This window comes from Pseudomonas sp. IT-P253, assembly GCF_949768125.1.
Taxonomy (GTDB): domain Bacteria; phylum Pseudomonadota; class Gammaproteobacteria; order Pseudomonadales; family Pseudomonadaceae; genus Aquipseudomonas.
This window is the reverse complement of sequence record NZ_CATKPT010000033.1, coordinates 286,678-341,622: the sequence shown is the minus strand read 5'-3', so window position 1 is coordinate 341,622 and position 54,945 is coordinate 286,678. Positions and strand designations below refer to the sequence as shown.

Below are 54,945 nucleotides of genomic sequence, written 5' to 3'. Positions count from 1 at the left end.
GTAGATACGCAGGGTCTCCGGGTTCTCCGCTTCGGCGCGGTACAGCTCGGCGCCTTTGCGCAACACGGTGGACAAGCCCTTGATGACCGGGCTGTGCGGGTCATCGACGGTTTCGCACTTGGCGTGATGCTTGCGATGGATAGCGGTCCACTCGCGGGTGTTCTGCGCCGTGGTCAGCCACAGCCAGAATCTGAAGAAATGTTTCAGGCCGGCATTCAGCTCCAGAGAGCGATGGGCTGAATAACGATGCAGATAGACCGTGACGCCGACAATCGTCACGTGGGTCATCAGCAGGGTGACTGCCACCAGTGACCAGGGCGACAAGCCAAGAAAACCTTCGTACCACATAGGCTATAGGGCCCTCGATAAAGAAAAAACAGCCGTTGCATTATCACTAAGCGCACAGATAAAACCAGTCGCCCTTTCAGATAAGAGTGGCTGGATGTTTCTTTAAACTATAATCCCGTCTTTTTTGCAGGGACATGGACGACCGAATGTCTGCTACCTATCGCGATGCCATGCGTGCAGCGCTGCTTTACCTGCTTCTTTCCGTCGCCTGGCTGGCGTTCAGTGGCTATTTATTGAACAGTTTCTTCGATGGCTTCGATGGCTTCGATGAACGACTGCGATGGCAACTGATCAACGGTTACGTCTGGGTGATGCTGAGCGCCGGGTTGATCTTCCTCGCCCGGGCGCGATTGTTCCGTTGCCTGGGGGGCTGTGCCCGATTGCATGAGCGCCATGAAGACCGGGAGCGCTTGCGACAGGCGGCCGCGGTGTTCGATTGCACCCGTGAAGGGGTGCTGGTGACCGGCAGCAATGGCCTGATCGTTCATGTGAATCGCGCCTTCATGGAGATCACCGGTTATCAAAGTGAGGAAGTACTGGGTCAGCGGCCCAGCCTGTTTAAGTCCGGTCGTCACCCGGTGAGTTTCTACCAGACGATGTTCGCGACACTCGACAGCACCGGCGAGTGGAGCGGGGAAATCTGGAACCGTCGCAAAAGCGGCGAAATCTACCCGCAATGGCAAACCATCCGCATCATTCTTGATGACGATGGGCGACGTAGTCATTACGTGGCCGTGTTTTCCGACATCAGCGCGATCAAGAACTCCGAACACAAACTGACGCACCTGGCTCACCACGATCCGCTGACGGATCTGCCCAACCGCTTGTTGTTCACCGATCGCGCCGAGCAAGCCCTGGCGTCCGCTCAGGTCCACAAGCGCGGCTGCGCGCTGCTGATGATCGATCTGGATCACTTCAAGATGATCAACGACAGCCTTGGGCACACCATTGGCGATCAACTGCTGAAAGCCGTCTCGGAGCGCTTGAAAGCGTTGTTCGGGCCGGGCATCACCCTGGCGCGGCTGGGCGGTGATGAGTTCGCCGTGCTGGCTGAAAGCTGTCCGCAACTGGTGCATGCCGCAGCGCTGGCGCAGCGGATCATCGATGGCCTCAAAGAGGCGTTCTCTATCGACGGGCATCAGCTGTTCATCAATACCAGCATCGGTATCAGCCTGTTCCCTGGCGATGCCTTGAGCGCTGAACAACTCTTGCGTAACGCCGATGCTGCGCTGTTCAAGGCCAAGAGCGCGGGCCGCAATGGATACGCCCTGTACACCGAAGAACTGACGGCCCATGCCCAACAACGGGTTGAGACGGCATTCGAGTTGCGCCGCGCGCTGGACCAGCAAGAGTTGCGGGTTTATTACCAACCGGTCCACGACCTCAAGACAAGTCGCCTGATTGGCGTCGAGGCGCTGGTGCGCTGGGAGCATCCACAGCGTGGCCTGGTGTCGCCGGCAGAGTTTATCCCCATCGCCGAGCGTACCGGGCTGATTGCCGAAATCGATGCCTGGGTCATGCAGCAGGCGTGTCAGCAGATGTGCCAGTGGCAGCAGGCCGGGGTGGTGTTGTCGTTTGTCGCGGTCAATGTGTCGTCGCGTTTGTTCGCCCGCCGTGAGCTGTATCAGCGAGTGGCGCAGGTGCTGCGTGAAACCGGGCTGGATCCGGCGTATCTGGAACTGGAAGTCACCGAAAGTGCGGTGATGGACGACCCGGAAGTGGCGCTGGAACAGATGCATCGACTGCGTGAATTGGGCGTGCGGCTGGCCATCGATGACTTCGGCACGGGTTATTCCTCATTGCTGCGGCTCAAGCGTTTGCCTGTGCAGAAGCTCAAGATCGATCAGGGCTTTGTGGCCGGGTTGCCGGGGGATGACGATGACGCGGCGATCGCGCGGGTGATTATTGCGTTGGCCCAGAGCATGGGCATGCAGGTGCACGCCGAGGGGATCGAGCAGGTTGAACAGGCGGGTTTCCTGCTCGAACAGGGTTGCGATTTGGGGCAGGGGTATTGGTTCGGCCGGCCGGTACCGGCTGAGCGGCTGGATTGGATGCATGCGCCAGTAATCGGATAAGCACCGGTTGATTATTTGAACACAAACCCTGTGGGAGCGAGATTGCTCGCGATGAGCCTGAGAACATCGCAATGTGCCAGGCTTCTGGCGTTATCGTTGAAGACCATCGCGAGCGAGCTCGCTCCCACAGGGCTTTGTGTGTTTCTGAAAGCAGCAAAGTCCTCGCAAACTCTTGACTCATCAATTAATGCATTATGGTTATATAAAAATTCTTAAATAGTCTTTTTAAGAATAACTGCGCTTATCTACTATTGGTCTTACGCCGTAAGCAGTGCCGCCACTGCCAGGCAACCTCTCAGTTGAAGGAGCAGCACCATGAGCGCATCCCTACGTAGCGTTGACGGCCAGGACGAAGCAGCCATCTTGCGTGAAATCCAGAGCGCATTGCGCGACCTGCGGTTTGGCGCAGTGGAAATCACCGTGCACAACGCCCAGGTGGTCCAGATCGAACGTAAAGAAAAATTCCGCTTGCAGAACCCGGCCAGCAAATCGAGCTGAAGCGAACAGTCGTGCCAGGCAACCGATTCCAACGCATCCATAAGAAAATCAAGAATTCCAGGAGCTTTCACCATGTCGTCGATTCGTCATTTCGCTTTGGCCGCCCTGGCCAGCGCTCTTTTTGCGGGTGCCGCAGTTGCCAAGGATTACGAACTGCTCAACGTGTCGTACGATCCAACGCGTGAGCTGTACCAGGATTACAACGCCGAGTTCGTCAATTTCTGGAAGAAAGACCACGCGGGCGACAACGTGAAAATCCAGCAATCCCATGGTGGTTCGGGCAAGCAAGGCCGGGCAGTGATCGATGGTCTGCGCGCTGACGTGGTGACCCTGGCACTGGCCGGTGACATCGACGAAATCGCCAGGCTCGGCAAAACCCTGCCGGCCGACTGGCAGGCGCGTTTGCCGGATGCGAGCACGCCTTACACCTCGACCATCGTGTTCCTGGTGCGCAAGGGCAACCCTAAAGGCATCAAGGACTGGGGCGATCTGGTCAAGAATGACGTGTCGGTCATCACTCCAAATCCGAAAACTTCCGGCGGCGCCCGCTGGAACTTTCTCGCGGCCTGGGCTTATGGCCTGAAAGCCAGCGGCGGCAATGAAGCCAAAGCCAAAGAGTACGTGCAAACCCTGTTCAAACACGTGCCAGTGCTGGACACCGGTGCTCGCGGTTCGACCATTACCTTCGTCAACAATGGTCAGGGCGACGTATTGCTGGCCTGGGAAAACGAAGCCTTCCTGGCGCTGAAAGAAGAGGGCGGTGCTGACAAGTTCGAAATCGTCGTGCCTTCGCTGTCGATCCTTGCTGAACCGCCAGTGGCTTTGGTCGACAAGAACGCCGAGAAAAAGGGCAATGAACAGATCGCCCAAGCATACCTCAAGCATCTGTACAGCCCGGCCGGTCAGGAAATCGCAGCGAAAAACTTCTATCGTCCACGTGACAAGGAAGTGGCGGCCAAGTACGCCAAGCAGTTCCCGACACTGGACCTGGTGACCATCGACAAGGACTTCGGCGGCTGGAAAACCGCGCAACCGAAATTCTTCAATGACGGTGGTGTGTTCGACCAGATTTACTCGGCGCAGTAATCCGCGCCACACGTCGAGCCTGATGCTTGGGCACATAACAGGTGGGAGCGAGCCTGCTCGCGAAGGCGGTATCTCAGGCGACAGGGATGTTGACTGATACTCCCTCTTCGCGAGCAGGCTCGCTCCCACATTGATGCGTTTAGCGGAATGCTTTTTTAACCAAGGACTTTTATGTCGCGTCGTATCTCCCCCGTCATACCCGGCTTCGGGCTGACGCTGGGCTACACCTTGGTGTACCTCAGCCTGATTGTGCTCATTCCACTGGCGGCGATGTTCGTGCATGCCGCCCAACTCACCTGGGATCAGTTCTGGGCAATCGTCACGGCGCCACGGGTGCTGGCGGCGTTGAAGCTGAGCTTCGGCACCGCGCTGTACGCGGCGGTCATCAACGGCATCATCGGCACGCTGCTGGCCTGGGTGCTGGTGCGCTATACCTTCCCGGGTCGCAAGATCATCGATGCGATGATCGACCTGCCGTTCGCATTGCCCACGGCCGTGGCCGGTATCGCGCTGACCGCGTTGTACGCCTCCACCGGCCTGGTGGGTCAGTTCGCGGCGGACCTGGGTTTCAAGATTGCCTACACCCCCCTCGGCATCACGCTGGCGCTGACGTTTGTAACGCTTCCATTCGTGGTACGTACAGTACAGCCAGTATTGGCCGATATCCCGCGTGAAGTCGAAGAAGCGGCGGCTTGCCTCGGTGCCAAACCATTGCAGGTTTTCCGCTACATTCTGGTGCCTGCATTGCTTCCCGCCTGGTTGACCGGTTTCGCGTTGGCCTTTGCCCGCGGGGTCGGCGAGTATGGTTCGGTGATTTTCATCGCCGGTAACATGCCGATGAAAACCGAGATTTTGCCGCTGCTGATCATGGTCAAACTCGATCAATACGATTACACCGGCGCTACCTCCATTGGTGTACTGATGCTGGTGGTTTCCTTCGTCCTGTTGCTGCTGATCAACTTGCTGCAGCGGCGCATCGAAACCCCATAAGGAGGCGCAAAACATGTCCCAATCGTCTATTGCAGCAGCCTCCTCGGCCAACGCTGCCCGCCGTGGCAGCGCCACTTCCCGGCGAGTCCTCATCGGCCTCGGCTGGCTGATCTTTGCGCTGTTTTTGTTGCTGCCACTGTTCATCGTGGTGTCCCAAGGCCTGAAGCTGGGCCTCGGTGCGTTCTTCACCGCGATCTTCGAACCGGACGCGCTGTCCGCGCTGAAACTCACGCTGATCGCCGTGCTGATTTCGGTGCCGCTGAACGTGGTGTTCGGTGTCAGTGCCGCGTGGTGCGTGAGCAAGTACTCGTTCCGTGGCAAAAGCATGTTGGTGACACTAATCGACTTGCCGTTTTCGGTCTCGCCGGTCATCGCCGGTCTGGTCTACGTGTTGATGTTCGGTGCCCAGGGCCTGTTCGGGCCGTGGTTGCAGGCTCACGACATCCAGATTGTCTTCGCCTTGCCAGGCATTGTGCTGGCAACGATTTTTGTCACCGTACCGTTCGTGGCGCGCGAGTTGATCCCGCTGATGCAAGAGCAGGGCACTCAGGAAGAAGAAGCCGCGCGGTTGCTGGGCGCCAATGGCTGGCAGATGTTCTGGCACGTCACCGTTCCCAATATCAAATGGGGCCTGATCTACGGCGTGGTGCTGTGTACGGCGCGGGCCATGGGTGAGTTCGGTGCGGTGTCGGTGGTTTCCGGGCACATTCGCGGGGTGACCAACACCCTGCCGCTGCACGTCGAGATCCTCTACAACGAATACAACCACGTGGCCGCGTTCGCGGTAGCGAGCCTGTTGCTGATCATGGCGCTCTTCATCCTGCTGCTTAAGCAGTGGAGCGAAAATCGTATTAACCGCCTGCGCGCCAGCGCCGCGGAGGAATAATTCATGTCGATCGAAGTGCGTAACGTCAGCAAGAATTTCAACGCGTTCAAGGCGCTGAACAACATCAGCCTGGACATTCAAAGCGGCGAGCTGGTGGCGTTGCTCGGCCCGTCGGGTTGCGGCAAAACCACGCTGTTGCGGATCATCGCCGGCCTCGAAACCCCGGATCAGGGCAACATCGTGTTCCACGGTGAAGACGTTTCCGGCCATGACGTGCGCGATCGCAACGTTGGCTTTGTGTTCCAGCATTACGCCCTGTTCCGCCACATGACGGTATTCGATAACGTCGCGTTCGGCCTGCGCATGAAGCCGAAAAACCAGCGCCCATCCGAAAGCCAGATCGCGGTCAAAGTCCACGAACTGCTGAACATGGTGCAACTGGATTGGCTGTCGGATCGCTACCCGGAGCAGCTTTCGGGTGGTCAGCGTCAGCGTATTGCGCTGGCCCGCGCCCTGGCGGTGGAACCGAAGGTGCTGCTGCTCGACGAACCCTTTGGCGCCCTCGACGCCAAGGTGCGCAAAGAGCTGCGTCGCTGGCTGGCGCGGCTGCACGAAGACATCAACCTGACCTCGGTATTCGTCACCCACGACCAGGAAGAGGCGATGGAAGTGGCCGACCGGATTGTGGTGATGAACAAAGGCGTGATCGAGCAGATCGGCTCACCGGGTGACGTCTACGAATACCCGGCCAGCGATTTCGTCTATCACTTCCTGGGTGACTCCAATCGGCTGCATCTGGGTGAGGACAATCATGTGCTGTTCCGCCCGCACGAAGTGTCGTTGTCGCGGCATGAACTGGAAGATCACCACGCGGCCGAAGTGCGGGATATCCGTCCATTGGGCGCGACGACGCGGGTGACATTGAAGGTCGAAGGCCAGAGCGAGCTGATCGAAGCTGAAGTGGTGAAGGACCACGACAGCCTGATCGGGTTGGCGAAAGGCGAGACGCTGTTCTTCAAACCGAAGGTCTGGCAGAAACTCGCCAACCTCTAAGATCAAAAGCTTCGCGGGCAAGCCTCGCTCCTACACGGGTTCTATGGCGTACACATAACCCTGTAGGAGCGAGGCTTGCCCGCGAAGGCGTCTTACGCCGCCGCGTTTTTCTGACGCAGACGCACCCCGCCCGCCCGCGCCTCGATCTGCTCTTTGAGGTCACGCCGCAACCCCAGCAAAAACGCCAACTCGGCCACCACAAACAAGGGCCCGACAATCAACCCCGTCACATCATCGACAAACGCCGGTTTGCGCCCTTCATAGTGATGCCCGACAAACTGGATCGCCCAGCCCACCACAAACAGTGCGATACCGCTCGCCAGCCACACCAGCGTGTCTTGCACCGCCAACACATGACCGAGCCACACAGATAGCCCCAGCAACGCGGTCATCAGTACACCCAGCCGCCACTCCAGGCGCAAGTAAAACCACGCCGACGCCAGTGCGGCCAGCATCGACGGTGAAAGCCAGCCTCCGGCCCATCCCGGGCGTGACAGCAAGACCGCGACGGCGACCACAATCAGCGGAATCCCAATGAAGTGGCTGGCGATGTTGCGCGGGTCACGGTGATACGCGGCGTATTGACTGAGATGGTCAACGAGGCTTTTCATTGTTGTTCCTCCTGTAGGGTGAGTGATCATGCCCCGGGTTCACGGCTCGCTCTGTCAGCCAGGCGACAATCTCCAGGAGTTTTCATGGACATGCAGGTTTGGCGTTCGCGTCTGATGTGGGGACAATGGTTCAGCCATTTACCGGTTTCCTTTCAGGATAGTCTGCTGGCTGTCGCCAAGGTGAGGCGCTTGGCGCCGGGTCAGCGGCTGTTCAAGCGCGGCGATCCACCCTGCGGTTTGTATGCGGTACTCGAAGGCGCCGTGCGGATCGGCGCGGTCAGTGAACAAGGCAAAGAGGCGCTGCTGAGTCTGGTGGAACCACCGCACTGGTTTGGTGAAATCTGTCTGTTCGACGGTCAGATGCGCACCCACGATGCGTTCGGCGTGGGCCCGTGCACCCTGCTGCACATCCCGCAAAACGCACTGTTGGCGCTGCTCGACGAACAACCGGTGCACTGGCGGCAGTTGGCATTGTTGATGAGCCAAAAACTGCGCATGACCTTCATCAACCTCGAGCAGCTGGGCCTGATGCCGGCCCCGGCCAGATTGGCGCATCGCTTGCTGATGATCGCCGAGGGTTACGGCGAAATCGCCCCGCCGCGACGTGTGCTGCAACTGCCGCAGGAGCAGCTCGCTTCAATGCTGTCGCTGTCGCGCCAGACCACCAACCAGATTCTCAGGGATTTGCAGGGGCAGGGGATCCTCGACCTCAGCTATGGCGAGATCGAGATTCTGAATGCCGAACGGCTGCGGGCGTTGACAATGGTTTAAACATTTCAGCCTCAACGCAACCGTGTAGCAGCTGGCGAAGCCTGCGTCCGGCTGTAGGAGCGAGGCTTGCCCGCGAAGGCGTCAGTTCTGACACACCGCGTTATCGTTCTTCGCGAGCAAGCTTCGCTCCTACAGTAGCCGAACGCAGGCTTCGCCAGCTGCTACGGATCTCGGTATGGCTTAACTGACCGGCATTAGCCGGTATTGGTAGGCTTTCTTTGCGAAGGCGCCTAGCCTGTGACGACGACAATCGAGGTGTGCCATGCGTGTGCTGTTAGTGGAAGACGAGCCGGAGACCGCCAAACTCCTGGCCAACGGCCTGAACGAGGCGAGTTACTCGGTGGATGTGGCGCTCAATGGAATGGACGGCCGCCGCTTTATCGAAACGGGCGATTACGAGCTGATCATCCTCGACGTCATGTTGCCGGGGCTAAACGGCTGGCAGTTGCTGCAACAGATCCGCAAGCTCGGCGAAACGCCGGTACTGCTCCTCACCACCAGGGACGGCATCGAAGATCGTCTGCGCGGGCTGGAGTTGCATGAAGACGATTACCTGCTCAAGCCGTTTGCCGTGAGCGATCTGGTGGCGCGGGCGCGCAAGTTGTTGCGGCGTGATCGGGGGCGCTGAGGTTTTGCGGTGCCCGGGCAATCGCCTTCGCGAGCAAGCTTCGCTCCTACGGATTAATCGACAATCGTGATCACGGCGTTGACCCGTAGGAGCGAGGCTTGCCCGCGAAGAGGCCGGAAGAGGCAACCCACCGTCCGGGTCGGTCACCGCAACCCATCCCGAAACTGACCCGGTGTTATCCCGGTCCAGCGCTTGAACGCGCGGCTGAAGCTGCTCGTATCGGCAAACCCCAGCAGGTAACTGATCTCGCTCAACGAGCATTGCGGATCGCGCAGGTGCAGCAGCGCCAGGTTTTCACGACTTTCATTGAGCAGCGTGTCGAACCGACAACCTTCGTCCGCCAAATGCCGCTGCAGACTGCGCAAGCTCAGGTGCAGGGTCTGGGCGATGTGTTCGGCGCTGGGCTCGCCTTCCGGTAATTGCTCTTCAATGGCGTCACGGACTTTGCGTTCCCAGGTCAGGGGCTTGAGTTGCGCGAGGGTGCGGTTGAGCACGGTTTCGTTGTGCTCGGCCAGTTCCGGGTTGGCGTCATCCAGGTGACTGTCGAAATCCTCCAGAGAAAATTCCAGTCGGTCTTCGTCGGCGCAAAAGTACACCGGCGAGCGGAAGACTTTGTGCCATTGATGCGGGTCTGCCGGTTCCGGACGGCGCAGGTACACCGCCAGCGGCGCGTACTCGCGGCCCAGCCGATTGCGGCAGGTGCGCACGTAAATCGCCGTAAAGGCATCGATGGCTTCGAAGGCCGGCGCCGGATTGCCGGGCGGAATTTTCAGGCGAAAGCGATAGCGGTCCTCGGTGCGGCTTAGTTCAAGCTCCAGGGCATCACTGACCACCTGGTGATAGCGCACGATGCGTTCGAACACTTCCCGCAGACTACCGCTGGCCACCAGTGCATAACCGAGCGCATGAAAAGTAGTGGGGCTGACGAAACGCGAAACGCGCAAGCCAATCGCCGGGTCGCCGCTGACCTGTACGGCGATTTCCCACAAGCGCGTGGTGGCGGACAACGGGTAACGGGCGTTCGGGTCGTCCATCAATTTCGGATCAAGCCCCGCCTGGTGACACAGGGCGGTGCTGTCGAGGCCCAACGCATCAAGTTGCTTGCGCAGGGCGCGGGTCCAGCTGGCGAGGGAGGTCGGTTCAGTCATGCTGATTGGCGCTTCCGGTCAACAGGTTGGCGTTCACGGCTACCGTCCCGGGAAGGTTCTCAGGGCAGGATGCGAACATCAATAACCAGAGGATGGAAGCATGCACGGTACTTCTGCAAGTCCCCAGCGACTGAATGCCGCTCAGCGATCAGCGCATATTCGCGAAGTGGTATTGGCCAAGGGTGTCGAACTGCGTCAGCGCTACCCGATTCTCAATCATCAGGACGCCCTGGGTGTGGGCATCCTGGCCTTCGCGTTGGCCGCAATGGTCGGTTCGGCAGCGCTGTACATGACGGGACACATGGCCTGGTGGGTGTGCCTGTTGCTGAACGCATTTTTCGCGTCGTTGACTCACGAACTGGAGCACGACCTGATCCACAGCATGTACTTTCGTAAACAACGTGTGCCGCATAACCTGATGATGGGGCTGGTCTGGCTGGCGCGTCCGAGCACGATCAATCCGTGGATCCGTCGCCATCTGCACCTCAATCATCACAAGGTGTCCGGCACCGAAGCCGACATGGAAGAACGCGCCATCACCAACGGCGAACCCTGGGGTTTCGCACGGCTGCTGATGGTCGGCGACAACGTGATGTCAGCGTTCATCCGCCTGCTGCGGGCCAAAACCTGGACGCAAAAAATCAACATCCTCAAGCGCGCCCTGAAGGTCTACGCACCACTGGCGCTGCTGCATTGGGGCGCCTGGTATGTGTTTCTCGGTTTTCACGCGGCCAATGGCATCGCCCATCTGCTGGGTGCACCGATCGAATGGTCGGCGACCACCTTGTCGGTGATGCAGGTGATCGATATCGCCGCGGTAGTGATCATCGGACCGAACGTGTTGCGTACTTTCTGCCTGCACTTCGTCAGCTCCAACATGCACTACTACGGTGACGTGGAACCGGGCAATGTGATCCAGCAAACCCAAGTGTTGAACCCTTGGTGGATGTGGCCGTTGCAGGCGTTCTGCTTCAACTTCGGCAGCAGCCACGGGATTCATCACTTTGTGGTGAAGGAACCGTTTTATATCCGCCAGATGACCGTGCCCGTGGCGCATAAGGTGATGCGCGAAATGGGTGTGCGATTCAACGACTTCGGCACGTTTGGCCGGGCGAACCGGTTTGTGCGCAAGGAAGCAACGGAGGTCTTGGAGGCTCAAGCTACTCAGGCGTGACAAGTGCACCGCAAACTCATCCGTCATCAATCTGACCCAAAGGGCCGATAAGGTATGACCAAGGCATTCATCGTGCAGCTGATGGGTATATGCGTTTATCGTCTATTAATGTTATTAAATATTCCTTTAAAGGATAAGCGTTTCAGCCAATCATTGCCTCCAGCGATGTTGATCAGCGCTCACAGATTTTGAGTTTCCGGGGCCGTCTCCTTGGCAGGGTGCGGTCCCTTTTTTTGTCTGGAGAAACACCAAACCCCTCCCTGTAGGAGCGAGCAAGCTCGCTCCTACATATTCTATATTGATCTTAACAAATAGCTTCTTATTCCTTAACGAATATAACTCTCCTCCCTATACTTGCTCGGGAACAGACACGCAGCAGGAGAGTTCCCCCATGCGCAACGAATCAATTCGCTACCTGATTGTGCCGGGCTGGCAAGGATCGCCAGACGATCATTGGCAAAGCCACTGGCAGAACAGCCTGCCGAACAGCGCACGGGTGGAGCAGGCCGATTGGCTGACCCCTCGCCGGGAAGACTGGGTCGCGGCGCTGGCCGAGGCGATTGCCACCGACAGCACGCCGGTGATCCTGATTGCCCACAGCCTGGGTTGCATCACTGTCGCCCATTGGGCGGCCACCGCGCCTGTGCCGTTTTTGCGTCAGGTTCGCGGTGCATTGCTGGTCGCACCGGCGGACGTCGAGCGTGCGGCCTGCGCGCCAGCCCTGCGTAACTTTGCCCCGATTCCAACCAATCTTTTGCCGTTCCCGAGTCAGGTGGTCAGCTCTGATAACGACAGCGCCGTAAGTGCACCGCGGGCAATGGAATTGGCACGCAACTGGGGCGCCGAAGCGGGGATTTTGTCGGGAGCCGGACACATCAACGTGAAGTCCGGTCACCAGCGTTGGGAGCAGGGTTTTGCCTACCTCTATCGCCTGCAAAACCGCATGGAACATCACGCCTTGCGCCGCGCTTGAACCTTATCTTTTTTTAAACGCCTACCCGTCTCCCGGCGGTTTTGGGCGGGAGTCTGCCATGAGTCTTGAAGCCTTCGGTCAGCCATTGCTGACCTTTCCCGACGCAGAAAAAAGTCCCCTGAGCATCCGCGCCAAGGCGCTGGTGTTCGTCGATCCGCGCTCTCGGCAATTGCGCCAGGAGCTGGAGCAATTGGCCCCGCGCGCGATCTCGGTATTGATTCGCGGTGAAACCGGCACCGGCAAGGAGTTGCTGGCGCGCCACATCCACCGCGCCAGTGATCGCAGCGGGTTGTTCGTCTCGGTCAATTGCGGGGCCATCAGTCCGACTTACGCCGATGCCGAATTGTTCGGTTATGCCGCCGGCAGTTACAGCGGTTCGGCCAGCAGTCGTGCGGGCTGGTTCGGTTCGGCCAACGGCGGCACGCTTTATCTGGATGAGATCGGCGACTTGCCTTTGCCCATCCAGAACAAATTGCTCGCCGCCCTGGAAAACCATGAAGTCACTCGCGTCGGCGCGCACCAACCGAGCCCGGTAGACGTGCGCCTGGTGGCCGCCACCAGCATTGATCTGGCCCAAGCGGTGGCCGCCGGCAAATTCCACGAGCGGCTCTACCACTACCTCAGCGAAGGCCAGCTCGAATTGCCGGCCTTGCGTGAACGGGTGGGCGATATTTTGCCGCTGGCTGAATATTTCCTCGGCATCTATAGCCAGCGCCTGGACCTGCCGGTACCGCTGATCAGCGAGGCGGCGCAGCTTGTGCTGGAGCGACACAGTTGGCCGGGCAACACCCGAGAGTTGGAAAACGTCATTCACTTTGCCTTATTGGTAAGCACCGGCGACGAGATTCTGCCGGAGCATTTGAATCTGCCTGAGACGCCTGTATCGCTGGGGCAGATCGAGCAGCAACTCAAGCACATCCTCAGCAAAGGCACCGCCACCGAGCAAGCAGCCCTGAAAAAGCTACTGGTAGGAGCGAGCTTGCTCGCAATGGACGTCAACGATAACGCGGCAAGCAAGCTGTCTGAACAAAATGGAATATGAAAGTGAATAAAAGATATTATTCGGGAATATAAAATCCCGGTATTGTCCGCGTCACGCCAGCGATAGCACTTCACTGGCACACGTACTTGAAGCCGTCGTCGATGACGACCGTGATTTTCGATAAGGACACTGCATGAAAAAGGTTCTGTTGTTCACCGCATTGGCGGCTGCCCTAACCGCGGGCCTGGCCCAGGCCGGTGAGAAACTGGTGGTCGCGGCGACCCCGATTCCACACGCCGAGATTCTGGAACTGATCAAACCCACCCTTGCCAAAGAAGGCGTGGACCTGGAAATCAAAGTCTTCACCGACTACGTTCAGCCGAACGTGCAGGTCGACCAGAAGCGTCTGGACGCCAACTACTTCCAGACCCTGCCCTACCTGAAAAGCTTCAACGAAGGCAAAGGCACTAACCTGGTCACCGTGATCGGTGTGCACGTTGAACCCTTCGGTGGCTATTCGAAGAAAGTCAAAACCCTGGCTGAGCTCAAAGACGGCGCGACCATCGCGATCCCGAACGAAGGCAGCAACAGCGGTCGTGCCCTGATCCTGCTGCAGAAGGCCGGCCTGATTGAGTTGAAAGACCCGAAAAACGCCCTGGCTACCCCGAAAGACATCGCCAAGAACCCGCACAACTTCAAGTTCAAGGAACTGGAATCGGCCATGCTGCCGCGTGTTCTGGACCAGGTCGACCTGGACATGATCAACACCAACTACGCGTTGGAAGCAGGCCTGAACCCGGCTAAAGATGCTCTGGTGATTGAAGGTGCCGATTCGCCTTACGTGAACTTCCTGGTGGCTCGTCCGGACAACAAGGACAGCGTAGCAATCCAGAAACTGGCCAAAGCATTGACCAGTCCTGAAGTGAAAGCCTTCATCGAGAAGAAGTACAACGGCGCGGTACTGCCAGCGTTCTGATTCGCGAGGTAAACCCGTTCAAGGTTTCAAACGCCGACGGCTTTCGATAGCGTCGGCGTTTTTTTGCGCCCGGAAAATTTTACTTTTTCCGGTTCAGGTCACCCTGGTCTTCAACGCCCTGTGCAACGCTATCAGCCACTTCACGATGTCCTGTGGATTCATCCGTTCTGGCATTTTTCCGTCAGCCATTTTCTCTTCCTTGTGAGGTTCGGCCGGGGGAGTCTGGCCAAAAGCTGTACGTCCTTGGAGGGGCGTTCTGAAATAAATATCCCTCCTGCAGCACAAAGGAAAATAGTCGTCTTGCGCCGCCTCGGCAAATCCGCAGGATGGTTTTTTTGCGTGATATCAATAGTCTTTAACGATATTGGGCTGCTGCTCTTAATCCGGCCAATACCACGCCGGCTCATCCAGCATCCGCTGCCCGACGACCCCGGTCTGGCCGAAGTTTTTCTCCAGCACAATGCAGTTGCATTCCGGATCCTCCTGCAACGCTGAAATCAATCGCCGTGCATGAGAAACCACCCCCACCTGACACTGCTCCGACGCCCGGATAATCAACCGCGCCAACGCCGGTAACAGATCCGTTGCAACACCGGTGTGCGGGTGCCCAGTTGCGGTTGGCGGACCGGGGCATCCGTGTCGCTGCGAAAGTGATCGTAGAAGCGCCAGCGACGGATGAACTCACGCATCTGCAGGACTTCCGGCGAAGTGCGAAAACTGCCGACCTGATCGAACAGGCTGTCGAAGTTTGGTGTGTGCTGGGCCAGTACGTCCCAGCCGCGATCCGCACGCGCGCGGATCATCGGGCCATCGCGGTCCACCAGCAAGCTGGCCGGGCGGTATTTGCCCTGATGAAAAATCAGAGCAAATACCTATCAGCCTGAAAGTTCAGTGTTGCGGGGCAACATAGAATCTCCCACAGTTGACCGAGGCGTTCAGGCAAATCCGGTTCCCTGTGGGAGCGAGCCTGCTCGCGAAGGGGCCCCCGCCTGACTAAACAGCCTTACGCCAAACACTCGCCAACCAAGGCTGTTGCTCCCGCGGCAGTCCCGCTGGCCGGTAGTAATGCTCCAGCTCCACAAACCCCGCTTCGGTCAGCAGTGCCTGCCACGCCTGCAAATCGTGATACGCGCCATAACGCGGTCCATTCCACCCCTCCTGATTCTCACCCCGGGGATTGGAGCTGAACAACACACCACCCGGTTTCAACGCCCCGCGCAATTGCTTCAACACCCGAGGCAACTCCTGGCGCGGAATATGAAACAGCACCGCATTGGCAAAAATCCCGTCGAAACGCTCATCCGGCAGATCAAGCTTCAGGAAGTCCTGTTGCCACACCTCACAACCACTGTCCTCGCGAGCCATCTGCGCGAACTTCTCCGAGCCATCCAGCCCGACAGCCGTGTGCCCCATGCGCGTGAACGTTTGCAAATCGCGCCCGGGACCGCAGCCGAAGTCGAGAATGCTGAACGGCGCCTCGCCCTGAATGTGCCGCAACAACGCATCGATGTTCTGGCTGACATCGTGATCGCGAGTCCCTTCACGAAAATCTTCGGCCACCGAGTTGTAATGGCCCAGGGTGGTGGAAGTGATCTGCTCGAGGTCGTCGGGGGTCTGTTTCATGGTTGGCTGCGCAGGCAATGGGGATTCGCCGAATATACGCCAAGAGGCCGGTGGCTGCTTCGCAGCCATTCGCGAGCAAGCCCGCTCCCAAACTGAATCGCGCCGCACACAAATTGTGTGTTCGCTGACAATCAACTGTAGGAGCGAAGCTTGCTCGCGAAGAACGATAACGCGGGGTGTCAGAACTGACGCCTTCGCGGGCAAGCCTCGCTCCTACAGTAGCCGAACGCAGGCTGCTACAAGGTGTGCGTTGCGGCTGCCATTTCCATCAGCGTTTGTTCAGGCCCCGGGCCAATCTGTCCCCGCCCAGTTGAATCATCGCCACCAACACCACCAGCAATACAATCACCGTCAACATGATCTGGCTATCAAACCGCTGATACCCATACCGATAAGCAATGTCACCCAGCCCACCCGCACCAATCGCCCCGGCCATGGCCGACGAGTTGATCATGGTCACCAGCGTGATGGTGAACCCGCCGACAATCCCCGGCAGCGCTTCCGGCAACAGCACATGCCAGACGATGTGCCCGCGACGACAGCCCATGGCTTGTGCCGCTTCGATCAAGCCGTGATCAACCTCGCGCAAACTGACTTCGGCGATGCGCGCAAAGAACGGTGTGGCGGCAATGGTCAGCGGCACCACGGCCGCCCAGACGCCATACGTGGTCCCGACAATCAACCGGGTAAACGGAATCAGCGCCACCATCAAAATCAAAAACGGAATGGAGCGGAACAGGTTCACGAACGCGCCCAATGCGCGGTTCAGCGCCGGCGCTTCGTAGATGCCGCCCTTGGCGCTGGTGACCAGAATCACCGCCAACGGAATGCCCGCCAGCAGCGCGATCAGCGACGACACGCCGACCATCAAAAACGTGTCGATGAAGCCTTGCAGCAAGCGATCAAACCACATAGCCCAGCACCTCCACCTGTTGCGCCCAGTGGCCGGCGCGTTGACGCAATGCCTCGGCGCCGAGGGACGAGCCGGTCACCGCCAGCAGCCATTGCCCGAGGGCATGGCCCTGAATCCGCTCCACGCCGCCTTGCAGCAAGCGCACACGACCGCCGAGGGCGGCGAACAGCGCGGCCAGATCCGGTTCGTCCGTGGCGCTGCCGGTGAATTGCAACCGAAGCACCACGGCAGCGTCCGAAGTCTGTGGTTGCGCCTGTAAGCGGCTTTGCAGCTCTTGCGGCAGCGCATGTTGCAAGGGTGCCAGCAAGGTTTTGCTGACCTCGTGCTGCGGGTTGCCAAAGACTTCCCAGACCGGCCCTTGCTCGACGATTCTACCGTGCTCCAGAACGACCACCCGATCACAGATGTCGCGAATCACCGCCATCTCGTGAGTGATCAACACGATGGTCAGGCCCAGGCGTTGATTGATCTCGCGCAGCAGGCCGAGGATCGATTGCGTGGTCTCCGGGTCCAGCGCCGACGTGGCTTCGTCGCACAGCAGAATCGCCGGGTCGTGCACCAAGGCGCGGGCGATGCCGACGCGCTGTTTCTGCCCGCCGGACAGCTGCGCCGGGTAGGCCTTGTGTTTCGCTTGCAAGCCGACCAGCTCCAGCAGTTCACGAACCTTCTGTTCGCGTTTTTCCTTGGGCACGCCGGCGACTTTCAGCGGCAACTCGACGTTCTGCCAAACCGTCTTGGCCGACATCAAATTGAAGTGCTGGAAGATCATGCCGATCCGGCGGCGTAGCGCCACCAGGCGGTCTTCATCGAACTCGCCGATGTCCACTTGATCAATCAGCACGCGGCCGCTGCTCGGTTGTTCGAGGCGGTTGATGGTGCGGATCAGCGACGACTTGCCAGCGCCGCTGCGGCCGATGATGCCGAACACTTCACCGCGCTGGATCGCCAGGTCGATGCCATGCAGCGCGGCCACCGGACCTTGCTGGCCATTGTAGGTTTTGCCCAGGCCGATGAAGCGCACATGAGCGCGGTTGAGCTCGGGATGTAGTTCGGTCTGTTTAGCGTTGTGGGGCTCTGGAATTTCCAGTCGCCGTTGGGTGGCGGCCGTCATGCTCAGCTTTCCCAGCCGGCTTGATAGAGCTTGCCGTGGGCTTTATCCAGGGCTGCGCGAACGGCGGGTGAGTGCTGGTAGATGTCGACGAATTTGATCAGGCGCGGGTCGGTTTTGCTTTTTGGCTGGATCACGAACTGGATCACGTATTCCTTGTGATCGAGGCCGTCGAACAGCAGGGCAGAGCCGGCGTCGAAGGTCTTCGACAGGCGGATGTAGGCCGGGTAACCCTGGACCAGATCGGCGTCGTCATAGGCGCGTACCAGTTGCACGGCTTCGACCTGGAGGATTTTGATGTTCTTCGGGTTGGCGATGATGTCTTCTTCGGTGGCCTTGTAGCCAACACCCGGCTTGAGGCTGATCAGGCCCGCTTTCGCCAGCAGTTGCAGGCCACGCCCGCTGTTGATCGGGTCATTGGCGATGGCCACGCTGGCGCCTTCCGGCAGCTCGTCGAAGCTTTTGTATTTCTTCGAGTAGAGGCCGACGTTGTTAATGATCCCCGGTGCGAACGGGACCAAGTCAAAACCGGCGGCGGCTTTGGCGTTTTCCAGAAACGGGACGTGCTGGAAGTAGTTCACGTCGATGTCGCCGGCGGCGAGGCTGACGTTGGGGGCGATCCAGTCGCTGAACTCCACGAGCTCGACTTTCAAGCCTTGTTTGTGGGCTTCTTCTACCGCTGCTTCCAACGGAATGGCGAAGGCCGCGGTGGTGCCGACTTTCAGCGGCGCGTCGGCGGCGAAGGTGATGGAGCTGAAGAGGCCTAGGGCCAGGGCCAGTGCTTTGACTGGGTGAGTTAACAGTTTCTTGGTCATGGTGATTTTTCCAGTCAGTGCATAAATTTGGTGTGTTTGGGCGGGCCTCTTCGCGAGCAGGCTCGCTCCCACAGTGGATTTTTGGTGTTCACACAATCCCTGTGGGAGCGAGCCTGCTCGCGAAGCTTTTAGCGCCGGTAAATCGATCCGGTGTGTTGAGGTGGCAAATGCGCCTCTGCGTGAAACAGCTTTTCCCGCAGGCTGCCGTTGTCATAAGCGGTCTTGTACGACCCACGACGCTGCAACTCGGGAATGACCAAATCAATGAAATCCACATAACTTTCCGGTGTGACAATCCGCGTCAGGTTGAAGCCGTCCAGCCCGGTTTCGGCGATCCACGATTCCAGCTCATCCGCCACCTGTTCTGGCGAACCAACGACCGTGATGTAGCGACCACCGAGTGCGTGTTGCTCGAGCAATTTGCGCCGGGTCCAGTCATTGTTTTGCAGGTTCCTGGTCGCCGACTGGATCGCGTTGCTCTTCACGTACTGGATCGGTTCGTCGATGGCGTACTCGGAGAAGTCGATCCCGGTCGACGCCGAAAAATGTGCCACGCCGGCCTCGGCACTGGCATAGCTCAAGTACTCGGCGTGCTTGGCCCAGGCGAGCGCTTCGGTGGCGCCGACAATCACGTTCAGTCCCATGAGCACCTTGATGTCCTCGGGATTGCGCCCAGCCTCGACGGCGCTGGCGCGGACGTTGTCCACCTGAACCTTGGTCGACGGTTTGCTCTGGCCGCTGATGAATACGCACTCGGCATGGCGCCCGGCGAACTGCAAACCGCGCTCCGAACTGCCGGCCTGAAACAGCACCGGCGTACGCTGCGGTGAAGGCTCGCAGAGGTGATAACCCTCGACCTGATAAAACTCGCCCTTGTGCTCGACCTTGTGCACTTTCGCCGGCTGCGCATAGATGCGTTGCTGCGGATCGTTGAGCACCGCGTCGTTTTCCCAACTGCCCTCCCAGAGTTTGTAGAGCACTTCGAGGTATTCATCGGCCTGGTCGTAACGACGGTCATGTTCGACCTGCTCGCTCAGGCCCATGGCTTTCGCGGCGCTGTCGAGGTAGCCGGTGACGATGTTCCAGCCAACCCGCCCACGGCTTAAATGATCGAGGGTCGACAGGCGGCGGGCGAACAGGTACGGCGGTTCGTAAGTGAGGTTGGCAGTGAGGCCGAAGCCAAGGTTTTTGGTGACGGCCGCCATGGCCGAAACCAGCAGCAGCGGGTCGTTGACCGGCAGCTGGATCGACTCTTTCAGCGGCACTTCGACCGAATGCTGGTAGACGTCGTAGACCCCGACGATATCGGCGATGAACAAGCCGTCGAACAACCCGCGCTCCAGCAATTGCGCCAGTTCGGTCCAGTATTCGATGGTTTTGTATTGGGTGGAGTTGTCCCGTGGATGCGTCCACAGGCCATGATTGATGTGCCCGATGCAGTTCATGTTGAACGCGTTGAGCAGGATCTTCTTTTTCGCTGCAGCCATCAAATGGTCCCCCGCAGTGGCGGGTTTTCATCGTTGAGGTAGTAATGGCCGACGGCGTGATACTTCCAGCGCACCGGGTCGTGCAGGGTGTGCACCCGTGCGTTGCGCCAGTGGCGATCCAGGCCGTGCTCGGTCAGCGTCGCCTGGCTGCCGGCCAGTTCGAACAACGTGCTGCCAGCGGCGAGGGAGATTTCAGTGCTGATGGCGCGGGCTTCGGCGACGGCAATCGACGCGGCAGCGACGGTCTCGGCGCTGGGCTCGGCCTGGGCCTTGTCGAGGAACTCACCGGCGCGTTCCAGCAACGCTTCGGAGGCGTGCAGGCGAATGCTCAAGTGGCCGAAGCTCTTGATCGTCAGCGGGTCTTCGGTGGCTTTGTCATTGCCGGAATCGATCCACGGCCGGGTTTTGGTACGCACGAAGTGCAGCGCATCTTCGTAGGCGGCGCGGGCGATGCCGGTATCGATGGCGGCGTGGAGAATCTGCGCCAACGGGCCGACAGTGGTCGGGCGCTCGAAAGCACTTTGAAACGCGATCACGTCTGCGGCTGCGACGTAGACGTCTTCGAACACCACCGAACCGCTGCCGGTGGTGCGCTGGCCGAAGCCGCTCCAGTCATCGATGACGGTCAGGCCTTTGCTGTTACGCGGCACAAACGCCAATTGCTGCACGCCGTTTTCATCCACCACCGAGGTCGGGATGCGCTGGGCGTAAATCGCGCCGGTGGCGTAGAACTTGCGGCCGTTGATGCGATAACCCTCACCGTCGCGCTTCAGGCTGGTGACGCGATCGTGGGCGGTTTTTGTACCGAGTTCTGCGAGGGCATTGCCGAAACGCTGGCCGGCCAACACGTCGGCATACAGGCGTTTTTTCTGTTCTTCGCTGCCATTCACCCGCAGCACTTCAAGGGCATAGAAATGGTTTTGCGGGATTTGGCCAAGGGAGCCGTCAGCCTGGGCAATTAAGGCGATTACCTTGGCCAGGGTGACATTGGAAACCCCGGCACCGCCGTACGCCTTGGGCACGCTGATGCCCCAAAGACCCGAACGGGAAAACACTTCCAGTTCCGGGTACGGCAAACGGCGTTCGCGGTCGCGCAGGGCGCTGTCACGTTTGAAATCTTCGGCCAGGTCACTGGCGACAATCAGGGCTTGCTCATCGCTGGTGATGACCGCGACGTGGTGAGAACTTGTCATGTGTTTCTCCAGAGATCTGATCAAAAGTGTTCTGGTCGTTAAATCCAGGAGTGGCGAGCGGGCAGAGTGCCGTTCAGGTGGTAAGCGCCGACGGCGTGATATTTCCAGCGCACCGGGTCGTGCAGCGTGTGCACGCGAGCGTTGCGCCAGTGGCGGTCGAGGTTGAATTCGGCGAGGGTGGCGCGGCTGCCGGCCAGCTCGAAAAGCTTTTCGCTGGCCAGTAGCGAAATCTCGGTGGTCAGCACTTTGGCTTCCGCCACGGCAATCGAAGCGCGGGCAGCGGACTCGGCGGTGAGCGGCGCGGCGTTGACCTGATCGAGCACTTGCCCGGCCCTGCGCAGTAGTGCTTCGGCGGCATGCAGTTCGATCTTCAGTTTGCCGATGTCGGCGATGACGTAGAGGTCATCACTGGCGCGTTCGACCTTCGCGTCGATCCATGGCCGCGCACGGGTTTTCACGAACGCGATAGCGTCGTCGATGGCACCACGAGCGATACCGGCATCAATGGCCGCTTGAATCAGCTGCGACACCGCGCCCTGAATATTCGGCGTGTCGTTGATCTTCCAGTTATCCACCACCAGCTCGGCATCGACCCGCACGTTGTTGAGCAAAACAGTGCCGCTGGCGGTGGTGCGTTGACCGAAGCCCGACCAGTCATCAACGATGCGCAAACCTGGCGTGCCACGGCGAACGAAGGCCAGGACTTGCTTGCCTTCGTCGTTCAGCGCTTTGACTGCAACCCAGTGAGCGAACAGCGCGCCAGTGGAGTAGAACTTCTGGCCATTGATGACAAAACCATCGCCATCAGCCGTGATCCGCGCCTTGAGTTCAAGGGTGTTTTTGGTGCCGCGCTCGGGTCCCGCGTTACCGATGCGCCAGCCTTCGAGGACGCTTTTGAACAGCTGTTTTTTCTGCGCTTCAGTGGCGCTGCCAAGCACCAGATTAAGAATGCCGAACTGGTTCTGCGGGATCTGTCCCAGTGCCGGGTCCGCCGCGGAAATGATCGCGAAGACGTCGGCAAGGGTCACGAACGAAACCTGCGGGCCACCGTACTCGAGCGGGATGGCAATGCTGCCCAGACCGCTGCGGGTGAACTGTTCGATTTCCGCCCATGGCAGCTTGCGCTGCTGATCGCGTTTGGCCGCTTGCAGGCGGGCGGCTTGCGCCAGCTCATGGGCGGCCTTGATGGCTTGAGCGTCGTTGCGCAAAACCTGTGCGGGCAACAACAACGGGGCGATGTCCAGATCACTCTGAACGATTGCATCTGCCAGACTGGACATCAGTGCCGCTCCGTGGCTGCACGCAATGCCCTGGCGATTTGCACTGGGGTGATTGTGTTCCGGACCATACCTACCTCACATCTCATGGGGTCGCCGCGAGGGTGGCGGCGAACTAAAAACAAGAATGTCCGGTGGTCCGGTTTATATACCCTAAACATGTATAAAAAATTAATAAACTAACGTTTAGGAATAAGGATAGAAGGCGCAACACATACCCTGTAGGAGCGAGGCTTGCCCGCGAAGGCGTCAGTTCTGACACACCGCGTTATCGTTCTTCGCGAGCAAGCTTCGCTCCTACAGGCGAACACAGGGATCTCAGCGCTTGCGGGGTTCGGCGGCCTTGAGTTGTTCTCTGGACGGTACTTTCAGATACGGATTGGCACCGCCGATTTTTAGCGTCCGGGCCGGCGCCCAGCGGGAGTTGTTGCCCACCCGGTCGAGAATGCAATACGTCACTTCCAGCCGAAGGTCTTCGCCGGCTTCGAGAATAATCGCCGGTGGCACCCAGACTTGAATCGGCTGGCCCACGTCATCGGGCTTTAACCGGGGCAGGTCCATGCGCACATCGCCCCAGCGCAGGGTGATTTCGTCGTCGGCCGCCATGTTCAGGTACGGTTCGATGGTCAACGGAACACCGCGTTTGATCTGGTTCGGATTGACCCCGTGGCGTCGAATGGCTTCGGGGATGCTCACCGGTTGCAGGCGCTGGTTTTCGTCGCCACACAGTGCAGAGGGCTGGCCGCCTGGACAGTCGAGCTTGATCTGTATGCGCCGGGTCGCCGATAAAGCCGGCCCGTGCCCGACCTGCATGATCCGGTAGTGAATGCGCGAGGTGCCATTGGCGATGAAGCTCTCTGGCACACGCAGTTGAACCGGTTGGCCGATATCGTGGCTCGTCAGCACTCTGGAGGCCACGTAGCAGTTATCCCAGAACAGTTCGATGAGGTCGCCTTCATCCATGCCAGGGTAGGGCGCCACGTCGATCAGCAGGTGAGCCGCCGAGGTGAGATTGATGCCGCTCTTGTGCGATTGCGCCAGGGTTGGCGCCGCCAGTTCGGGTTTGTTCGAGGTGCTTGTCATGGGGTTTCTCCTTGAAGCCTTGCAGCGAAGTCCGTTTCTGAAAGATCAAAAGGCGTGAATTACCGAGCAACAGAACCGTTAACTATTTACCCGTTTGAATAATGATGAACGTGATGGTCGGCGCCTGTGGGGGACTAGATAAGAGTGCACTCGAGTGAGTGTCAATAGAGTGGGTTAGTTGAAAGGTGGATATTCTGTTATTCAGAAATATCCTACAGTTGTTAGTTAATATGCTGCAGCAATCTGTCGAACTTTACGGCGGTTTTTAGCGCTTTTGCGTGGGGTTGAGAAAAGACCTTGGACCTCTGTTGGTCGGCCATTTTTGGAGGCCTAGGCGAGAGAGTATGTTGCAGGACATATATATGTATCGCACGCACTGCCAGAGCTATATATAAAATTTATTGGTTTTAAGTGAGGGGCAGATGTTGTTGCGGGGTAAAGGAGACTTCCATCCATGGAAGTTAGCTACTATTGATGTTTCAGTTGTGCGCGTTATTTATAAATTTGCTGAGAAACTGCTTCGTCCGTTCTTCTTTCGGGTTTGCAAACAGCGCCTTGGCTTCGCCTTGCTCGACGATCACACCTTTGTCGAAAAACACCACGCGGTTCGCCACGTCCCGGGCAAAGCCCATTTCGTGGGTGACGATGACCATGGTGCGCTTCTCCTCGGCCAGGCCGCGGATCGTCGCCAACACCTCCCCCACCAGCTCCGGGTCGAGCGCTGAGGTCGGTTCATCGAACAAGATCACTTCCGGCTCCATGGCCAGCGCCCGGGCAATCGCCACACGCTGTTGCTGACCACCGGAAAGGCGACGCGGGTAAGCGTCTTCCTTGCCCGCCAGACCGACTTTGGCCAGGAGCTTTTTGCCCAGGGCCACGGCTTCGGCGCGTGGAATCTTTTTCACCACGATCGGCCCTTCGATAACGTTTTCCAGGGCAGTGCGATGGGGGAACAGGTTGAAGTTCTGGAACACGAAACCGACGTGCTGGCGTAAACGCCGCACCAGGCTCTGCTGCTGGTTCAACGGGCGGCTGCCATCGATCTCGATGTCACCTACCTTGATCCGGCCGCTGGAGGGTTCTTCGAGAAAGTTCAGGCAACGCAGAAATGTGGTTTTCCCCGAGCCGCTGGGGCCGATGATTGCCACGACTTCGCCTTCCTTCACTTCCAGATCGATGCCGTTGAGCACCACTTGACCCTTGAACTGCTTTGTCAGTTTTTCCACGACAATCATTGGGTCAGGACTCCTGGTCGTGCCGATTGACCCGCACTTCCAACTGGTTTTGCATGTGCGACAGCACTGTGGCAAGAATCCAGTAGATCAGCGCGGCGGCCAGATACATGGTGAAGATTTCGAAGGTGCGTGCAGTGATCAATTGCGCCTGACGGAACAGTTCCGGCACCTGAATGGTGGCGGCCAGCGCTGTGTCCTTGACCAGCGAAATGAAGCTGTTGCCCAGCGGTGGCAGGGCCGTACGCATCGCCTGCGGCAGGATGGCGCGGCGCAAGGTCTGGGCACGGGTCATGCCGATACTCGCGGCAGCCTCCCACTGACCACGCTCGATGGAGCTGATCGCGGCGCGGAGGATTTCGCAGGCATACGCCGCCATGTTCAGCGAGAAGCCGATCAGGGCGGCTGGCAGCGGATCAAGTTCGACGCCCAATTGCGGCAAGCCGTAATAGATCACGAACAATTGCACCAGCAACGGCGTGCCGCGAAAGAACGACACGTAGATGCGGGCAATCCAGCTCACCAGCTTGAAGCGTGACAGGCGCATCAACGCCAGGCCGAAGCCCATCACCAGGCCGAAGAACATCCCGCCCAGGCTCAAGATCACCGTGTAGTACGCGCCCTTCAGCAGAAAGGGCGCGGAATCCAGTGCGAGTTGGAAAGCTTCTTCCATTATTTAGTGACGTCAGCGTTGAAGTATTTTTCCGAAAGCTTTTTCAGCGTACCGTCGGCACGCAGCTTTTCGATGGCCTTGTTCACCGCGGCCAGCAGCTCAGGCTCGCCTTTACGCAGGGCAATGCCGGCTTCCTGGCGGGAGAACGCTTCGCCGGCGGCGACAGTGTCCTTGGCTTTCTTGGCGTATTCCAGTGCGGCGAGGCGGTCGATCAGAATGGCGTCGATGCGGCCGACGCGCAGATCCTGGAACTTGGTCGGATCATCGTCGTAGGTCTTGATGATGGCTTTCGGTTGGTTGTCCTTGAGCCATTGCTCGTAGTTGGTGCCCAGGCCCACACCGACTTTCTTGCCGGCCAGGTCATCGGCGGTCTTGATGGCGTCTTTGTTCTTGGTCAGAACCAGCGCCTGAATACCGGAGACGGTGTACGGCTCGGAGAAGTCGTACTTCTTCTTGCGGTCTTCGGTAATGGTGACCTGGTTGATCACCGCATCGAGGCGTTTGGATTCCAGTGCCGCGAGGATACCGTCCCATTTGGTCGGTTGCAGTTTGACCTTCACGCCCAGCTCTTTGGCCAGCGCTTCGGAGAACTCGACTTCGAAGCCATCCAGTTTGCCGTTGGCATCAACGAAACTGAACGGTGGGTAAGTGCCTTCCAGACCGACGTTGATTACGCCAGCGTCTTTGATTTTTTGCAGCTGCTCCCCGGCAACTGCCTGCCCCAACAGGCCGGCACTGAGTGCCAGGCCTAGTGAACCCACTAACAGATTTCGACGTAATGCGGAAAAATTCATGACAAGCCCCTGTGTTTTCTTATGGACGACGCTTTTAGGAAAGTTGGCAAAATCGGGATTTGGACGACTGCAATATCCTGCCCTAAAGCAGCTTATGCGTCTCTGTGCAAATTCGCCTGCGGCGTGACTATATGCTGGGGCTTTTAGATAATAAAATAATAAATTTTACGTTTATTATTCTTTTAGAGAATATATGGTTGGTGCAATCGTCTGTGGCGAGGGGCACTTTCTCCCTCGCCACAGCAATGCTTTATGCGGTCAGCCAATCTTTGTAGGCAAACAACGCCGGCGCTCCACCGGTGTGCAGGAAGATGATCGGCCCTTGATCGAAACGTCCGCGCCCGATGCCGTCGAGCAACCCGGCCATGGCCTTGCCGGTGTACACCGGGTCCAGCAGCAAACCTTCCTGACTGGCCAGCAGCTTGACCGCCGACAATGTCCCGGCATTCGGCTCGCCATAGCGCGGGCCGAAATACTCGTCCCACAACTCGACCTTGAAGCTCGCCGGCAGCTTCACACCCAGCAGTTCGGCAGTGCGCTCGGCGAGACCCTGAACTTTCGGCCGCTGATCTTCATCGCTACGGGAAACCGTGACACCGATCACTGGCAAATCCGGTAGTGCTTCATTCAATGCCAATGCCAGGCCGCTATGAGTCCCGGCGCTGCCCGAGGCCAGGACCACGGCGGCGAACTTCAGGCCGGTGTCCTTGATTTGCTCGGCCAGTTCCAGCCCCGCACGCACATAACCCAGTGCGCCCAACGCGTTCGAGCCGCCAATCGGCACAAGGTAGGGTTTCTTGCCGTTGTTACGCAGGCGAACAGCCAACGCCTGCAATTGCTCGTCGGCGTTGTCGAGGTTTTCCACCAACTCGACCTTGGTGTCGAACAGATCGAGCAACAGCCGATTGCCGTTACCCACATAGTTAGCGTCGTCGGTGCCCAAAGGGTTTTCCAGCAGCGCGACACACCCCAAGCCAAGCTTGGCGGCAATGGCGGCGGTCTGTCGTACGTGGTTGGATTGAAGCGCGCCCGCCGTGATCAATGTATCGGCACCCTGGGCCAGGGCATCGGCGGCCAGGTATTCGAGTTTGCGCAGCTTGTTGCCGCCCATTGCCAGCGGCGTCAAATCATCGCGTTTAACGTACACATCACGGCCCAGCCAGGTCGAGAGGCGTTCGAGTTTTTCCAGAGCGGTGGGCTGGCCAAGCAAATCGAGACGGTTAAAACGGGCAAGCTGTTGTTTGATCATGAGTCCGTACTGGCGGAGGGAGATGTCAGGACTATAGGCAGGCCTAAATGCGTGGGCAACCGGCAATTGCTTATAGCCAAAAGCGTTGAGCGCCGCACAATTGGTTCTTAATTCGGCTTACAGACCTTGCCGTAAAGTAATTGCCGTCAGCGCGGCCAGACAGTCCGGCCGCCCATGTGGAGTTTTTACCGTGAGCGAGCGTTCCAGCCATTGGCAATTGCAGACCATCGTCAGCCAACTGCGCACGGCGCGTGACCAGTGGCGTACACAAAACGGCCGGGTCAGCGGCGAGCAGGGCGGTCGCGAGTTACCTTCCCGCGCCGCCATGGCGCAGATTCTCGAAGCCCTGTGTGGGGCGTTGTTCCCGATGCGCCTGGGGCCGGTGGACCTGCGTGAGGAAAGTGAAGACTTCTACGTCGGCCACACCCTCGATGTAGCGTTGAACGCCTTGCTGGCTCAGGCACGGCTCGAATTGCGCTATGCCGCTCGCCACAGTGCGCAGGCCGACACCGAAGTCGAAGCCAGGACAATCTCGATTATTCAGGACTTTGCCCTCGCACTGCCGGGGTTGCGTAGTTTGCTGGACAGCGATGTGCTGGCGGCCTATCACGGCGACCCGGCGGCCCGTAGCGTTGATGAAGTGTTGCTGTGCTATCCCGGCATTCTGGCGGTGATTCACCATCGCCTGGCCCACCATTTGTACCGCGCCGGGTTGCCAATGCTGGCGCGGATCAGTGCAGAGATCGCGCACTCGGCGACGGGTATCGACATCCACCCTGGCGCGCAGATCGGCCGCAGCTTCTTCATCGATCACGGGACGGGTGTGGTGATCGGCGAGACCGCGATCATCGGCGAGCGGGTGCGGATTTATCAGGCGGTAACCCTGGGCGCCAAGCGTTTTCCTTCGGACGAGGATGGCCAGTTGCAGAAAGGCCTTCCACGGCACCCGATCGTTGAAGACGATGTGGTGATTTACGCCGGCGCGACGATTCTGGGGCGGATCACCATTGGCAAGGGCTCGACCATTGGCGGCAACGTCTGGCTGACCCGTAGCGTGCCGGCCGGGTGCAACTTGACTCAGGCCAATTTGCAGCATGATGACGGGACGCAGAAGTAAGGCTCTGAGTCTCCATTGACTGACCTGTCCCCATCGCGAGCAAGCTCGCTCCCACAGTGGATCTGCGTCGGACACAACATCTGCGAACGACAGAAAACCACTGTGGGAGCGAGCTTGCTCGCGATTGATTTCAAGTCAAACCGAAATAATGGCAATTAGCTCGTTTCTCACTAAACGAATCCCCCCAAACCCCCACGTCATACCCTCCCTTGAACCCGCGCACAAAACGCACCGCCGAGCCCTGCGATTAGTCCTTAGCCCCCTATCCATGTTTAAATTGAACGCTCATTCAAGTTAAACCACTGGTTTGCTGCCCGTTCACAACAGGAGGCTTGCCTTTGCCGAGTCCGTTTTTGATTGCCCTGTTTTACCCCCTCGAGGTGCACCTTTCATGAGTGCATCAACGACCCCCGCCAGCGGTTTGATCCGCATGAATCCGCCGGTGTTCTACTTCGCCGCGACCTTCATTCTGTTGTTCGGTATCGTCGTCATCGCCCTGCCTGAGCAGGCCGGTGCCTGGCTGTTGGCCGCACAAAACTGGGCGGCCAATACGGTCGGCTGGTATTACATGCTCGCGATGACCCTGTATCTGGTCTTCGTGGTGGTCACCGCCTTGTCCGGCTACGGCAAGATCAAGCTCGGTGCCGACCACGACGAGCCCGAATTCAGTTACCTGTCCTGGGCCGGCATGTTGTTCGCCGCCGGGATCAGCATCACGCTGTTTTTCTTCTGCGTGTCCGAGCCGCTGACGCACTTGTCGCAACCGCCTCAAGGTGAGGCCGGCACGGCAGACGCCGCACGTCAGGCGATGCAGATTCTGTTTCTGCATTGGGGGCTGCACGGCTGGGGCGTGTTCGCCTTCGTCGGCATGGCGCTGGCTTACTTCGCGTATCGACATAACCTGCCGTTGGCCTTGCGCTCGGCGCTTTATCCGCTGATCGGCAAACGCATCAACGGCCCGATCGGCTATGCGGTGGACGGCTTCGGCATTATCGCCACGGTGTTCGGCCTCGGCGCAGACATGGGCTTTGGCGTGTTGCACCTCAACTCAGGGCTGGACTACCTGTTCGGCATCGCTCACACCCAGTGGATTCAGGTCGGCCTGATCACGCTGATGATGGGCGCGGCGATCATCGTTGCAGTGTCGGGCGTCGATAAAGGTGTGCGCGTGATGTCCGACATCAACATGCTGCTGGCCTGTGCGCTGCTGCTGTTTGTGTTGTTCGCCGGCCCGACCCAGCACTTGCTCAACACCCTGATCCAGAACATCGGCGACTACCTTGGCGCCTTGCCGATGAAGAGTTTCGACCTCTACGCCTACGACAAACCCAGCGACTGGCTGGGCAACTGGACGGTGTTCTACTGGGCCTGGTGGATTGCGTGGTCGCCGTTCGTGGGCTTGTTTATCGCGCGGATTTCCCGAGGTCGCACCATTCGCGAATTCGTCTTCGGCGTGCTGTTGATTCCGCTCGGTTTCACCCTGGCGTGGATGTCGATTTTTGGCAACAGCGCCATCGATCAAGTCCTCAACCACGGCATGAGCGCGCTCGGTATGTCGGCCATCGACAACCCGTCGATGACCCTCTACCTGCTGCTCGAAACCTACCCGTGGAGTAAAACCGTGATCGCGGTCACGGTGTTCATCAGCTTCGTGTTCTTCGTCACCTCGGCCGACTCCGGCACAGTGGTGCTGTCGACGTTGTCCGCCAAGGGTGGCAACCCTGATGAAGACGGGCCGAAATGGCTGCGGGTGTTCTGGGGCGCGATGACCGCGCTGGTGACCAGTGCGCTGTTGTTTTCCGGCAGCATCGAGGCGCTGAAGTCAGCGGTAGTGCTGACCTCTTTACCGTTTTCGATGATCTTGCTGCTGATGATGTGGGGGCTGCACAAGGCGTTTTACCTTGAGTCGCAGAAGCAGATTGCGCAGTTGCATTCCCTCGCGCCGGTGTCCGGCTCGCGACGTGGCGGCTGGCGCCAGCGTCTGAGTCAGGCCGTGCATTTTCCATCGCGGGATGAGGTCTATCGATTCCTCGATTCGACGGTGCGTCCGGCGATTGAAGAAGTCTCGGCGGTGTTCGTCGAGAAGGGTTTGAACGTGGTCACTCAACCGGACCCGGCCAACGACAGCGTCAGCCTGGAAATCGGTCACGGCGAACAGCATCCGTTCATCTACCAGGCGCAGATGCGCGGCTATTTCACGCCGTCGTTCGCCCGTGGCGGCATGGGCTCCAAGGAGCTCAACAATCGCCGTTATTACCGGGCGGAAGTGCATTTGAGCGAGGGCAGTCAGGACTACGATCTGGTGGGGTACACCAAGGAACAGATCATCAACGACATCCTTGATCAGTACGAGCGACACCTGCAGTTTTTGCATTTGGTGCGTTGATCGTCAGGTTTGGGTGGTCAGCACCATGAACAGCACCAGCGTCGCTACCGGCACACCGAACACGGCGCTGCCGACGACCAGTTCCGTGCTCAATGGCTGGCCGGCATTGACCATGCCGACCGCGCCGTTGATCAAGGTCAGTGCCAGCCAGAGGGCGACAAAGCTGTAGGCCAGCGTCTCGCGGGTGAAGCCGATTTTCTCGCCGATGAACAGCATCAGCGCCAGGAGGACCAGGCCGAAGGTGATGATGATGGTGGTGTGCATGGTGAGTGCTCCTGATCTGAAATGTCCTGTGCCTTGAATGCGCTATCGCGAGCAAGCTCGCTCCCACATGGGCGGCGCCATTTTCTGTGGGAGCGAGCTTGCTCGCGATGGGGTCACCACCTAATGAGCTTAGTTAAACCAACCCACCATTAACCCGCAAAACCTGCCCATTGACCCATGCCGAATCCGGCCCCGCCAGAAACGACACCACGCGAGCAATATCCTCCGGCTGACCCAAACGTTCCAGCGGCGCCATCTTGGCGAAATTCTGAATCTGCTCTTCACTTTTTCCATGTAAAAACAGCTCGGTGGCCACCGGCCCTGGCGCTACAGCGTTGACGGTGATGTTGCGACCGCGCATTTCCTTGGCGAACACCTGGGTCAGGGATTCCACCGCCGCTTTGCTGGCGATGTATACGGCGTAGCCTGGCAGGTTCATGCCGACGGTGCTGCTGGAAAAGTTGATGATCCGGCCGCCGCTGTTCAGGCGCGTGGCGGCTTCACGCAGGGTGTTGAAGGTGCCGCGAGCGTGAATGTTGAAGGTCCAGCTCGCCATCGACCATGAATTCGAAGGGGAACACTTTGGCGGTGCTGCGCGAAACGTAGTTCACCGCTCGGTGATGCTTCAACTCTTCAAGGGTTTTTGGTTCGCCATACTGGCGCAGGTAGGCAGGGCTGGCGCAGGTGATCGCCAAACTACGCCAACAGCGCCACCGAAGCGTCGGCGCTAGTGGTGGCGTTGCGTCAGGCCGGCCATCAAGCCATAGCGATCAAGGCTGATGTGGCCAACGCCGAGGGTTCGATCCCGGTGTTCGGCGCAGAAATTTATGCCGCCTGGGCGATTGCCGGACTGGGACTCATCCAGTGCCCGCATTACCGAATGGAAACACAGATTTCCCAGGGGCTGATGCAGGAAGTCCTCATCGACACCTGTCGCCACGGGTTCGGGTGTTCGTGGATTGGTTGGGGGAGGTGTTTGCAAGCGCACGGTAGCCGCTGGTCTTCTGGCAGGTTAGACGACCTTGCACTGGGCTAATATTTATCAGAGTGTGTATCGTGTGTATTAAGCCTGCATTCGTCGCGTACTGTGTTCAGCAGATTGCTGCCCACAAGGACGAAGGTGATGCGAAGTCGGGAAATGATCAGGATGATCGAGGAGGATGGCTGGTATCTGGTGGCCGTGAAAGGTAGTCACCATCAGTACAAGCATTCGTACAAGGCAGGCCGGGTGACGATCAAACACCCTGATTCGGATCTTCCCAAAGGAACGATCAACAGCATATTGAAACAGGCGGGCCTGAAATGAGGCCCGACATCGGAACCGAAAGCCTCGTAGAGGCGATAGCACAGGAAGGACTCACCGAAATGAAATTCCCGGTCGTTCTGCACAAGGATGCCGACTCAGAATACGGAGTGATTATCCCGGACGTGCCGGGTTGCTTCTCCGCAGGCGAGACTGTGGCACAGGCATTCGAAAACGTGAAGGAAGCGCTGGCTTTGCATTATGAGGGCCTGGTCGCCGATGGTGATCCACTGCCGTCAGTGCGTGAGATTGATGCTCATCTTGATAACCCTGAGTACGCGGGCGGTGTGTGGGGTGTGGTCGAGTTCGATATCACGCCTTATTTCGGGAAATCGGTACGCTTCAACGCCACTTTGCCTGAGCAATTGCTTGAGCGTATCGACCAGACGGTCAGACGGGATCAGCGATACAGTTCAAGATCAGGCTTCCTGGCTGCGGCCGCGCTGCGTGAACTATCGGCGTAAACGCCGGGGATCAGTTCTAGGCACCACGGGCAGATCAACTCGGAATCCGTGAAACGTTTCAGCATTTTCTCGAATCCGAGGTTTATCGGCGTTTGTCCCGGCGTATGCTGGGCAACTTGCGAAACAGTCGATACCCACTTCAAGACAGACAAGAGAAGATTCGATGACCTACACCGCTGCCGAAAACCGCTATGACTCCATCCCCTACCGCCGCGTGGGCCGCAGCGGATTGGTGCTGCCGGCGCTGTCCCTGGGGCTGTGGCACAACTTCGGCGACAGCACGCCAATCGACACCCAGCGCGCCTTGCTGCGCACGGCGTTCGATCTTGGCATCAACCATTTCGACCTGGCCAACAATTATGGTCCTCCGTACGGCAGCGCCGAGATCAACTTCGGCCGGTTGCTGCGTGAAGACTTCAAGCACTACCGCGACGAGCTGATTATTTCGAGCAAGGCCGGTTGGGACATGTGGGCTGGTCCTTACGGCCAGGGCGGTGGTTCGCGCAAGTATGTGCTGGCCAGCCTTGATCAGAGCCTGCAGCGCCTGGGTCTGGATTATGTGGACATTTTCTACTCCCACCGCTTTGACCCGGACACCCCGCTGGAAGAAACCGCCAGCGCATTGGCCACGGCGGTGCAGCAGGGTAAGGCGCTGTACATCGGGATCTCGTCCTACTCCGGGGTAAAAACCCGCGAGATGGCGGCGTTGTTGAAAGAGTGGAAAGTGCCGTTGCTGATTCATCAGCCGGCTTACAACCTGCTCAATCGCTGGGTGGAAAAAGACCTGCTGGAGGTTACTGATGAGCTGGGCACCGGCGTAATTGCGTTTACGCCGCTGGCTCAGGGGTTGTTGACTGACAAATACCTTAATGGCGTGCCGGCGGATGCGCGGGTTAATCGCCCGGGGGGCGAGTCGTTGCAGGCGTCGCACTTGTCTGAAGCCAACATCGCCCATGTGCGTGCGCTCAACGAAATTGCCAAGCGCCGTGGTCAGAGTCTGGCGCAGCTGGCATTGGCGTGGACGTTACGCGATCCGCGGGTGACCTCGGCGTTGATTGGTGCGAGCCGGCCGGAGCAGATTATCGAGAACGTCGGGGCGTTGAAGAATCTGAGCTTTAGTGCGCAGGAGTTGGCGGAGATTGACCGGTTTGCCCAGGAGGGCGGGATTAATCTTTGGGAGAAGCCTTCGACCGCGGAGTAATCGTTCGGTGCTGGGTCTTCTGGCGTCAGTCCGGCCCCATCGCGAGCAAGCTCGCTCCCACAGGATTTGTGGTCGACACAGATCCCATGTGGGAGCGAGCTTGCTCGCGATGGGGTCATAGCAAACAGTAAAGAACTCAGGGTTACCGAAAAAACGGCACATCCCCCAACACCGTCGCCCGTTGCATCACCCGCCGCGCCGGCCGGTAATCATCCACGGCATAGTGCTGTGTCACGCGATTATCCCAGAACGCGACGTCATCCTTCTGCCAGCGCCAGCGAATCGTAAACTCCGGTCGCGTCGCATGCGCGAACAAGAGCTTCAAAATCGCTTCGCTTTCAGTCTCCGACAGCTCATTGATCTTCGAGGTGAAGCCTTCGTTGACGAACAACGAGCGGCGCCCGCTCACCGGGTGCGTGCGAATCACCGGGTGTGACAGCGGCGGATTCTTGCGGCGCGCTTCTTCCCACTGGGCCAACGCGTCAGGCGTATTGCCGTAACGTTCCAGCGGGAACGAGCGGGTGAAGTCGTGAGTGGCTGTCAGCCCTTCGAGCAATGCTTTCATCGGCACGGACAGCGCTTCATACGCTGCGATTCCGCTGGCCCACAACGTGTCGCCGCCGAACGCCGGCAGCAATTTTGCACTAAGCACCGCGCCCATTGCCGGGGTCGGCAGGAAGGTCACGTCGGTGTGCCAGATCGCGTTGTCGCGCACGTCGGTGACGGCAGTGTCGAGGATCAACACTTCGGGTTGTTCGGGCACGTTCGGGTAGATCGGGTGAATGTGCAGATCACCAAAGTTGGCGGCGAAATGCGCCTGCTGTTGCGGGTTGATCGGCTGGTCGCGGAAGAACAACACCTGATGCTTGAGCAACGCCTGCTCAATGGCGTCGCGCAGTTCCAGGTTCAATGGCTGGCTGATGTCGACGCCGCTGATCTGTGCGCCGAGGGCGGAGCTTAAAGGGACAATGGTCAGGTGGCTCATGGTGGTTCTCTTCAATCCGGAGCGCCGAGCTGTTTGTAGAAGCGAGCTTGCTTGCGAAAGCACATCAGTAAAAGCAACGTTGTCTGACACACCGCTTTCGCGAGCAAGCTCGCTCCTACAGGGGCATTCAGTGGGCCTGGCCATGCCAGGGCACGAGTTTGCGTTGCAGGGCGCGCAGACCCATCTCCATGGCAAAGGCGATCAGTGCAATCACCAGAATCCCCAGCACCACGACGTCGGTGACCAGGAACTGCGCAGCCGACTGCACCATGAAGCCCAAGCCGCTGGTGGCAGCGATCAGTTCGGCGGCCACCAGTGTCGACCAACCCACACCCAGACCAATCCGCACGCCGGTCAAAATGTCCGGCAAGGCACTTGGCAGAATCACATGACGAATCAGTTGCGCCCGGGTGGCGCCCAGCGACTGCGCGGCGCGCAACCTGGCCGGGTCAACGGTGCGTACACCGGTGGCGGTGGCGATGGCGATCGGGGCGAAGATCGCGAGGTAGATCAGCAAGACTTTCGACAGCTCACCGATGCCGCACCAGATCACGATCAGCGGCAGATAGGCCAACGGTGGAATCGGCCGGTAGAACTCGATCAGCGGATCGAGAATGCCCCGCGCAATGCGGTTGTGACCGATGGCAATGCCGACCGGCACGGCGGTCAGCACCGCGAAACCCAGGCCCAGTCCGATGCGGCTGAGACTCGCGCCCAAGTGCTGCCACAACGTCGAGTCCATGTAGCCCGTCGTTGCCAGCAACCAGCCTTTTTGCAGCACAGCGGACGGTGGCGGCAGGAACAGCGGTTCGATCATGCCGGTGGCGGTGACGGCCCACCAAATGACAATGAGCGCGACCAGCGTCAGCACACTGATCCAGCGCGTGCTCAGACGGCGGCGGAGCGGAATCAACGTCGAGCCGGGTGTCACCGCCACAGCAGCGGGAATGTCATAGCTGCTCATGCGCGCTCCTGCCGCTGGGCGGCGCTGCGTTGGGAGAACACTTTGGCGAGCACGTGTTCGCGGGTTTCGATAAAGAGCGGGTCGGATTTGATCGCTCGTGCCGACTCACCGGCGGCATAACGCTGACCGAAGTCCAGGCTCAGGCGCTCGACAATGTGCCCGGGGTTGGGCGCCAGCAGAATCAGGTCCGTGGCGAGAAACACCGCTTCTTCAATATCGTGGGTAATCAGGAACACCGGTTTTGCGGTGCGCCGCCAGACTTGCAGCAGCAGCTCCTGCATCTGTTCGCGGGTGAAGGCATCGAGCGCGCCGAAAGGCTCGTCCATCAGCAATACACGAGGGTCGGCGGCGAGTGCGCGGGCCAGTCCTACACGCTGCTTCTGACCGCCCGAGAGCTGCCAGATGCGACGGTTTTCGAAACCGGAAAGGTCGACCAGCGCCAGCATTTCCCGGGCGCGGATTTCGCGTTCGTCTCGGGAAACACCGGCCAGTTCCAGACCAAAACCGACGTTGGCCAGCACGTCCTGCCAAGGCAGCAACGCATCGTCCTGGAACACCACGCCGCGTTCGGCGCTCGGGCCTTTGACCGGCACACCGTCAAGGGTGATGCGTCCGGCGCTGGGCTCGACGAAACCGGCAATCAGGTTCAACAGCGACGTCTTGCCACTGCCGGAAGGGCCGAGGGCGACCAGTAATTGCCGGGGCCCAAGGCTCAGGGAAATATCCGTCAGTACCGGTTCGGGGTTGCCGGGGTACTGTGTGCGGATGCGCTCCAGCAGTAGCAAAGCCATCGCAATGAACTCCCGATCAATTGGTGATGAACTTAGCGCTGACGTACGGCGCATAGTCCGGCAGTACCGCCTCGACCTTGCCCTGTTCCTTGAGGAACGCCGCCGTATCGGTGATGGCTTTGGTGGTCGGCGCACCGAGGGTGATCACCTGATCAGCCGCCAGCGGGTAGACGTTGCCTTGCAGCAGCAGTGGAATATCGCTGGCCTTGGCACCCGAGAGCTTCACCAGTTTGTCGACGTTGGATTGATTGGCGAGCCAGGCTTTCGGGTCTTTGCGGTAGTCGGCGTAGGCATCCAGGGTCACTTTGGCGAACGCGGTAACAATCTCTGGATGCTTCTCGGCGAAGTCTTTGCGCACGATCCAGGCATCGAAGGTTGGAGCGCCGAACTTGGCCAGTTCGCCAGAGGTGATCAGCACCTTGCCGTTTTCCTTGGCCACACCGAGGGCGGGGTCCCACACGTAAGTGGCGTCAATGTCGCCGCGTTTCCACGCTGCGATGATCGCTGGCGGCGCGAGGTTGAGCACGGTGACTTTCGACGGGTCAATGTTCCAGTGCTTCAGCGCGGCGAGCAGGCTGTAGTGACCGGTGGAGACAAATGGAACGGCGATTTTCTTGCCGATCAAATCTTGCGGCGTCTTGATCCCGGAACCGTCGCGGGCAACCAGTGCTTCTGCTGCGCCGATTTGGGTTGCGATCAGGAAGGTTTCAACCGGGACTTTGCGGGTGATTGCAGCCGTCAGAGGGCTGGAACCGAGGTAGCCGATCTGCACGTCGCCGGAGGCAATGGCGGCGATGATGTCGGCTCCATTGTCAAATTTGCGCCAGTCGATTTTGACGTGGGTAGCTTTTTCGTACGCGCCGTCGGCCTGGGCAACTTTCGCCGGGTCAACGGTGGTCTGGTAGGCAACAGTGACGTCGGCCGCCTGGGCAAAGAAACTCGCCGCCGCCAAAGAGGCGGCCGCCAGCAGGCGTAGGGGGAAGTGCAGTTTCATGGAAAAGCTCCTTGTCAGACGACCGAGTGTCGGCGTGAAAGGAGACTAAATGATCTAAGAAAGTAAAAATAAATAACTTTTTCGCATTAGCTTATGAGTGGAAACATTTAAAAGCGACCGCTTTGCGGTCATCGCGAGCAAGCTCGCTTCCACATTGGATTCGCGGCGTATCCACAATTATGTGAACACCGCTAAACCCTGTGGGAGCGAGCTTGCTCGCGAAAAGGTCCGCAGGACCTTCAGAAGTTAATTACTGATCGCCAGAATGCTCGCCTGATACGCCCCGACAAACACATCGAAATCGCCGACTTCGTTCTGCTCCAGCGCCACCTGTTCAGCCAGTGACGAACGCGCCCGCTCTTCAAACTTCGCCTGGTCTTCGCTGTTCAAAGGCTCGCTACGGAAAAACTCCGCATGTGCGCGGCTCTGGCGCAGGGAGAACTGACAGAAACTCTCCTTGTGCTCAGCCATCGACGCCAGCACCTGGGCCGAGGGTGTCAGGGACGAATCCTTGACCTTGGCCAATTGCGCGTCCAGCGCTTTGCTGTGCGCATCGCCGCCATGGCTCTGATCGAGCAACGCCGCCAAGGGCGCGATCTTCTCCAGCAACTCGCCGGCCCATTCTTTCAAGTCGACCGGATGACCGTCGCGTTGCAGCTGCAAGCCTGGACGGCGACCTTCCTTGACCACGCTGAGGAAGTTCGAGGTGGCGTTGCTGCACGAGGTATTGGTCAGCAGCGGACTGTCGTTCAGCGCGCAATACAGCAGGAATGCGTCGAGGAATCGCGACTCTGGCAGGTCAATGCCCATCGGCAGGAACGGGTTGATGTCCAGGCAACGCACTTCGACGTACTGAATGCCACGGCCCACCAGCGCCTGAATCGGCCGTTCGCCGGTGTAGGTCACGCGTTTGGGCCGGATGTTGGAGTAGTACTCGTTTTCGATCTGCAAAATGTTGGTGTTGAGCTGAACCCACTCACCGTCCTGATGCGTGCCGATTTCGACATACGGTGCATAGGGTGTGGCCACCGCTTTGCGCAGGCTGTCGGTGTAGCTGGCGAGGTCGTTGTAGCACGGCGTCAAACCGGCCTGGGCGTTGCTCTGGTAACCCAGATCACTCATGCGCAGGCTGGTGGCGTACGGCAGGTACAAGGTGTCCGGGTCCAGTTGTTCCAACTGGTGCGATCGACCGCGCAGAAAACCGGCGTCCAGCGCAGGGGAGGCGCCGAACAGGTACATCAGCAGCCAGCTGTAGCGACGGAAGTTACGGATCAGCGCGATGTAGGCCGCCGATTGATAGTCGCGGTCGGTACCGACAAAACCTTCAGACGCCTTGAGCAATGGCCAGAGCTTTTCCGGCAGGGAAAAGTTGTAGTGAATCCCGGCGATGCACTGCATGGTCTTGCCGTAACGCAAGGCCAGGCCCTTGCGGTAGACGTACTTGAGCTGACCGATGTTGGAGGTGCCGTAATAGGCAATCGGAATGTCTTCCTCGGCCGGCAACGGGCACGGCATCGACGGACTCCACAGGAACTCGTTGCCGAGCTTGCTGTAGGCAAAACGATGAATCTTGTCCAGGCTCACCAGCGTATCCGCAGGGTCTGGCAGGGCCGGGGTAATGAACTCCAGCAGCGACTCGGAATAGTCGGTGGTGATTTGTTCGTTGGTCAGCGCGGAACCCAATTCTTCCGGGTGCGGCGTTTGCGCCAGGCGACCTTCGCCGGTCACGCGCAGGCATTCACGTTCGATGCCGTGAAGGCACTGTTCGAGCAGAGAGAGGTTAGCGCGCTCGCCGAGCAGAGCCAGGCGGCGGTTGAGAAGTTCGCTCAAGTTGGATTCCTTCACGCGTCAGTCGCCCCAATATGGGGGTGGGCAAGACGGTCTACAAGGGTGAAGTTAAAACTGGCGTTGTCGCCTGGTTTTCGGACCGCACAAACCTTCCCCTGTAGGAGCGAGCTTGCTCGCGATGAGGGTTCAGTCAACACAAGTACCGTTTGACACAGCACCATCGCGAGCAAGCTCGCTCCTACAAGGTGCATTGCGCTGAAATTAACTCAAATTGATGACAGGGAGCTATAGGACAGCGAACGTGCCTTGTGCTTTTGCGACGAGTTTGTCGCCTTGCATCACGTCGGCTTCGACCACCAGCGTGCGGCGGCCCGGGTGGATCACCCGCGCCGTGCACATCACTTCGCCGCCTTCAACCGCGCGAATGTAGTTGATCTTGCACTCGATGGTCGCGCTCTGCTGGTCAAAGCCGTGGGTGCTGGAACAGGCCAGCCCCATGGCAATGTCCACCAGACTGAACAAGGCCCCGCCGTGCAACTTGCCGCCGCGATTGCGCAACTGAGGCTCAAGCGCCAGGGCGACTTGCGCCACCCCGGTTTCCAGGCTGTGCAAACGACAGCCCAGCAGCTTGAAAAAAGCGCTTTGGGTCAGCCCGGCAGGGATGTCCATCAGCGTTTCTTCAACTGCTTGGCGTTGGCGAACAGCGACGCCATGGCGTTATTCGCGGGGGCTGGCGCCGTGGTTTCCTTGCGCGGTGCACTGCTCTGGGATTGGCGTGGCGCCGAACCCGGACGCGCACCGCGAGCGCCGTCGATTTTCTCGCCCGGGGTGTCGCTCATGCGCATCGACAGACCCACGCGTTTGCGCGGAATGTCGACTTCCATGACCTTCACCTTCACCACGTCACCGGCCTTCACCGCTTCACGCGGGTCCTTGATGAACTTCTCCGAAAGCGCAGAGATGTGCACCAAACCGTCCTGATGCACGCCGATGTCGACGAACGCACCGAAGTTGGTCACGTTGGTCACGACGCCTTCGAGGATCATGCCCAGTTGCAGGTCCTTGAGGTCTTCGACGCCTTCCTGGAACTCGGCGGTCTTGAACTCGGGACGCGGGTCCCGGCCAGGCTTTTCCAGTTCTTGCAGGATGTCGGTGACGGTCGGCAGGCCGAAGGTTTCGTCGGTGTATTTCTTCGGATCGAGGCGCTTGAGGAAGCTGGCGTCACCGATCAACGAGCGGATATCACGGTCGGTTTCAGCGGCAATGCGCTGCACCAGCGGATAGGCTTCCGGGTGAACCGCCGACGAGTCCAGCGGGTTGTCGCCGTTCATGACGCGCAGGAAGCCAGCCGCCTGTTCGAAGGTTTTTTCACCCAGACGGGCGACTTTCTTCAACGCGGCGCGTGTCTTGAACGCGCCGTGCTCGTCGCGGTGGCTGACGATGTTTTGCGCCAGGGTCGCGTTCAGGCCAGAGATACGGGCCAGCAGCGCCACCGAAGCGGTGTTCACGTCCACGCCCACGGCGTTCACGCAGTCCTCGACCACGGCGTCCAGGCCGCGCGCCAGTTTCAGCTGCGACACGTCGTGCTGGTACTGGCCGACGCCGATGGATTTCGGGTCGATCTTCACCAGTTCAGCCAGTGGGTCCTGCAAGCGACGGGCAATCGACACAGCGCCACGGATCGACACGTCGAGGTCCGGGAATTCCTTGGACGCCAATTCCGACGCCGAGTAAACCGATGCGCCGGCCTCGGAGACCATGACTTTGGTCATTTTCATCGCTGGGTATTTTTTGATCAGCTCAGCGGCCAGCTTGTCGGTTTCACGGCTGGCGGTGCCGTTGCCGATGGCGATCAGGTCCACCGCATGCTTGGCGCACAGGGCCGCGAGAATCGCGATGGTCTGGTCCCACTTGTTGTGCGGCACGTGCGGATACACCGTGGCGTGATCCAGCAGCTTGCCCGTGGAATCGACCACGGCCACCTTGCAACCGGTGCGCAGGCCCGGGTCGAGGCCCAGCGTGGCGCGTGGGCCAGCGGGTGCCGACAACAGCAAGTCGTGCAGGTTGTGAGCGAAGACGTTGATGGCTTCGGTTTCCGCGCCATCGCGCAGTTCGCCGAGCAAGTCGGTTTCGAGGTGGGTGTAGAGCTTGACCTTCCAGGTCCAGCGCACCACTTCGCCCAGCCATTTGTCGGCGGCGCGGTTTTGGTTCTGGATGCCGAATTGTTGACCGATCATGCCTTCGCACGGGTGCATGGTGCCCGGCAGTTCGTCACCGACCTTCAGCGCCGAACTCAGAATACCTTCGTTGCGGCCACGGAAAATCGCCAGCGCGCGGTGCGACGGCATGCTTTTCAGTGGTTCGTCGTGTTCGAAATAGTCGCGGAATTTGGCGCCTTCCTCTTCCTTGCCGGCGATCACGCGGGCACTGAGGGTGGCTTCCTGCTTCAAATAGCTGCGCAGTTTATCCAGCAGCCCAGCGTCTTCGGCGAAGCGCTCCATCAGGATGTACTTGGCGCCTTCGAGGGCGGCCTTCACATCGGCCACACCTTTTTCGGCATTGACGAAGCGCGCGGCTTCCGCGTCTGGCGTCAGGCCAGGGTCGTTGAACAGACCGTCGGCCAACTCGCCGAGGCCGGCTTCCAGGGCGATCTGGCCCTTGGTGCGGCGCTTCTGTTTGTACGGCAGGTACAAGTCTTCGAGGCGGGTCTTGGTGTCGGCGAGCTTGATGTCACGCTCAAGTTGCGGGGTCAGCTTGCCTTGTTCCTGGATGCTGGCAAGGATGCTGATGCGCCGTTCGTCGAGTTCTCGCAGGTAGCGCAGACGCTCTTCCAGATGACGCAACTGGATGTCATCGAGGCTGCCGGTCACTTCTTTCCGGTAACGGGCGATGAAGGGAACGGTAGAGCCTTCATCGAGTAGCGCGACGGCCGCTTCGACCTGTTGTGGGCGTACACCGAGTTCCTCGGCAATGCGGCTGTTGATGCTGTCCATAAAACCACCTGACAAATTGTGAAAGCAGGCTCGCAGGCGCAGGGTTAAAGGCTCGGCGAGTCTGGTTGAGCGGCCTGGCCTGCGCCGCTACCTGGGTCAACAGGCATTCCGTTGACCCGTGAAATCGAACAATTACTGCCAGCACCCTGAAAATAAAAAGTGGCTGCCGGTCGCAATGATCAGACGTTGCCTGACACAAAAGGCCGGGCATTATAACCAGCGTTCTGTCATTCGGGGGCATCACTGGCTGTAGGCACAATGCCCGGATTTCTGGCGGTGAAGGAAAAATCTGCTAACAATGCACACGGTGCGTATAACGGCAGCTACGCCATAATGCGCGCCGAGCTAAAAGGAGCATCTAATGAGCAGCACTGCAAACATTGCTGAAGGCGAAAAAATTCTTATCGTTGACGACGACCCGGGGCTCAGCAGCCTGCTGGAACGCTTTTTCGTCAGCAAGGGCTACCGTGCCCGAGCCGTGCCGAACACTGAGCAAATGGACCGCCTGCTGGCGCGTGAAGTGTTCAACCTGGTCGTCCTCGACCTGATGCTGCCCGGCGAAGACGGCCTGACCGCCTGCCGTCGACTGCGTGGCGCGAACAACCAGATTCCGATCATCATGCTCACCGCCAAGGGCGACGAGCTGAGCCGTATCAAGGGCCTTGAACTGGGCGCCGACGATTATCTGGCCAAGCCGTTCAACCCGGACGAGTTGATGGCGCGTGTCAAAGCGGTCCTGCGCCGTCAATCAACGCCTGTGCCGGGTGCACCGGGCAGCGAAGACGAAAGCGTGACCTTCGGTGACTACGAACTGTCCCTCGCAACGCGCGAACTCAAGCGTGGCGATGAAGTGCACATGCTCACCACCGGTGAATTCGCCGTACTCAAGGCGTTGGTGATGAACGCGCGTCAGCCATTGACCCGCGACAAACTGATGAACCTGGCCCGTGGTCGCGAGTGGGATGCCCTGGAGCGCTCCATCGACGTGCAGATTTCCCGTCTGCGCCGGATGATCGAACCCGATCCTTCCAAGCCGCGTTACATCCAGACCGTTTGGGGCGTGGGTTACGTGTTCGTTCCGGATGGCGCCGCCACCAAGTGATCGGCGATTTGTAGGAGCGGGTCTGGCGGACGATGTTGGCCGCAGACTCGCGATCCGTAATATGCGAGCATCGCTCGCTCCTGCAAGTGTGTAACGGTTATTCATGAAAACCCCCGTTTGGTTCCCCCAGAGTTTCTTCTCCCGCACCTTATGGCTGGTGCTGATCGTCGTTCTGTTCTCCAAGGCGCTGACCCTGGTTTATCTGTTGATGAACGAAGACGTGCTGGTGGACCGCCAGTACAGCCACGGCGTCGCCCTGACGCTACGCGCTTATTGGGCTGCCGATGAAGAAAACCGTCAGAAAATCGCCGATGCCGCAACGCTGATCCGTGTGGTGGGCACTGGTGTGCCGGAAGGCGAACAACACTGGCCTTACAGCGAGATCTACCAGCGGCAAATGCAGGCGGAGCTGGGTGCCGATACCGAAGTGCGATTACGCATGCATTCGCCACCCGCGCTGTGGGTGCGGGCGCCAAGCCTGGGCGATGGCTGGCTGAAAGTGCCGCTGTATCCGCATCCTTTGCGCGGTCAGAAAATTTGGAACGTGCTGGGCTGGTTTCTCGCCATCGGTCTGCTGTCCACCGCTTCGGCGTGGATCTTTGTCCGCCAGCTCAACCAGCCATTGAAACGTCTGGTGTATGCCGCAAGGCAACTCGGCCAGGGCCGCAGTGTACGGCTGCCGATCAGCGATACACCGAGTGAGATGACCGAGGTATACCGGTCTTTCAACCAGATGGCCGAGGATGTCGAACAGGCGGGGCGCGAGCGCGAGTTGATGTTGGCCGGCGTGTCCCATGACCTGCGCACGCCGTTGACCCGTTTGCGGCTGTCACTGGAGTTGATGGGCGATCACAACGACCTGACAGACGACATGGTGCGCGACATCGAAGACATGGACGCGATTCTCGACCAGTTCCTGGCGTTCATCCGCGACGGTCGCGACGAGTCGGTGGAAGAAGTGGATCTGAGCGACCTGGTGCGCGAGGTCGCGGCCCCCTACAACCAGAACGAAGAGAAAGTGCGCCTGCGCCTGGAACCGATCCAGCCGTTCCCGTTGCGTCGGGTGTCAATGAAGCGATTGCTGAACAACCTGATCGGCAACGCCTTGCATCATGCGGGTACCGGTGTCGAGGTCGCGGCCTATGTGTCTGGGGATACCAGTGCGCCGTACGTGGTGCTGAGTGTCATGGACCGTGGAACCGGGATCGATTCGTCAGAGCTTGAGGCGATCTTCAATCCGTTCACCCGGGGCGACCGCGCCCGGGGTGGGAAGGGGACTGGTCTGGGGTTGGCGATCGTGAAGCGAATTGCTTCGATGCATGGTGGGAATGTTGAGTTGCGCAATCGGGAGGGTGGCGGGCTGGAAGCGCGTGTGCGGTTGCCGTTGGGGTTGATGCTGCCTCGGGATGCGGTTTAAGAGGCTGGCCTTGATGTTGGGGCTTAGGGTCTCTTCGCGGGCAAGCCTCGCTCCTACAGTTGATCACAAATCCATGTAGGAGCGAGGCTTGCCCGCGAAAGCGGCCTCTCGACCGCCATCAATCTCAGGAGTTAGCCCTTGCCCTTGGTCCGTGTCATATTCGGCCCACCATTCTTTTCCAGATGCTCAATGATGATCCCCGCCACGTTCTTGCCAGTGGTGGTTTCAATCCCTTCCAGACCCGGCGACGAATTCACTTCCATCACCAGCGGTCCGTGATTGGAGCGCAGGATATCCACGCCCGCCACCGCCAACCCCATCACTTTCGCCGCGCGCAACGCTGTCATGCGTTCTTCCGGCGTGATCTTGATCAGGCTGGCGCTGCCACCCCGATGCAGGTTGGAGCGAAATTCCCCAGGTTTGGCCTGGCGCTTCATCGCCGCAATCACCTTGTCGCCGACCACAAAGCAGCGAATATCCGCGCCGCCGGCTTCCTTGATGTACTCCTGAACCATGATGTTTTGCTTGAGGCCCATGAACGCCTCGATCACCGATTCCGCCGCCGTTGCGGTTTCACACAGCACCACGCCAATGCCCTGGGTGCCTTCCAGCACTTTAATCACCAGAGGCGCGCCGTTGACCATGTCGATCAGGTCGGGAATATCATCCGGGGAGTGCGCAAACCCGGTGACCGGCAAACCGATCCCCCGGCGCGACAACAATTGCAGCGAACGCAGTTTGTCCCGCGAACGGGCAATGGCCACCGATTCGTTGAGCGGAAAAACCCCCATCATTTCGAACTGACGCAACACCGCGCAGCCATAAAACGTCACCGACGCACCGATCCGCGGGATCACCGCATCGAAACCCTCCAGCGGTTTGCCGCGGTAGTGGATCTGCGGTTTGTGGCTGGCGATGTTCATGTAGGCGCGCAGGGTGTCGATCACCACCATTTCATGGCCACGTTCGGTACCGGCTTCGACCAGACGACGAGTGGAATACAGACGCGGGTTCCGCGACAGCACAGCGATCTTCATGCAACACCTGTGGAGGAGGTAGATACCGGGAACACCGGCTTGTCTTGTACATATTTAATCCCCGGATTGACCACCAGTTGGCCGTCGATCAGGGCTTTGGAACCGAGTAACAGGCGATAACGCATGGACTTGCGGCAGGCGAGCGTGAACTCGACCCGCCAGACCCGATCACCGAGGGCCAGGGAGGTGCTGACCACGTAACGCATCTGCGCATGGCCGTTGGAGCTTTTGATGGTTTTCATCGTTACCAGCGGCGCTTCGCAGCGCCGGTGACGCAGTTGCACGACCGTGCCCAGGTGCGCGGTGAAGCGCACCCACTGTGCCCCTTCGCGCTCGAATGGCTCGATGTCGGTGGCATGGAGGCTGGAGGTACTGGCACCGGTGTCGATTTTTGCCCGCAGGCCCGCGACTCCCAAATCCGGGAGCGCCACCCACTCGCGCAGACCGATAACGGTCAAATGGTCAAATGTCTTCAAAAGGTACTCAACCGGTAGAAACCGCTGTGGCCGCACGCGGCCGATTTCGCGGTATTCACGCAGAATAATGATTAAAAGGCGACAGATATCTACGGCCCGGATGTTCAGCTTCTCAAGGAGGTGCTGGAATGCACGCATTGTAGTCTGAGCCGGCGTAATTCATGGCACGACAGAAACGGTAGTACAGTTCATCAATATTTCAGAATGAGGTAATCCCATGGCACAAAAAAGCGAAGAGGACGACAAGGTCCGTCTCGATAAGTGGTTGTGGGCTGCGCGTTTTTATAAAACACGTGCCTTGGCCAAGACCGCGATAGAAAGCGGCAAAGTGCATTGTCGGGGCGAGCGCTGCAAGCCGGGCAAGGAACCGAGGGTCGGCGACGAGTTCCAGATTCGCACCGGTTTTGAGGAGCGCACGGTGGTGGTCCAGGCCTTGTCGATTGTACGTCGTGGTGCGCCGGAGGCTCAGGCGCTGTACACCGAAACCGAGGCCAGCATCGCCAAGCGTGAAGCGGCTGCGCAAATGCGCAAGGCCGGCTCGCTCGGTGTGACCACCGATGGCAAGCCGAGCAAGAAACAGCGACGGGATTTGTTCAAGTTTCGCGGCAGCAGTAACGACGAGTGAGTCGGTTGATTCTGTGTTGACCGGGCTGACGTCTTCGCGGGCAAGCCTCGCTCCTACAGTTGATCGAGAATCCCTGTAGGAGCGAGGCTTGCCCGCGAACGAGTGCGCAGCGCTCGCCCGGCATCCCCGCAGACTTGTAATCTCTCTACTGTGGAACCATATGAGGTTACCGGCCCAGCGTTGCGTGCAGCCGATGAAAAAAACCATTCGTCGTAAATCACACACAGTTTCCAGCCTGTAGGCCATAACCAGAATGCCAGCAGTGCCCACGGCATGACGTCGCGCAAATGTATAGCGCCGGTTCCACCTTGCTTGGATCGACGCGCAATTGTTCATAAAATGCCCGTCATGGCTGACTACGTGCTGCAAAACGGCGTGGTGAAGGCGCAACAACCAGTTTATGTAACCACTCTTGTCATTACCTCAGATACCCAGACCTATGACCGATCTAACGGATACCGACTACACCCAACGCTTCATCTTCGATGACAGCGACACCCGCGGCGAGCTGGTTGCGTTGGAGCGTAGCTACGCCGAAGTCCTCGCCAAACACCCGTATCCGGAGCCGGTTGCACAACTGCTCGGTGAACTGATGGCGGCGGCGGCGTTGCTGGTCGGCACTTTGAAATTCGATGGCTTGCTGATTCTCCAGGCCCGCTCCGACGGCCCGGTGCCGTTGCTGATGATCGAGTGCTCCAGCGAGCGCGAAATCCGTGGCCTGGCCCGTTACGAAACGGACCGGATCGCTCCCGATGCGACCCTGGCCGACCTGATGCCAAACGGCGTTCTGGCACTGACCGTCGACCCGACTCAAGGGCAGCGTTATCAGGGCATCGTCGACCTCGATGGAGAAACCCTGTCGGAGTGCTTCACCAATTACTTCGTCATGTCCCAACAAGTGGGCACGCGGTTCTGGCTGTACGCCGATGGTCGCCGCGCCCGTGGGTTGTTGCTGCAGCAACTGCCGGCTGACCGCCTGAAAGACGAAGAAGAGCGCGCCGCCAGCTGGCAGCACATCACCGCGCTGGGCGGCACCCTGACCGCCGATGAATTGCTCGGTCTGGACAACGAAACCGTGCTCCATCGCCTCTACCATGAGGAGCAGGTTCGACTGTTCGACGTTCAGAAGCTGCGCTTCCATTGCAGTTGCTCGCGCGAACGTTCTGCCAATGCACTGGTCAGTCTGGGTCAGGAAGATGCGCAGGCACTGGTCATCGAACACGGTGGTCACATCGAGATCGACTGTCAGTTCTGTAACCAGCGCTACCTGTTTGACGCCGCCGATATCACCCAATTGTTCGTCGGTGCGGGCGTCGAGACGCCGTCAGATACCCGTCACTAAAACGGTTCAGCGCAGGTAAATTCACTGGTTTGTGCCGGAATAACGCCGTTACGACGGGAGGGCCCTACTATTTTTGGGCGTTTCTGGCATAATCCGGCCCACTTTTTGTCGCGGTAGTAGTGCACGACTTTCTACTACAAAACGTTTGGAGCACACTCGGCCACTGGCCGACGGGGAATCTCATGACGCAAGCCAATAACGCCGTGTACACCGATCTGAGTGTCGATGAGCTGGTTAAAGAAGCCTTGAATCGCGGTGAAGGCGAGCTTGCCGATACCGGCGCGCTGGTTGTTCGCACCGGTCACCGTACCGGCCGCTCGCCAGTCGATCGTTTCATCGTTGAAGAGCCGACCACTCAGGCAGCCATTGCCTGGGGCCCAATCAACCGCAAGTTCCCGGCCGACAAGTTCGACGCCCTGTGGGACCGCGTTGAAGCCTACCTGGGCGAGCGCGAGCGTTTTGTATCCCACGTGCACGTAGGTTCCGATCCTGCGCACTACCTGCCGGTCAAAATGACCACCCAGACGGCCTGGCACAACCTGTTCGGCCGCTGCCTGTTCATCAACCCTGAGCAATACAACCAGGGCGACAAAGACGAATGGCAAGTGATCAACGCGCCTGAGTTCGAGTGCGTACCAGAGCGTGACGGTACCAACTCCGACGGCACCGTGATCATCAACTTCGCGGCCAAAAAAGTTCTGCTGGCTGGTATGCGTTACGCCGGCGAAATGAAAAAAGCCCTGTTCTCGGTTCAGAACTTCCTGCTGCCAGCGGTCGACGTTCTGCCGATGCACTGCGCCGCCAACATGGGCGAAGAGGGCGACGTGACCCTGTTCTTCGGCCTGTCCGGCACCGGTAAAACCACCCTGTCCGCCGACGAAAGCCGTTACCTGATCGGTGACGACGAACACGGCTGGGGCGTGGGCGTGGTGTTCAACATCGAAGGCGGTTGCTATGCCAAGTGCATCGACCTCTCCGAGAAGAACGAGCCCGTCATCTGGAAAGCCATTCAACACGGCGCCGTGCTGGAAAACGTCGTACTCGATGCCAACAAAAAGGCCGACTACGCCGACGACAGCCTGACCCAGAACAGCCGCGCTGCTTACCCGCGTGAACTGATCGAAAAACGCGCACCGAAAAACCTCGGTGGCGAGCCAAACGCTGTGATCTTCCTGACCTGCGACCTGACCGGCGTCCTGCCGCCAGTGTCGATCCTCAGCGAAGAACAAGCGGCCTACCACTTCCTGTCCGGCTACACCGCACTGGTGGGCTCGACCGAAATGGGGTCCGGCAGCGGCATCAAGTCGACCTTCTCCACCTGCTTCGGCGCACCGTTCTTCCCGCGTCCGGCTGGCGAATACGCCGAACTGCTGATCAAGCGCATCCGCGGCTTCGGCTCCAAGGTCTACCTGGTCAACACCGGCTGGACCGGCGGCGGCTACGGCGTCGGCAAACGCTTCAACATCCCGACCACTCGCGGCGTCATCGCAGCGATCCAGAGCGGCGCGTTGATCGGTGCTGAAACCGAACACCTCGACACCATCAACCTCGACGTGCCATTGGCCGTACCGGGCGTTGAGACCGGCCTGTTGAACCCACGTAACACCTGGGCTGACAAGGCTGCTTACGATGAAGCGGCTAAGGCGTTGGCCGGGTTGTTCGTTGAGAACTTCAAGAAGTTCGATGTGAGCGACGCGATCAAGGCGGCTGGGCCGAAGTTGTAAGAGTTGGTTTGATGTAATGAAAAAGCCGCCCCTAGGGGCGGCTTTTTTGTGTGCGCAGGTAATGCCAAGGTCAATTGTCGGAGAGTCGAAATGCTGGCGCCATGTTGTCTTGTTCACGCCTCGACAGACCCAGCGCACTGGCCAGGATCGGCCATTGCCTGACTACCTCTTTGAAGCTCTCAATAATCTCTTCCGCATCTGCACGACTGACTCGGAAGTACTCAGCCACTTCCCGAGCGAGCTCGAGATCCAGCGCGTTGTCAGCATCTGTGATGTTGAGTTTCAATCCATCGGCGTGTGCGACTGGATTCATGTCGTAGGCATCAGACAGGCGCCATCCCCGGCCGGGGTCAAGGATAAAACCATGGTTGCGCAGGTGGTCGTCGGTATTGGAGACCAGAATGTTGAACACGATGCGAGACCACAACTCGCGAAGATCTGCGTTGGCTTCCGAGCCGTGTTCCATCAGTGCTTCTGCTAACTCAAGGTAGCTGGCGCCGACAGATGCGTCGTCACCGTCAACGCGGTCGGTCATGGTCATTGCTGAAGCAAAATGCAGTCGGCCACCCTGTTCGGTACGGTCGAAGCGTTTGACCATGAAGCAGTGATGATCGCTTGCGAAGCGGCGTGCAGTGCCGGTCGCGACACGCAAGCCACAATGATTAGCCAAGGCGTTGACCACCATTTCCCAGCCACCGACGTCATAGTCGTCGCGAGTGCTCGGAAATTTGGCTATCCACAAATGGCCACGTTCGTCAGCGACGCTGGCTTTGGGTCTGGCGCCGCCCAGTGAGCCGCCGGGTGCTATCAGCATTCTCAGCCACTCGCGTCCGTCGGGAGACGTGTTGTCCGGGTCGCTCTCCAAGGCACGGCTTGCCTCCTCTAATGCGCGTAACTCGACGAAAGGAGGGGCGGCTAAGCCATCGCGATCATCCAAGAAATTGCCTTCGTCATTGAGCCTGTAGCGGATTGCGCCGACTCGATAGAGGTCATGAACGCCTAAAAGAAAATCCGATTCGTATAGTTTGGTGCCTTGAGGGGCTAACCCGTCACGAATATCTCGTTCCAGGCGCCGCTTCATCAGCAATTGGCCCCATCGGTCGGGACTTGAGTCGGCAAAAACGCCAAATCGGGTTTGATGTTGACCGGGGAATTGTCGGCCTTCGAAAAGCTGGATACGCGGATCCAGCGATGTGAAGTTCAATTCGGGATCGGCCAGAGCAGCAGGATCGTATTCAAACTCGAACACGTTGCTGGAGCGAGCCTTTCTGGCATGGAGGAACCCAAGACGTCTTGGGCCGTTCAAGGATTCCCAATCGGCATACACCGCTATCAGCGTCATTTTTTACCCGTCGTAGGCTTAGGCTTTTTCTTGGTTAATAAATTGGATAAAGACTGAGTATTCAAAGGGAAATCAGCAGCAAGGTCGGGGCTTTCGAATGCCCCCGTCTCTCTGTCGCGAATAGGTGACGATACCTTCAAGGGCGTCACGCTACGCACGCGCTGGCGTTTACTGGTTGCGAGGGTTGCGCCTGGGATTAATTGAGCATCTTGCAGTTGGCGCCCCAGCTCATCCACTGCGGCTAGCTTGCTCAAGTCTTTTTCCAGACCCAGCACCTGCATCACTGACAAATAGGCGCCCATCGTCACACCTGACCCGCCTGACTCTAGAGAACGCAGCGTTGTCAGAGACATGCCAGCCCTCTCGGCGACTTGTTTGGCTGTCAGTTTGCGGCGCAGCCGAGCGAGTTTCAGTCGCTCGCCAAACTCGGAAAGTAGCTTGGCCGCTGCGGGCAGGAGTGGCGCCGTTTTTTTAGCCATGTGCCATTATTCCTTCATTTTTCAAACTTAACTGCCAGAATAATAGCACTTATGTGTTGATATGCCGGAATACCTCGATGGGTTGCGAATTCGGCTTGGTCTATCCTGCAGCTCCAGGTTTGCGGGGTATGAGTGGGATTTGACAGGTTGTGAAAACTGCCATTATTCCAGCTTAAATCGCACTAAACGGCCAGAATAATGGCACTTATGTGTTCGACTATTTGCCTTCCAATGTTTGGGTGTCCCAGCGTTGAACCTTGATCGCCTTGTAGAGCATGCCAATAGTCAGCGGGATTTTGTCGCCACGCCCCTTCGCCCGGCGTTTGAGAAATACATCAAAATTTTCCGGCTGGAAGTAGCGATAGGCGTCGTAGTCGACGAAGTCGATGGCGAATTGTTCTTCCAGTGCTTCCATCAGGTTTCGCGCATCGGCGCCGTCGCAGCCGAGGTCAAAGTTGATCGCGGTGGTGAGGCTGATGGTTTTGCGTTCGGGCAGGCCGAGTTCTTCGTGCAGCAGCTGCATGAGCAGGTGCATGACGTGGTCGTCGGGGAAATTTGGGGCAAGGTTCATTGCGGATTTATCCGATACACAGACAGAAGTGGTCAACTCGGCGGTGGTGGCATATCCAACTGATCGCCAATACAGCGTTCGAAGATCGCTTCGAGGCCACGATAATCGCACGTTACCGCATCGATATTCGCAGGAACCCATTCGGTGTCTTTGATCAGCCACCAGTCAACTGCAAACCCTGCATTGATGATGATCTGCTCAAACAAGATTCGTTGAGCTCGACCGTTACCTTCGCGAAAAGGGTGAATGACATTTAGGTCACCGTACGTTTCAGCAATTTTAGCGACGAGCTCCGCTTTACTGGCGCCTACGAACCAGGCTGCACTTTCCATGACGCGAAAAATTTTCTGGGCTTCAAGAGCGATTCGGTCTGCTGTGCAGAAAAGCGTGTCTCCTTTCTGGATATTCACTGTCCTCAACAGTCCTGCCCATTCGTAGACATCGGAAAACAAGGATTTATGAATGTGCTGAAAAAGGCTGAGGTCGAACGGAGGGGGGAGGAGGCGGAGTTTGCTGACGGCGATTTCTGAGAGTTCTCGTTCTGCTTTTTGTAGCTGATCTTCATCATGAATGTTGAGCAGGTTACGCAGAACGTCGCTACCAGGGTAGCAATAGGGGTCTTGACCGACCCCGTATTTATCCATCATTAACGTGGATTCTGACGATATTTGTTGAGTACCGACTCCCGCGTGGGGAGCGGCTTCTCAGCATCGGCACGGGAGGTGTCGAAGCCTTCAAGACGTAAGCTCGCCAAGTAATTTGAACGGCGCACCTTGTCGTAATAATCCTGTTTTTGCTGAAAAGTCAGTTCGCTCATGACATCTGCCTCTTTGTGCAATGCCCAAGTGTAGCTCAAACGATCTGGTCGATAGACCGGTATTTTTGATGCGTTGGGAGACGGCCAGCGCTCGCCTCGCACGATCTCGTTCATCTCTTGGACGCTTCCCATCAGTTCATCAAAAAACTTGCTCATGGTTATCTCCAGTGTTCGATGACGGCTTTCAACGCTTTGCGTTTATCGGCGATCAGGTCTGGTTGTAACGGGTGTTTGATCGTTCTCACGCAGAACGTGGGAACGATCTGTTCACTCAACCTCAGGCTGGGGCTTTCCAGTTCAGCATGCGTTGTTGGGCCACCTTGAGTAGATCGCAGCCGTCCTGTGTCAGGAGGTAGAGGGCGTGAGTGATGTGGGGAATGTCTTCGAGATCGCCTTGTTCGAAGCTTTGGCAGTGCAGGGTTCGGAGCAGTTCGCTGGAGGCTCGGATGCGCTGGAGGGCGGCTTCGAGGATGTCTTGCGGGTTGGCCTCTGTGTCGATGATCAGGGGCGGGGAATCGGTGAGGTTGGATTGGAGTGGGCGGTAGCGGCTTGGAAGCGGATTTAATGTGGTCATTGAAGAACACCTCTACTTAATTAGGAATATGCGTTCTCTTTGTCGAGTGACCAAGCCCGAGTCGCTGATTTGGCAGCGACAGTCGGACTATAGGTGTGGGTCGCCGGTTGGCGATAGGCGACAAGGCGTCTTCTTTTGTAGGACCGTGCCGAAGCTTTGATAGGGCGTTGCTGACAGACTTATCGTTTACGCAATTGCGCTCGTTTAAGTGCCATCAGGCGTCTGACTTCTTGATCTGGAATGCTTGGGCGAGAGTCGTCGAGGCTAGCTTGTACCTGTGCTTTGAACCAAGCGTCGTAGGCTAATGACTGTCAGTTAAGAATCTCAGGCGCAACACGCTTCCTGTAGCAGCTGGCGAAGCCTGCGTTCGGCGGCGAAGCCGTCGTAAAAACTGTGCACGAGGTGTTTCTGATGCACCGCGTCGGCTGATTTCACGACGGCTACGCCGCCGAACGCAGGCTTCGCCAGCTGCTACAGATCGCGTTACGGCTTAATTGATCGGCATTAGCGTCGTAGGGCAATTTGGTTTTCATCAGGTTCACCGCGTTATCGTTCTTCGCGGGCAAGCCTCGCTCCTACAGGGGGATTAGGTGGTGGTGGGTT

Annotated in this window: 54 protein-coding genes and 6 pseudogenes (2 of these 60 cut by a window edge); 24 read left to right on the top strand and 36 right to left on the bottom strand. The window is 58.7% G+C overall.

From position 1 onward, the window contains the following. Positions 1–348 carry the start of a delta-9 fatty acid desaturase DesA gene (gene desA, locus ACM6IR_RS18875; RefSeq protein WP_414909089.1) on the bottom strand. The gene continues 837 nt to the left of window position 1, outside the view, so 348 of the gene's 1,185 nt are visible here — the first part of the coding sequence; the start codon lies at positions 346–348; the stop codon falls past the left edge of the window. 146 nt (positions 349–494) lie between these two features. Here desA and dibA point away from each other — a divergent pair, with 146 nt between their 5' ends. The 6 genes from dibA (at position 495) to ACM6IR_RS18845 (ending at position 6,876) form a co-directional block, all read left to right on the top strand. Further along, positions 495–2,423 carry a phosphodiesterase DibA gene (gene dibA, locus ACM6IR_RS18870; protein WP_414909088.1) on the top strand — a complete coding sequence of 643 codons (1,929 nt, stop codon included), beginning with the start codon at positions 495–497 and terminating at the stop codon, positions 2,421–2,423. Between the two features lie 315 nt (positions 2,424–2,738). Beyond that, positions 2,739–2,921: a sulfur starvation response protein OscA gene (oscA, locus tag ACM6IR_RS18865; protein WP_414909087.1), complete on the top strand. Its 183-nt coding sequence runs from the start codon at positions 2,739–2,741 to the stop codon at positions 2,919–2,921. A 72-nt stretch (positions 2,922–2,993) separates the two neighbouring features. Then, positions 2,994–4,007 (top strand): sulfate ABC transporter substrate-binding protein, encoded by a 1,014-nt coding sequence (locus ACM6IR_RS18860; protein WP_414909086.1) that lies wholly within the window; start codon positions 2,994–2,996, stop codon positions 4,005–4,007. A 171-nt stretch (positions 4,008–4,178) separates the two neighbouring features. Continuing rightward, on the top strand, positions 4,179–4,997 hold the full coding sequence (gene cysT / locus ACM6IR_RS18855; RefSeq protein WP_414909085.1) for a sulfate ABC transporter permease subunit CysT: 819 nt from the start codon (positions 4,179–4,181) through the stop codon (positions 4,995–4,997). 13 nt (positions 4,998–5,010) lie between these two features. Continuing rightward, positions 5,011–5,883 (top strand): sulfate ABC transporter permease subunit CysW, encoded by an 873-nt coding sequence (gene cysW, locus ACM6IR_RS18850; protein WP_414909084.1) that lies wholly within the window; start codon positions 5,011–5,013, stop codon positions 5,881–5,883. A gap of 3 nt (positions 5,884–5,886) precedes the next feature. Beyond that, complete coding sequence (locus tag ACM6IR_RS18845) at positions 5,887–6,876, top strand: sulfate/molybdate ABC transporter ATP-binding protein (protein WP_414909083.1); 990 nt, start codon at positions 5,887–5,889, stop codon at positions 6,874–6,876. A 92-nt stretch (positions 6,877–6,968) separates the two neighbouring features. Here the strand turns inward: ACM6IR_RS18845 and ACM6IR_RS18840 are convergent, their stop codons facing one another. Next, the gene (locus ACM6IR_RS18840) at positions 6,969–7,487 is read right to left on the bottom strand and encodes a DUF962 domain-containing protein (RefSeq protein ID WP_414909082.1); all 519 of its coding nucleotides are present in this window, start codon (positions 7,485–7,487) and stop codon (positions 6,969–6,971) included. Positions 7,488–7,571: 84 nt separating this feature from the next. On the opposite strand from ACM6IR_RS18840, the gene ACM6IR_RS18835 reads away from it, so the two are divergent. Together ACM6IR_RS18835 and ACM6IR_RS18830 are read left to right on the top strand one after the other, a co-directional pair. Further along, entirely contained in the window at positions 7,572–8,258 is a 687-nt protein-coding gene (locus ACM6IR_RS18835) for a Crp/Fnr family transcriptional regulator (protein ID WP_414909081.1), read from the top strand. A gap of 262 nt (positions 8,259–8,520) precedes the next feature. Next, complete coding sequence (locus ACM6IR_RS18830) at positions 8,521–8,886, top strand: response regulator (RefSeq protein ID WP_414909080.1); 366 nt, start codon at positions 8,521–8,523, stop codon at positions 8,884–8,886. Positions 8,887–9,029: 143 nt separating this feature from the next. Here the strand turns inward: ACM6IR_RS18830 and ACM6IR_RS18825 are convergent, their stop codons facing one another. Then, on the bottom strand, positions 9,030–10,034 hold the full coding sequence (locus ACM6IR_RS18825; RefSeq protein WP_414909079.1) for an AraC family transcriptional regulator: 1,005 nt from the start codon (positions 10,032–10,034) through the stop codon (positions 9,030–9,032). A gap of 100 nt (positions 10,035–10,134) precedes the next feature. Here ACM6IR_RS18825 and ACM6IR_RS18820 point away from each other — a divergent pair, with 100 nt between their 5' ends. From ACM6IR_RS18820 to ACM6IR_RS18805, 4 genes are all read left to right on the top strand, one after another. Beyond that, the gene (locus tag ACM6IR_RS18820; protein ID WP_414909078.1) at positions 10,135–11,208 is read left to right on the top strand and encodes a fatty acid desaturase; all 1,074 of its coding nucleotides are present in this window, start codon (positions 10,135–10,137) and stop codon (positions 11,206–11,208) included. Positions 11,209–11,599: 391 nt separating this feature from the next. After that, entirely contained in the window at positions 11,600–12,181 is a 582-nt protein-coding gene (locus ACM6IR_RS18815) for an alpha/beta hydrolase (RefSeq protein ID WP_414909077.1), read from the top strand. 58 nt (positions 12,182–12,239) lie between these two features. After that, a complete protein-coding gene (locus ACM6IR_RS18810; protein ID WP_414909076.1) occupies positions 12,240–13,223 on the top strand; it encodes a sigma 54-interacting transcriptional regulator in 984 nt (327 codons plus the stop codon). Between the two features lie 133 nt (positions 13,224–13,356). Further along, positions 13,357–14,139: a MetQ/NlpA family ABC transporter substrate-binding protein gene (locus tag ACM6IR_RS18805; protein ID WP_414909075.1), complete on the top strand. Its 783-nt coding sequence runs from the start codon at positions 13,357–13,359 to the stop codon at positions 14,137–14,139. A 378-nt stretch (positions 14,140–14,517) separates the two neighbouring features. Here the strand turns inward: ACM6IR_RS18805 and ACM6IR_RS18800 are convergent. From ACM6IR_RS18800 to ACM6IR_RS18740, 13 genes and pseudogenes are all read right to left on the bottom strand, one after another. Next, positions 14,518–14,981: pseudogene (locus ACM6IR_RS18800) on the bottom strand (hypothetical protein); the annotation flags it as partial. Positions 14,982–15,132: 151 nt separating this feature from the next. After that, positions 15,133–15,762 carry a class I SAM-dependent methyltransferase gene (locus ACM6IR_RS18795; protein WP_414909074.1) on the bottom strand — a complete coding sequence of 210 codons (630 nt, stop codon included), beginning with the start codon at positions 15,760–15,762 and terminating at the stop codon, positions 15,133–15,135. A gap of 268 nt (positions 15,763–16,030) precedes the next feature. Continuing rightward, a complete protein-coding gene (locus ACM6IR_RS18790) occupies positions 16,031–16,675 on the bottom strand; it encodes a methionine ABC transporter permease (protein ID WP_414909073.1) in 645 nt (214 codons plus the stop codon). Continuing rightward, positions 16,665–17,786, bottom strand: a complete 1,122-nt coding sequence (locus ACM6IR_RS18785; RefSeq protein ID WP_414909072.1) for a methionine ABC transporter ATP-binding protein — start codon at positions 17,784–17,786, stop codon at positions 16,665–16,667. The genes ACM6IR_RS18790 and ACM6IR_RS18785 overlap by 11 nt, the downstream gene beginning before the upstream one ends. 2 nt (positions 17,787–17,788) lie before the next feature. After that, positions 17,789–18,598: a MetQ/NlpA family ABC transporter substrate-binding protein gene (locus ACM6IR_RS18780; RefSeq protein WP_414909071.1), complete on the bottom strand. Its 810-nt coding sequence runs from the start codon at positions 18,596–18,598 to the stop codon at positions 17,789–17,791. A gap of 128 nt (positions 18,599–18,726) precedes the next feature. Beyond that, a complete protein-coding gene (locus ACM6IR_RS18775) occupies positions 18,727–20,085 on the bottom strand; it encodes an LLM class flavin-dependent oxidoreductase (protein WP_414909070.1) in 1,359 nt (452 codons plus the stop codon). Next, the gene (locus ACM6IR_RS18770) at positions 20,085–21,278 is read right to left on the bottom strand and encodes an SfnB family sulfur acquisition oxidoreductase (RefSeq protein WP_414909069.1); all 1,194 of its coding nucleotides are present in this window, start codon (positions 21,276–21,278) and stop codon (positions 20,085–20,087) included. The genes ACM6IR_RS18775 and ACM6IR_RS18770 overlap by 1 nt, the downstream gene beginning before the upstream one ends. 38 nt (positions 21,279–21,316) lie before the next feature. Next, a complete protein-coding gene (locus tag ACM6IR_RS18765) occupies positions 21,317–22,558 on the bottom strand; it encodes an SfnB family sulfur acquisition oxidoreductase (RefSeq protein WP_414909068.1) in 1,242 nt (413 codons plus the stop codon). A 315-nt stretch (positions 22,559–22,873) separates the two neighbouring features. Beyond that, positions 22,874–23,638 (bottom strand): hypothetical protein, encoded by a 765-nt coding sequence (locus ACM6IR_RS18760; RefSeq protein WP_414909067.1) that lies wholly within the window; start codon positions 23,636–23,638, stop codon positions 22,874–22,876. Between the two features lie 479 nt (positions 23,639–24,117). Beyond that, entirely contained in the window at positions 24,118–24,873 is a 756-nt protein-coding gene (gene tcyN / locus ACM6IR_RS18755) for an L-cystine ABC transporter ATP-binding protein TcyN (protein ID WP_414909066.1), read from the bottom strand. A 4-nt stretch (positions 24,874–24,877) separates the two neighbouring features. Then, a complete protein-coding gene (gene tcyL / locus ACM6IR_RS18750; protein WP_414909065.1) occupies positions 24,878–25,543 on the bottom strand; it encodes a cystine ABC transporter permease in 666 nt (221 codons plus the stop codon). After that, the gene (tcyJ, locus tag ACM6IR_RS18745) at positions 25,543–26,337 is read right to left on the bottom strand and encodes a cystine ABC transporter substrate-binding protein (protein ID WP_414909064.1); all 795 of its coding nucleotides are present in this window, start codon (positions 26,335–26,337) and stop codon (positions 25,543–25,545) included. Before tcyJ ends, tcyL begins: the two co-directional genes overlap by 1 nt. Before the next feature lie 250 nt (positions 26,338–26,587). Beyond that, positions 26,588–27,586, bottom strand: a complete 999-nt coding sequence (locus ACM6IR_RS18740) for a D-cysteine desulfhydrase (RefSeq protein WP_414909063.1) — start codon at positions 27,584–27,586, stop codon at positions 26,588–26,590. 190 nt (positions 27,587–27,776) lie between these two features. Here ACM6IR_RS18740 and epsC point away from each other — a divergent pair, with 190 nt between their 5' ends. Beyond that, a complete protein-coding gene (epsC, locus tag ACM6IR_RS18735; protein WP_414909062.1) occupies positions 27,777–28,703 on the top strand; it encodes a serine O-acetyltransferase EpsC in 927 nt (308 codons plus the stop codon). A 430-nt stretch (positions 28,704–29,133) separates the two neighbouring features. Further along, on the top strand, positions 29,134–31,089 hold the full coding sequence (betT, locus tag ACM6IR_RS18730; protein WP_414909123.1) for a choline transporter BetT: 1,956 nt from the start codon (positions 29,134–29,136) through the stop codon (positions 31,087–31,089). Between the two features lie 3 nt (positions 31,090–31,092). On the opposite strand, the gene ACM6IR_RS18725 is transcribed toward betT, so the two are convergent. The 3 genes and pseudogenes from ACM6IR_RS18725 to ACM6IR_RS18715 form a co-directional block, all read right to left on the bottom strand. After that, entirely contained in the window at positions 31,093–31,353 is a 261-nt protein-coding gene (locus ACM6IR_RS18725) for a hypothetical protein (protein ID WP_414909061.1), read from the bottom strand. Positions 31,354–31,486: 133 nt separating this feature from the next. Continuing rightward, positions 31,487–31,894, bottom strand: a pseudogene (locus ACM6IR_RS18720) (SDR family oxidoreductase); the annotation flags it as partial. 4 nt (positions 31,895–31,898) lie between these two features. Further along, positions 31,899–32,042 (bottom strand): annotated as a pseudogene (locus ACM6IR_RS18715) (LysR family transcriptional regulator); the annotation flags it as partial. A gap of 5 nt (positions 32,043–32,047) precedes the next feature. On the opposite strand from ACM6IR_RS18715, the pseudogene ACM6IR_RS18710 reads away from it, so the two are divergent. The 5 genes and pseudogenes from ACM6IR_RS18710 to mgrA all read left to right on the top strand — a co-directional run. After that, positions 32,048–32,149, top strand: a pseudogene (locus ACM6IR_RS18710) (3-ketoacyl-ACP reductase); the annotation flags it as partial. Further along, positions 32,147–32,346 (top strand): annotated as a pseudogene (locus ACM6IR_RS18705) (LysR family transcriptional regulator); the annotation flags it as partial. The pseudogenes ACM6IR_RS18710 and ACM6IR_RS18705, both read left to right, overlap by 3 nt. Before the next feature lie 130 nt (positions 32,347–32,476). After that, positions 32,477–32,659 (top strand): type II toxin-antitoxin system HicA family toxin, encoded by a 183-nt coding sequence (locus tag ACM6IR_RS18700; RefSeq protein WP_407013427.1) that lies wholly within the window; start codon positions 32,477–32,479, stop codon positions 32,657–32,659. Further along, on the top strand, positions 32,656–33,120 hold the full coding sequence (locus ACM6IR_RS18695; protein WP_414909060.1) for a type II toxin-antitoxin system HicB family antitoxin: 465 nt from the start codon (positions 32,656–32,658) through the stop codon (positions 33,118–33,120). The genes ACM6IR_RS18700 and ACM6IR_RS18695 overlap by 4 nt, the downstream gene beginning before the upstream one ends. A gap of 163 nt (positions 33,121–33,283) precedes the next feature. Beyond that, positions 33,284–34,321, top strand: coding sequence for an L-glyceraldehyde 3-phosphate reductase (mgrA, locus tag ACM6IR_RS18690; protein ID WP_414909059.1), 1,038 nt, complete (start codon positions 33,284–33,286; stop codon positions 34,319–34,321). A 142-nt stretch (positions 34,322–34,463) separates the two neighbouring features. Here the strand turns inward: mgrA and tauD are convergent, their stop codons facing one another. The 7 genes from tauD to ACM6IR_RS18655 all read right to left on the bottom strand — a co-directional run bounded on the left by tauD (position 34,464) and on the right by ACM6IR_RS18655 (position 42,836). After that, positions 34,464–35,306, bottom strand: coding sequence for a taurine dioxygenase (gene tauD / locus ACM6IR_RS18685; protein ID WP_414909058.1), 843 nt, complete (start codon positions 35,304–35,306; stop codon positions 34,464–34,466). A gap of 127 nt (positions 35,307–35,433) precedes the next feature. After that, positions 35,434–36,270, bottom strand: coding sequence for a taurine ABC transporter permease TauC (gene tauC, locus ACM6IR_RS18680; protein ID WP_414909057.1), 837 nt, complete (start codon positions 36,268–36,270; stop codon positions 35,434–35,436). Then, positions 36,267–37,061: a taurine ABC transporter ATP-binding subunit gene (tauB, locus tag ACM6IR_RS18675; RefSeq protein WP_414909056.1), complete on the bottom strand. Its 795-nt coding sequence runs from the start codon at positions 37,059–37,061 to the stop codon at positions 36,267–36,269. Before tauB ends, tauC begins: the two co-directional genes overlap by 4 nt. A 16-nt stretch (positions 37,062–37,077) precedes the next feature. Beyond that, positions 37,078–38,055 carry a taurine ABC transporter substrate-binding protein gene (tauA, locus tag ACM6IR_RS18670; protein ID WP_414909055.1) on the bottom strand — a complete coding sequence of 326 codons (978 nt, stop codon included), beginning with the start codon at positions 38,053–38,055 and terminating at the stop codon, positions 37,078–37,080. A gap of 246 nt (positions 38,056–38,301) precedes the next feature. Next, positions 38,302–39,885 carry a glutamate--cysteine ligase gene (gene gshA / locus ACM6IR_RS18665; protein WP_414909054.1) on the bottom strand — a complete coding sequence of 528 codons (1,584 nt, stop codon included), beginning with the start codon at positions 39,883–39,885 and terminating at the stop codon, positions 38,302–38,304. Positions 39,886–40,128: 243 nt separating this feature from the next. Next, complete coding sequence (locus ACM6IR_RS18660) at positions 40,129–40,512, bottom strand: PaaI family thioesterase (protein ID WP_201115401.1); 384 nt, start codon at positions 40,510–40,512, stop codon at positions 40,129–40,131. Further along, positions 40,512–42,836 carry a Tex family protein gene (locus tag ACM6IR_RS18655; protein WP_414909053.1) on the bottom strand — a complete coding sequence of 775 codons (2,325 nt, stop codon included), beginning with the start codon at positions 42,834–42,836 and terminating at the stop codon, positions 40,512–40,514. Before ACM6IR_RS18655 ends, ACM6IR_RS18660 begins: the two co-directional genes overlap by 1 nt. 361 nt (positions 42,837–43,197) lie before the next feature. Between ACM6IR_RS18655 and ompR the strand changes: the two genes are divergently transcribed. Both ompR and ACM6IR_RS18645 read left to right on the top strand, forming a co-directional pair. Beyond that, positions 43,198–43,938 (top strand): two-component system response regulator OmpR, encoded by a 741-nt coding sequence (gene ompR / locus ACM6IR_RS18650; protein ID WP_414909052.1) that lies wholly within the window; start codon positions 43,198–43,200, stop codon positions 43,936–43,938. Between the two features lie 103 nt (positions 43,939–44,041). Beyond that, the gene (locus tag ACM6IR_RS18645) at positions 44,042–45,355 is read left to right on the top strand and encodes an ATP-binding protein (protein WP_414909051.1); all 1,314 of its coding nucleotides are present in this window, start codon (positions 44,042–44,044) and stop codon (positions 45,353–45,355) included. 131 nt (positions 45,356–45,486) lie between these two features. Here ACM6IR_RS18645 and rimK read toward each other — a convergent pair whose 3' ends face one another. Together rimK and ACM6IR_RS18635 are read right to left on the bottom strand one after the other, a co-directional pair. After that, positions 45,487–46,392, bottom strand: coding sequence for a 30S ribosomal protein S6--L-glutamate ligase (rimK, locus tag ACM6IR_RS18640; RefSeq protein ID WP_007949201.1), 906 nt, complete (start codon positions 46,390–46,392; stop codon positions 45,487–45,489). Further along, a complete protein-coding gene (locus ACM6IR_RS18635) occupies positions 46,389–46,850 on the bottom strand; it encodes an ATP-dependent zinc protease (protein WP_414909122.1) in 462 nt (153 codons plus the stop codon). Before ACM6IR_RS18635 ends, rimK begins: the two co-directional genes overlap by 4 nt. A gap of 235 nt (positions 46,851–47,085) precedes the next feature. On the opposite strand from ACM6IR_RS18635, the gene ACM6IR_RS18630 reads away from it, so the two are divergent. The 3 genes from ACM6IR_RS18630 to ACM6IR_RS18620 all read left to right on the top strand — a co-directional run bounded on the left by ACM6IR_RS18630 (position 47,086) and on the right by ACM6IR_RS18620 (position 50,559). Then, positions 47,086–47,493: an RNA-binding S4 domain-containing protein gene (locus tag ACM6IR_RS18630; RefSeq protein ID WP_414909050.1), complete on the top strand. Its 408-nt coding sequence runs from the start codon at positions 47,086–47,088 to the stop codon at positions 47,491–47,493. Positions 47,494–47,932: 439 nt separating this feature from the next. Continuing rightward, complete coding sequence (hslO, locus tag ACM6IR_RS18625) at positions 47,933–48,835, top strand: Hsp33 family molecular chaperone HslO (RefSeq protein ID WP_414909049.1); 903 nt, start codon at positions 47,933–47,935, stop codon at positions 48,833–48,835. 182 nt (positions 48,836–49,017) lie between these two features. Beyond that, complete coding sequence (locus ACM6IR_RS18620) at positions 49,018–50,559, top strand: phosphoenolpyruvate carboxykinase (RefSeq protein WP_414909048.1); 1,542 nt, start codon at positions 49,018–49,020, stop codon at positions 50,557–50,559. A gap of 70 nt (positions 50,560–50,629) precedes the next feature. On the opposite strand, the gene ACM6IR_RS18615 is transcribed toward ACM6IR_RS18620, so the two are convergent. From ACM6IR_RS18615 to ACM6IR_RS18580, 8 genes and pseudogenes are all read right to left on the bottom strand, one after another. Continuing rightward, complete coding sequence (locus tag ACM6IR_RS18615; protein WP_414909047.1) at positions 50,630–51,901, bottom strand: type II toxin-antitoxin system HipA family toxin; 1,272 nt, start codon at positions 51,899–51,901, stop codon at positions 50,630–50,632. Continuing rightward, a complete protein-coding gene (locus ACM6IR_RS18610) occupies positions 51,898–52,380 on the bottom strand; it encodes a helix-turn-helix domain-containing protein (protein WP_414909046.1) in 483 nt (160 codons plus the stop codon). The genes ACM6IR_RS18615 and ACM6IR_RS18610 overlap by 4 nt, the downstream gene beginning before the upstream one ends. A 217-nt stretch (positions 52,381–52,597) precedes the next feature. Further along, positions 52,598–52,951, bottom strand: coding sequence for a DUF1493 family protein (locus ACM6IR_RS18605; protein WP_414909045.1), 354 nt, complete (start codon positions 52,949–52,951; stop codon positions 52,598–52,600). Positions 52,952–52,983: 32 nt separating this feature from the next. Then, on the bottom strand, positions 52,984–53,598 hold the full coding sequence (locus ACM6IR_RS18600) for a putative adenosine monophosphate-protein transferase Fic (protein ID WP_414909044.1): 615 nt from the start codon (positions 53,596–53,598) through the stop codon (positions 52,984–52,986). After that, positions 53,598–53,768 carry a YhfG family protein gene (locus ACM6IR_RS18595; protein ID WP_414909121.1) on the bottom strand — a complete coding sequence of 57 codons (171 nt, stop codon included), beginning with the start codon at positions 53,766–53,768 and terminating at the stop codon, positions 53,598–53,600. The genes ACM6IR_RS18600 and ACM6IR_RS18595 overlap by 1 nt, the downstream gene beginning before the upstream one ends. Positions 53,769–54,045: 277 nt before the next feature. Next, positions 54,046–54,342 (bottom strand): hypothetical protein, encoded by a 297-nt coding sequence (locus tag ACM6IR_RS18590; protein WP_414909043.1) that lies wholly within the window; start codon positions 54,340–54,342, stop codon positions 54,046–54,048. Positions 54,343–54,521: 179 nt separating this feature from the next. Next, positions 54,522–54,641: pseudogene (locus ACM6IR_RS18585) on the bottom strand (hypothetical protein); the annotation flags it as partial. 287 nt (positions 54,642–54,928) lie between these two features. Continuing rightward, positions 54,929–54,945, bottom strand: partial view of a hypothetical protein gene (locus ACM6IR_RS18580; RefSeq protein ID WP_414909042.1) — the end only. The gene runs 259 nt beyond the window's last position; only the last 17 of its 276 coding nucleotides appear in the window; its start codon lies off the right edge, out of view — the gene reads right to left on this strand; its stop codon occupies positions 54,929–54,931.

What these genes read in the sequence shown, in the direction of transcription:
- dibA (WP_414909088.1), top strand. Translation starts at nt 495, where the DNA reads ATGTCTGCTACCTATCGCGATGCCATGCGTGCAGCGCTGCTTTACCTG.
- oscA (WP_414909087.1), top strand. Translation starts at nt 2,739, where the DNA reads ATGAGCGCATCCCTACGTAGCGTTGACGGCCAGGACGAAGCAGCCATC.
- ACM6IR_RS18860 (WP_414909086.1), top strand. Translation starts at nt 2,994, where the DNA reads ATGTCGTCGATTCGTCATTTCGCTTTGGCCGCCCTGGCCAGCGCTCTT.
- cysT (WP_414909085.1), top strand. Translation starts at nt 4,179, where the DNA reads ATGTCGCGTCGTATCTCCCCCGTCATACCCGGCTTCGGGCTGACGCTG.
- cysW (WP_414909084.1), top strand. Translation starts at nt 5,011, where the DNA reads ATGTCCCAATCGTCTATTGCAGCAGCCTCCTCGGCCAACGCTGCCCGC.
- ACM6IR_RS18845 (WP_414909083.1), top strand. Translation starts at nt 5,887, where the DNA reads ATGTCGATCGAAGTGCGTAACGTCAGCAAGAATTTCAACGCGTTCAAG.
- ACM6IR_RS18840 (WP_414909082.1), bottom strand. Translation starts at nt 7,487, where the DNA reads ATGAAAAGCCTCGTTGACCATCTCAGTCAATACGCCGCGTATCACCGT.
- ACM6IR_RS18835 (WP_414909081.1), top strand. Translation starts at nt 7,572, where the DNA reads ATGGACATGCAGGTTTGGCGTTCGCGTCTGATGTGGGGACAATGGTTC.
- ACM6IR_RS18830 (WP_414909080.1), top strand. Translation starts at nt 8,521, where the DNA reads ATGCGTGTGCTGTTAGTGGAAGACGAGCCGGAGACCGCCAAACTCCTG.
- ACM6IR_RS18825 (WP_414909079.1), bottom strand. Translation starts at nt 10,034, where the DNA reads ATGACTGAACCGACCTCCCTCGCCAGCTGGACCCGCGCCCTGCGCAAG.
- ACM6IR_RS18820 (WP_414909078.1), top strand. Translation starts at nt 10,135, where the DNA reads ATGCACGGTACTTCTGCAAGTCCCCAGCGACTGAATGCCGCTCAGCGA.
- ACM6IR_RS18815 (WP_414909077.1), top strand. Translation starts at nt 11,600, where the DNA reads ATGCGCAACGAATCAATTCGCTACCTGATTGTGCCGGGCTGGCAAGGA.
- ACM6IR_RS18810 (WP_414909076.1), top strand. Translation starts at nt 12,240, where the DNA reads ATGAGTCTTGAAGCCTTCGGTCAGCCATTGCTGACCTTTCCCGACGCA.
- ACM6IR_RS18805 (WP_414909075.1), top strand. Translation starts at nt 13,357, where the DNA reads ATGAAAAAGGTTCTGTTGTTCACCGCATTGGCGGCTGCCCTAACCGCG.
- ACM6IR_RS18795 (WP_414909074.1), bottom strand. Translation starts at nt 15,762, where the DNA reads ATGAAACAGACCCCCGACGACCTCGAGCAGATCACTTCCACCACCCTG.
- ACM6IR_RS18790 (WP_414909073.1), bottom strand. Translation starts at nt 16,675, where the DNA reads ATGTGGTTTGATCGCTTGCTGCAAGGCTTCATCGACACGTTTTTGATG.
- ACM6IR_RS18785 (WP_414909072.1), bottom strand. Translation starts at nt 17,786, where the DNA reads ATGACGGCCGCCACCCAACGGCGACTGGAAATTCCAGAGCCCCACAAC.
- ACM6IR_RS18780 (WP_414909071.1), bottom strand. Translation starts at nt 18,598, where the DNA reads ATGACCAAGAAACTGTTAACTCACCCAGTCAAAGCACTGGCCCTGGCC.
- ACM6IR_RS18775 (WP_414909070.1), bottom strand. Translation starts at nt 20,085, where the DNA reads ATGGCTGCAGCGAAAAAGAAGATCCTGCTCAACGCGTTCAACATGAAC.
- ACM6IR_RS18770 (WP_414909069.1), bottom strand. Translation starts at nt 21,278, where the DNA reads ATGACAAGTTCTCACCACGTCGCGGTCATCACCAGCGATGAGCAAGCC.
- ACM6IR_RS18765 (WP_414909068.1), bottom strand. Translation starts at nt 22,558, where the DNA reads ATGTCCAGTCTGGCAGATGCAATCGTTCAGAGTGATCTGGACATCGCC.
- ACM6IR_RS18760 (WP_414909067.1), bottom strand. Translation starts at nt 23,638, where the DNA reads ATGACAAGCACCTCGAACAAACCCGAACTGGCGGCGCCAACCCTGGCG.
- tcyN (WP_414909066.1), bottom strand. Translation starts at nt 24,873, where the DNA reads ATGATTGTCGTGGAAAAACTGACAAAGCAGTTCAAGGGTCAAGTGGTG.
- tcyL (WP_414909065.1), bottom strand. Translation starts at nt 25,543, where the DNA reads ATGGAAGAAGCTTTCCAACTCGCACTGGATTCCGCGCCCTTTCTGCTG.
- tcyJ (WP_414909064.1), bottom strand. Translation starts at nt 26,337, where the DNA reads ATGAATTTTTCCGCATTACGTCGAAATCTGTTAGTGGGTTCACTAGGC.
- ACM6IR_RS18740 (WP_414909063.1), bottom strand. Translation starts at nt 27,586, where the DNA reads ATGATCAAACAACAGCTTGCCCGTTTTAACCGTCTCGATTTGCTTGGC.
- betT (WP_414909123.1), top strand. Translation starts at nt 29,134, where the DNA reads ATGAATCCGCCGGTGTTCTACTTCGCCGCGACCTTCATTCTGTTGTTC.
- ACM6IR_RS18725 (WP_414909061.1), bottom strand. Translation starts at nt 31,353, where the DNA reads ATGCACACCACCATCATCATCACCTTCGGCCTGGTCCTCCTGGCGCTG.
- ACM6IR_RS18700 (WP_407013427.1), top strand. Translation starts at nt 32,477, where the DNA reads ATGCGAAGTCGGGAAATGATCAGGATGATCGAGGAGGATGGCTGGTAT.
- ACM6IR_RS18695 (WP_414909060.1), top strand. Translation starts at nt 32,656, where the DNA reads ATGAGGCCCGACATCGGAACCGAAAGCCTCGTAGAGGCGATAGCACAG.
- mgrA (WP_414909059.1), top strand. Translation starts at nt 33,284, where the DNA reads ATGACCTACACCGCTGCCGAAAACCGCTATGACTCCATCCCCTACCGC.
- tauD (WP_414909058.1), bottom strand. Translation starts at nt 35,306, where the DNA reads ATGAGCCACCTGACCATTGTCCCTTTAAGCTCCGCCCTCGGCGCACAG.
- tauC (WP_414909057.1), bottom strand. Translation starts at nt 36,270, where the DNA reads ATGAGCAGCTATGACATTCCCGCTGCTGTGGCGGTGACACCCGGCTCG.
- tauB (WP_414909056.1), bottom strand. Translation starts at nt 37,061, where the DNA reads ATGGCTTTGCTACTGCTGGAGCGCATCCGCACACAGTACCCCGGCAAC.
- tauA (WP_414909055.1), bottom strand. Translation starts at nt 38,055, where the DNA reads ATGAAACTGCACTTCCCCCTACGCCTGCTGGCGGCCGCCTCTTTGGCG.
- ACM6IR_RS18660 (WP_201115401.1), bottom strand. Translation starts at nt 40,512, where the DNA reads ATGGACATCCCTGCCGGGCTGACCCAAAGCGCTTTTTTCAAGCTGCTG.
- ACM6IR_RS18655 (WP_414909053.1), bottom strand. Translation starts at nt 42,836, where the DNA reads ATGGACAGCATCAACAGCCGCATTGCCGAGGAACTCGGTGTACGCCCA.
- ompR (WP_414909052.1), top strand. Translation starts at nt 43,198, where the DNA reads ATGAGCAGCACTGCAAACATTGCTGAAGGCGAAAAAATTCTTATCGTT.
- ACM6IR_RS18645 (WP_414909051.1), top strand. Translation starts at nt 44,042, where the DNA reads ATGAAAACCCCCGTTTGGTTCCCCCAGAGTTTCTTCTCCCGCACCTTA.
- rimK (WP_007949201.1), bottom strand. Translation starts at nt 46,392, where the DNA reads ATGAAGATCGCTGTGCTGTCGCGGAACCCGCGTCTGTATTCCACTCGT.
- ACM6IR_RS18630 (WP_414909050.1), top strand. Translation starts at nt 47,086, where the DNA reads ATGGCACAAAAAAGCGAAGAGGACGACAAGGTCCGTCTCGATAAGTGG.
- hslO (WP_414909049.1), top strand. Translation starts at nt 47,933, where the DNA reads ATGACCGATCTAACGGATACCGACTACACCCAACGCTTCATCTTCGAT.
- ACM6IR_RS18620 (WP_414909048.1), top strand. Translation starts at nt 49,018, where the DNA reads ATGACGCAAGCCAATAACGCCGTGTACACCGATCTGAGTGTCGATGAG.
- ACM6IR_RS18615 (WP_414909047.1), bottom strand. Translation starts at nt 51,901, where the DNA reads ATGACGCTGATAGCGGTGTATGCCGATTGGGAATCCTTGAACGGCCCA.
- ACM6IR_RS18610 (WP_414909046.1), bottom strand. Translation starts at nt 52,380, where the DNA reads ATGGCTAAAAAAACGGCGCCACTCCTGCCCGCAGCGGCCAAGCTACTT.
- ACM6IR_RS18605 (WP_414909045.1), bottom strand. Translation starts at nt 52,951, where the DNA reads ATGAACCTTGCCCCAAATTTCCCCGACGACCACGTCATGCACCTGCTC.
- ACM6IR_RS18600 (WP_414909044.1), bottom strand. Translation starts at nt 53,598, where the DNA reads ATGATGGATAAATACGGGGTCGGTCAAGACCCCTATTGCTACCCTGGT.
- ACM6IR_RS18595 (WP_414909121.1), bottom strand. Translation starts at nt 53,768, where the DNA reads ATGAGCGAACTGACTTTTCAGCAAAAACAGGATTATTACGACAAGGTG.
- ACM6IR_RS18590 (WP_414909043.1), bottom strand. Translation starts at nt 54,342, where the DNA reads ATGACCACATTAAATCCGCTTCCAAGCCGCTACCGCCCACTCCAATCC.